At 40.8% G+C, this 57,671-nt stretch carries 51 protein-coding genes (2 of these 51 running past the window's edge); 34 read left to right on the top strand and 17 right to left on the bottom strand.

Translation table 11 applies throughout. The features are described from left to right. The 12 genes from pyrB to CH352_RS16245 all read left to right on the top strand — a co-directional run. Positions 1–172 carry the final stretch of an aspartate carbamoyltransferase gene (gene pyrB, locus CH352_RS16300; protein WP_100707913.1) on the top strand. 755 nt of this gene lie to the left of the window's left edge, so only the last 172 of its 927 coding nucleotides appear in the window; the start codon falls outside the window, past its left edge; its stop codon occupies positions 170–172. Between the two features lie 10 nt (positions 173–182). Next, complete coding sequence (locus tag CH352_RS16295) at positions 183–542, top strand: DUF2203 domain-containing protein (RefSeq protein ID WP_100707912.1); 360 nt, start codon at positions 183–185, stop codon at positions 540–542. 4 nt (positions 543–546) lie between these two features. Beyond that, positions 547–1,773 carry an LL-diaminopimelate aminotransferase gene (locus CH352_RS16290; protein WP_100707911.1) on the top strand — a complete coding sequence of 409 codons (1,227 nt, stop codon included), beginning with the start codon at positions 547–549 and terminating at the stop codon, positions 1,771–1,773. Positions 1,774–1,845: 72 nt separating this feature from the next. Beyond that, the gene (locus tag CH352_RS16285) at positions 1,846–2,865 is read left to right on the top strand and encodes an adhesin OmpL37 family surface protein (RefSeq protein ID WP_100707910.1); all 1,020 of its coding nucleotides are present in this window, start codon (positions 1,846–1,848) and stop codon (positions 2,863–2,865) included. After that, positions 2,865–3,521, top strand: coding sequence for a PROCN domain protein (locus CH352_RS16280; protein ID WP_100707909.1), 657 nt, complete (start codon positions 2,865–2,867; stop codon positions 3,519–3,521). Before CH352_RS16285 ends, CH352_RS16280 begins: the two co-directional genes overlap by 1 nt. Positions 3,522–3,627: 106 nt before the next feature. Then, a complete protein-coding gene (locus CH352_RS16275; RefSeq protein ID WP_100707908.1) occupies positions 3,628–4,749 on the top strand; it encodes a helix-turn-helix domain-containing protein in 1,122 nt (373 codons plus the stop codon). Positions 4,750–4,958: 209 nt separating this feature from the next. Next, positions 4,959–6,383: a transcription termination factor Rho gene (gene rho / locus CH352_RS16270; RefSeq protein ID WP_100707907.1), complete on the top strand. Its 1,425-nt coding sequence runs from the start codon at positions 4,959–4,961 to the stop codon at positions 6,381–6,383. A 24-nt stretch (positions 6,384–6,407) separates the two neighbouring features. Further along, the gene (gene rpmE / locus CH352_RS16265) at positions 6,408–6,608 is read left to right on the top strand and encodes a 50S ribosomal protein L31 (RefSeq protein ID WP_008592280.1); all 201 of its coding nucleotides are present in this window, start codon (positions 6,408–6,410) and stop codon (positions 6,606–6,608) included. A 168-nt stretch (positions 6,609–6,776) separates the two neighbouring features. Then, positions 6,777–7,571 carry a pentapeptide repeat-containing protein gene (locus tag CH352_RS16260; RefSeq protein WP_100707906.1) on the top strand — a complete coding sequence of 265 codons (795 nt, stop codon included), beginning with the start codon at positions 6,777–6,779 and terminating at the stop codon, positions 7,569–7,571. Beyond that, positions 7,558–7,749: a hypothetical protein gene (locus tag CH352_RS16255; RefSeq protein ID WP_100707905.1), complete on the top strand. Its 192-nt coding sequence runs from the start codon at positions 7,558–7,560 to the stop codon at positions 7,747–7,749. Before CH352_RS16260 ends, CH352_RS16255 begins: the two co-directional genes overlap by 14 nt. Positions 7,750–7,830: 81 nt before the next feature. Continuing rightward, the gene (locus CH352_RS16250) at positions 7,831–9,693 is read left to right on the top strand and encodes an esterase/lipase family protein (protein ID WP_100707904.1); all 1,863 of its coding nucleotides are present in this window, start codon (positions 7,831–7,833) and stop codon (positions 9,691–9,693) included. 251 nt (positions 9,694–9,944) lie between these two features. Then, complete coding sequence (locus tag CH352_RS16245) at positions 9,945–10,262, top strand: hypothetical protein (RefSeq protein WP_243396428.1); 318 nt, start codon at positions 9,945–9,947, stop codon at positions 10,260–10,262. A gap of 68 nt (positions 10,263–10,330) precedes the next feature. On the opposite strand, the gene CH352_RS16240 is transcribed toward CH352_RS16245, so the two are convergent. Both CH352_RS16240 and CH352_RS16235 read right to left on the bottom strand, forming a co-directional pair. Further along, a complete protein-coding gene (locus CH352_RS16240) occupies positions 10,331–10,969 on the bottom strand; it encodes a TetR/AcrR family transcriptional regulator (protein WP_100707903.1) in 639 nt (212 codons plus the stop codon). Positions 10,970–10,979: 10 nt separating this feature from the next. Further along, entirely contained in the window at positions 10,980–11,981 is a 1,002-nt protein-coding gene (locus tag CH352_RS16235; RefSeq protein WP_100707902.1) for an SDR family NAD(P)-dependent oxidoreductase, read from the bottom strand. Between the two features lie 422 nt (positions 11,982–12,403). Between CH352_RS16235 and CH352_RS16230 the strand changes: the two genes are divergently transcribed. Both CH352_RS16230 and CH352_RS16225 read left to right on the top strand, forming a co-directional pair. After that, positions 12,404–12,799 carry a hypothetical protein gene (locus tag CH352_RS16230; RefSeq protein WP_100707901.1) on the top strand — a complete coding sequence of 132 codons (396 nt, stop codon included), beginning with the start codon at positions 12,404–12,406 and terminating at the stop codon, positions 12,797–12,799. Positions 12,800–12,802: 3 nt separating this feature from the next. After that, positions 12,803–13,153, top strand: coding sequence for a hypothetical protein (locus CH352_RS16225; protein ID WP_100707900.1), 351 nt, complete (start codon positions 12,803–12,805; stop codon positions 13,151–13,153). A gap of 2 nt (positions 13,154–13,155) precedes the next feature. Here CH352_RS16225 and CH352_RS16220 read toward each other — a convergent pair whose 3' ends face one another. After that, positions 13,156–14,256 carry an AraC family transcriptional regulator gene (locus CH352_RS16220; RefSeq protein WP_100707899.1) on the bottom strand — a complete coding sequence of 367 codons (1,101 nt, stop codon included), beginning with the start codon at positions 14,254–14,256 and terminating at the stop codon, positions 13,156–13,158. Between the two features lie 344 nt (positions 14,257–14,600). Here CH352_RS16220 and CH352_RS16215 point away from each other — a divergent pair, with 344 nt between their 5' ends. Then, on the top strand, positions 14,601–16,352 hold the full coding sequence (locus CH352_RS16215; protein WP_100707979.1) for a C45 family autoproteolytic acyltransferase/hydrolase: 1,752 nt from the start codon (positions 14,601–14,603) through the stop codon (positions 16,350–16,352). A gap of 21 nt (positions 16,353–16,373) precedes the next feature. On the opposite strand, the gene ispG is transcribed toward CH352_RS16215, so the two are convergent. Beyond that, entirely contained in the window at positions 16,374–18,380 is a 2,007-nt protein-coding gene (gene ispG / locus CH352_RS16210) for a (E)-4-hydroxy-3-methylbut-2-enyl-diphosphate synthase (RefSeq protein WP_100707898.1), read from the bottom strand. 191 nt (positions 18,381–18,571) lie between these two features. Between ispG and CH352_RS16205 the strand changes: the two genes are divergently transcribed. The 9 genes from CH352_RS16205 (at position 18,572) to mdoH (ending at position 33,389) form a co-directional block, all read left to right on the top strand. After that, a complete protein-coding gene (locus CH352_RS16205) occupies positions 18,572–19,198 on the top strand; it encodes a hypothetical protein (protein WP_243396426.1) in 627 nt (208 codons plus the stop codon). Between the two features lie 351 nt (positions 19,199–19,549). Beyond that, on the top strand, positions 19,550–20,440 hold the full coding sequence (locus CH352_RS16200) for a hypothetical protein (RefSeq protein ID WP_100707897.1): 891 nt from the start codon (positions 19,550–19,552) through the stop codon (positions 20,438–20,440). Between the two features lie 48 nt (positions 20,441–20,488). Continuing rightward, positions 20,489–22,573 carry an NHL repeat-containing protein gene (locus CH352_RS16195; protein WP_100707977.1) on the top strand — a complete coding sequence of 695 codons (2,085 nt, stop codon included), beginning with the start codon at positions 20,489–20,491 and terminating at the stop codon, positions 22,571–22,573. 140 nt (positions 22,574–22,713) lie between these two features. Continuing rightward, on the top strand, positions 22,714–23,031 hold the full coding sequence (locus CH352_RS16190; protein ID WP_100707896.1) for a hypothetical protein: 318 nt from the start codon (positions 22,714–22,716) through the stop codon (positions 23,029–23,031). Between the two features lie 70 nt (positions 23,032–23,101). Continuing rightward, positions 23,102–24,373 (top strand): hypothetical protein, encoded by a 1,272-nt coding sequence (locus tag CH352_RS16185; protein ID WP_100707895.1) that lies wholly within the window; start codon positions 23,102–23,104, stop codon positions 24,371–24,373. 211 nt (positions 24,374–24,584) lie between these two features. Then, a complete protein-coding gene (gene gltB / locus CH352_RS16180) occupies positions 24,585–29,072 on the top strand; it encodes a glutamate synthase large subunit (RefSeq protein WP_100707894.1) in 4,488 nt (1,495 codons plus the stop codon). Positions 29,073–29,216: 144 nt separating this feature from the next. Then, positions 29,217–30,821 carry an OpgD/OpgG family glucan biosynthesis protein gene (locus CH352_RS16175; protein WP_100707893.1) on the top strand — a complete coding sequence of 535 codons (1,605 nt, stop codon included), beginning with the start codon at positions 29,217–29,219 and terminating at the stop codon, positions 30,819–30,821. Between the two features lie 16 nt (positions 30,822–30,837). Then, a complete protein-coding gene (locus CH352_RS16170; RefSeq protein WP_243396425.1) occupies positions 30,838–31,218 on the top strand; it encodes a hypothetical protein in 381 nt (126 codons plus the stop codon). After that, positions 31,215–33,389 carry a glucans biosynthesis glucosyltransferase MdoH gene (mdoH, locus tag CH352_RS16165; protein WP_100707891.1) on the top strand — a complete coding sequence of 725 codons (2,175 nt, stop codon included), beginning with the start codon at positions 31,215–31,217 and terminating at the stop codon, positions 33,387–33,389. The genes CH352_RS16170 and mdoH overlap by 4 nt, the downstream gene beginning before the upstream one ends. A gap of 3 nt (positions 33,390–33,392) precedes the next feature. On the opposite strand, the gene cfa is transcribed toward mdoH, so the two are convergent. Both cfa and CH352_RS16155 read right to left on the bottom strand, forming a co-directional pair. Continuing rightward, positions 33,393–34,511 (bottom strand): cyclopropane fatty acyl phospholipid synthase, encoded by a 1,119-nt coding sequence (gene cfa / locus CH352_RS16160; protein ID WP_100707890.1) that lies wholly within the window; start codon positions 34,509–34,511, stop codon positions 33,393–33,395. Positions 34,512–34,644: 133 nt separating this feature from the next. Then, positions 34,645–35,760, bottom strand: coding sequence for a glycosyltransferase family protein (locus tag CH352_RS16155; protein ID WP_100707889.1), 1,116 nt, complete (start codon positions 35,758–35,760; stop codon positions 34,645–34,647). A 289-nt stretch (positions 35,761–36,049) separates the two neighbouring features. Here CH352_RS16155 and CH352_RS16150 point away from each other — a divergent pair, with 289 nt between their 5' ends. Further along, a complete protein-coding gene (locus tag CH352_RS16150; RefSeq protein ID WP_243396424.1) occupies positions 36,050–37,087 on the top strand; it encodes a transposase in 1,038 nt (345 codons plus the stop codon). On the opposite strand, the gene CH352_RS16145 is transcribed toward CH352_RS16150, so the two are convergent. The 6 genes from CH352_RS16145 to CH352_RS16115 form a co-directional block, all read right to left on the bottom strand. Continuing rightward, on the bottom strand, positions 37,043–37,855 hold the full coding sequence (locus CH352_RS16145; RefSeq protein WP_100707888.1) for a TrmH family RNA methyltransferase: 813 nt from the start codon (positions 37,853–37,855) through the stop codon (positions 37,043–37,045). The genes CH352_RS16150 and CH352_RS16145 overlap by 45 nt on opposite strands. Then, positions 37,852–38,730, bottom strand: a complete 879-nt coding sequence (locus CH352_RS16140) for a class I SAM-dependent methyltransferase (protein ID WP_100707976.1) — start codon at positions 38,728–38,730, stop codon at positions 37,852–37,854. The genes CH352_RS16145 and CH352_RS16140 overlap by 4 nt, the downstream gene beginning before the upstream one ends. After that, complete coding sequence (locus tag CH352_RS16135; protein ID WP_100707887.1) at positions 38,727–39,986, bottom strand: class I SAM-dependent rRNA methyltransferase; 1,260 nt, start codon at positions 39,984–39,986, stop codon at positions 38,727–38,729. The genes CH352_RS16140 and CH352_RS16135 overlap by 4 nt, the downstream gene beginning before the upstream one ends. A gap of 603 nt (positions 39,987–40,589) precedes the next feature. After that, positions 40,590–41,180, bottom strand: coding sequence for a hypothetical protein (locus CH352_RS16125; RefSeq protein ID WP_100707885.1), 591 nt, complete (start codon positions 41,178–41,180; stop codon positions 40,590–40,592). A gap of 199 nt (positions 41,181–41,379) precedes the next feature. Then, positions 41,380–42,666, bottom strand: coding sequence for a citrate synthase (locus CH352_RS16120; RefSeq protein ID WP_100707884.1), 1,287 nt, complete (start codon positions 42,664–42,666; stop codon positions 41,380–41,382). Positions 42,667–42,819: 153 nt separating this feature from the next. Continuing rightward, the gene (locus tag CH352_RS16115; protein WP_100707883.1) at positions 42,820–45,075 is read right to left on the bottom strand and encodes a lytic transglycosylase domain-containing protein; all 2,256 of its coding nucleotides are present in this window, start codon (positions 45,073–45,075) and stop codon (positions 42,820–42,822) included. Between the two features lie 40 nt (positions 45,076–45,115). On the opposite strand from CH352_RS16115, the gene CH352_RS16110 reads away from it, so the two are divergent. Continuing rightward, positions 45,116–46,396, top strand: a complete 1,281-nt coding sequence (locus CH352_RS16110) for a hypothetical protein (RefSeq protein WP_100707882.1) — start codon at positions 45,116–45,118, stop codon at positions 46,394–46,396. Here the strand turns inward: CH352_RS16110 and CH352_RS16105 are convergent. Further along, complete coding sequence (locus CH352_RS16105; protein ID WP_100707881.1) at positions 46,393–47,760, bottom strand: SBBP repeat-containing protein; 1,368 nt, start codon at positions 47,758–47,760, stop codon at positions 46,393–46,395. The genes CH352_RS16110 and CH352_RS16105 overlap by 4 nt on opposite strands. A 283-nt stretch (positions 47,761–48,043) precedes the next feature. Between CH352_RS16105 and CH352_RS16100 the strand changes: the two genes are divergently transcribed. From CH352_RS16100 to CH352_RS16080, 5 genes are all read left to right on the top strand, one after another. Beyond that, on the top strand, positions 48,044–48,814 hold the full coding sequence (locus tag CH352_RS16100) for a hypothetical protein (protein ID WP_100707880.1): 771 nt from the start codon (positions 48,044–48,046) through the stop codon (positions 48,812–48,814). A 50-nt stretch (positions 48,815–48,864) separates the two neighbouring features. After that, complete coding sequence (locus CH352_RS16095) at positions 48,865–49,326, top strand: GNAT family N-acetyltransferase (protein ID WP_100707879.1); 462 nt, start codon at positions 48,865–48,867, stop codon at positions 49,324–49,326. 104 nt (positions 49,327–49,430) lie between these two features. Continuing rightward, positions 49,431–49,874 (top strand): bactofilin family protein, encoded by a 444-nt coding sequence (locus CH352_RS16090; protein WP_008592184.1) that lies wholly within the window; start codon positions 49,431–49,433, stop codon positions 49,872–49,874. A 76-nt stretch (positions 49,875–49,950) separates the two neighbouring features. Then, on the top strand, positions 49,951–50,865 hold the full coding sequence (locus CH352_RS16085; RefSeq protein ID WP_423789721.1) for a PdxA family dehydrogenase: 915 nt from the start codon (positions 49,951–49,953) through the stop codon (positions 50,863–50,865). Next, a complete protein-coding gene (locus CH352_RS16080; protein WP_100707877.1) occupies positions 50,865–51,329 on the top strand; it encodes a hypothetical protein in 465 nt (154 codons plus the stop codon). The genes CH352_RS16085 and CH352_RS16080 overlap by 1 nt, the downstream gene beginning before the upstream one ends. 2 nt (positions 51,330–51,331) lie before the next feature. Here the strand turns inward: CH352_RS16080 and CH352_RS16075 are convergent, their stop codons facing one another. Then, positions 51,332–52,003, bottom strand: a complete 672-nt coding sequence (locus CH352_RS16075) for an ArsR/SmtB family transcription factor (protein ID WP_100707876.1) — start codon at positions 52,001–52,003, stop codon at positions 51,332–51,334. A gap of 72 nt (positions 52,004–52,075) precedes the next feature. On the opposite strand from CH352_RS16075, the gene CH352_RS16070 reads away from it, so the two are divergent. Together CH352_RS16070 and CH352_RS16065 are read left to right on the top strand one after the other, a co-directional pair. Further along, positions 52,076–52,651 (top strand): class I SAM-dependent methyltransferase, encoded by a 576-nt coding sequence (locus CH352_RS16070; protein ID WP_100707875.1) that lies wholly within the window; start codon positions 52,076–52,078, stop codon positions 52,649–52,651. A gap of 98 nt (positions 52,652–52,749) precedes the next feature. After that, entirely contained in the window at positions 52,750–54,012 is a 1,263-nt protein-coding gene (locus CH352_RS16065) for a circularly permuted ATPgrasp domain protein (protein ID WP_100707874.1), read from the top strand. 64 nt (positions 54,013–54,076) lie between these two features. On the opposite strand, the gene CH352_RS16060 is transcribed toward CH352_RS16065, so the two are convergent. The 3 genes from CH352_RS16060 to CH352_RS16050 form a co-directional block, all read right to left on the bottom strand. After that, positions 54,077–54,892, bottom strand: coding sequence for a sterol desaturase family protein (locus tag CH352_RS16060; protein WP_100707873.1), 816 nt, complete (start codon positions 54,890–54,892; stop codon positions 54,077–54,079). Positions 54,893–55,000: 108 nt separating this feature from the next. After that, the gene (locus tag CH352_RS16055) at positions 55,001–56,053 is read right to left on the bottom strand and encodes an AraC family transcriptional regulator (RefSeq protein WP_100707872.1); all 1,053 of its coding nucleotides are present in this window, start codon (positions 56,051–56,053) and stop codon (positions 55,001–55,003) included. Then, a complete protein-coding gene (locus CH352_RS16050; RefSeq protein WP_100707871.1) occupies positions 56,053–57,321 on the bottom strand; it encodes an ATP-binding response regulator in 1,269 nt (422 codons plus the stop codon). The genes CH352_RS16055 and CH352_RS16050 overlap by 1 nt, the downstream gene beginning before the upstream one ends. Positions 57,322–57,580: 259 nt before the next feature. Between CH352_RS16050 and CH352_RS16045 the strand changes: the two genes are divergently transcribed. After that, positions 57,581–57,671, top strand: partial view of a sensor histidine kinase gene (locus CH352_RS16045; RefSeq protein WP_100707870.1) — the start only. Its footprint extends 1,199 nt past the window's final position; the window shows 91 of its 1,290 coding nt (coding positions 1–91); the start codon lies at positions 57,581–57,583; its stop codon lies off the right edge, out of view.

Raw genomic sequence — 57,671 nt, 5'->3', positions numbered from 1 at the left:
ATTAATACTTGCATCTAAAAAAGAGACCATTGTTCTTCATCCTCTTCCGAGAGTGAATGAGCTCTCTACAGATGTGGACGATCTTCCGAACGCTGCATACTTCCGTCAGGCAAAATACGGAGTTGTAAGCAGAATGACGTTACTCTGTCTTTCGCTAGGCGTTCGTTTTTAAACGGAGTAGAATGGAACGTAAGATCTGGACATACGAAGAAGCGCGTAAAATTCTGCCCTATGTCAGATCCATCACGGAAGAATTTTACGAAACCGTGGGAAAGATCCACCAAGAACTGAAAAGCGGTTTATACCAAGAGAATGAACAAGAAGCCAGAGAGACCAAGGTAGAAGAGTTACTGGTAGATTGGTCCGGAAAGATCCGGGAACTTGGTATAGAAGTTAAAGGACTTTGGCTTGTGGATTTCGACAACGGAAAAGGTTATTATTGTTGGCATCTGGGAGAAGAGGATCTCCTTTTCGAACACGGATACGACGAGGGTTTTGCTGGACGCAAACCGATCCAAAACATAGACGAGGATTACGAATAATTCAATGGCGAATATAAACGAAAATTATCTGAAATTAAAAGCGGGATATCTTTTCCCGGAGATCGCAAGAAGAGTAAAAGTTTATTCCGAAAAACATCCTAATGCAAAGATCATACGACTCGGGATAGGGGACGTTACTCTTCCTTTGGCTCCTGCTGTTGTGGATGCACTCGTTTCTTCTTCCAAAGAAATGGGAACTCCGGAAGGATTCCACGGATATGGGCCCGAGCAAGGATATTCTTTCCTACTAAAAGCGATCGCAGATAATGACTATGCTCCTCTTGGTGTAAAACTGGACGAGAGTGAAATTTTCGTTTCCGACGGATCCAAATGTGACTGCGGAAATATCCAAGAAATATTCTCCCAGGATGCTAAGATCGCAATCGGAGATCCAGTATATCCTGTCTATGTAGACACTAACGTGATGGCGGGAAGAACCGGAGAAGCTGGCCCCGATGGAAGATACGCCAACCTGATCTATATGCCTTCCACGAAAGAGAATGGATTTCAGCCCGATTTTCCGAAAGAAAGACCTGATTTGATCTATTTATGTTTTCCTAATAATCCAACCGGAACAGTAGCTTCTAAAGAATCTCTCAAGGCTTGGGTGGAATACGCAAAAAAGAATAATAGTATCATACTTTACGATTCTGCTTATGAGGCATTCATCTCTGAACCAGGAGTTCCAAGGTCCATTTATGAGGTAGAGGGAGCGAGAGAAGTAGCCATAGAATTCCGTTCCTTCTCAAAAACCGCTGGATTTACAGGACTTCGTTGTGCTTACATCGTTATCCCTAAAGAATTAAAGGGAAAAACAAAAGACGGCCAGGAAGTTCCTATAGGACAACTTTGGAGCAGAAGACATACTACCAAATTCAACGGCGTTTCTTATGTGACCCAGAAAGCCGCCGAGGCAATTTATTCTCCTCAAGGGAAAAAAGAGATCCGTGCGAGCATCGATACTTATATGGCTAACGCCAAATTGATCCGAGAAGGTTTGATCAAAGCAGGGTACGAAGTATTCGGTGGGGTAAACGCTCCATATATTTGGCTCAAAACTCCGAATAATCTTAGCTCTTGGGATTTCTTCGACCAGTTATTGGATAAAGCACAGGTGGTAGGAACTCCAGGCTCCGGTTTCGGACCCGCGGGAGAAGGTTACTTCAGACTTTCCGCCTTTGGTAAAAAAGACGACGTGATCGAGGCAATCCGCAGGATCAGCGCTCTTTAAGGGCGCTTTTCCTTAAAAAAAAGAGAATATACATTTTGAAACCCTGCCGATAGACTACTAGTAGGGAAAGCTATGGGTTCGAAATATACACGCATTCTTCTTTTTATATTCGCTGCGGCGCCGATTTTTTTCACGGATAGGACTTACGCGGTTTCTCCCGACCAAACAAATCTCGCCATCCTGATTGATGAGAATAAGATAAATATAAAGTTCATCAACATTTGTGTGAGTAACCTTGCACCACCTTTGGAAGAAGGCGCAGGACCTAAATCCCAAGCAGGGGTGGCAACCGCTGCAGAGAATGCTCAATCCGGACAAACTGCAACTGCAGGCAGCCAGGGTGAACTTTTCAAAAAACTGAATACTTTAGACAATTATAGATCGTTTAAGAAGGCAAACCAAGCTGACTTCAACGGAAATATGTGGTATTTCCAGAGTAACTATAGTTTATCTTATAAAAATCTGAAGGCTGCACAAGGGGAGATGAAGGATATCTTCCAGGTAGTTCACGAAAATTATATTAAGACAGCTCGTACTCTTCTGGAAGCTGCTTCTCCAATGATCATTCGTTCCAACGATAAGATCGCACAACATTTATTGAAACTTGGCTTCCGAGATCTAAAAGCCTCTGAGGATAATTTTACTACAGCTTATAATTCTTCTCCTTATCAATTCAGAGTAAAGCTGGTGCTCTTTGGAGAAGGAATACAAGTAGCAAGGAGAGCCAGAAGATTCGCACTTCTTGCAATGATTGCAGCTAAAACTCCGAATGACGATAAACGTGAGTTCCAATTTGTGAACCTGGATGAGGTCAGAAATATTGCGGAGAAGGAAAATATTTCCGACTACGATCGTATCCGAAACACTCTTATCGATTATATAGACAACGAATTACTTTCGCCGAAGATAGCACCTCCCGGAGAAGGAAAAGACAATCCGGTAGATCTACTAGAAGTCCATGATGATAATTATAGCTTTATTACGAATGGAAGGGTTTCTTTTTTAGAAAAAAGTAATGAAGAGATCCGCGTAGACGATATTAAAGCAAAAGAAGCTCTACCTCCTGTTCCTGCACAAGGCGGAACCAACTAATGGATCTTCCTACTCCTGCCGAGATCATTTCCCTTAGGATGAAAGGCGGACGATTTTGGAAATGGCTCGTAGTATTTTCCCTAATCGCGGTGACAATTCTTGCAGGAAGGATCTATTCTTCTCAGTCCACCCAAGGATTCAGAGAAAGAAAAAAATCGGTAGATTCCAAAGTAAGAGTCTTGAGAGAGATCGGTAATTCATTCGAATCCTCGGAGCTTAAAAAAGACCTGCAAAAAATAGAAAATTACTCCGCTGACTTAAACTCTGCTTCTAAAGTAGGAAGTGTTCAGGAAAAATCAGACAGCCTGGCGTTACTCGAAAGAGCGCTTCCTGAGTCCATGAAACGTTGGTCTGAATTTGCGGAAACTTCTTCGGATAAACTTCTGCAGCATGTGGCAAAAGAATCCCGTTTTTTAAAAATGGAATCGGAAGAACATCACCCGCTTACCGCCAAAGAAGAAGAAAGAGCCAATGATTATTTCAGAATGGCGAGAGAAGAATGGCTTTCCGGAAATAAATTCCGTCGTGACGGGAACCATCTTTACGCATTAGTGCTATATAAAAGATCCTTAAAATACTCTCTATCCAGCTTAAAAGTATCCAAACTTCCTTATCCTGAAGAATATAAAAAAGCAGCAAACCGTTTAGTTAAGTAATAGCCTCAAAGTAAAAAAACTATTCTCGGCGTACAAAAAAGTAGAGGAATTTTCTCGCTTAGGCTTCAAAAGAGTCATTCTGGAGGAAAATATCCTCCTTCTCCCAATGAGAATCGAAGTTCTATATAAATTTTTTCTCTATAGTCCTGCCAGTCATTTACCTGTATGGGAAGAAGGAACAGGCTTACTAGGATTACTCCCCAAAGAAAGAGTTCTAATGGAACTCGCAGACTTAAGCGCTGCAGAGAGGGAATTCGAAAGGATCCCTGAGGAATTCTTAATCCGAGAAATTCCGGAAACCGTTCTAGCATTTTTCCAAAAACAAAGAACTATACCGGTATTAGGTCCCTTTGGAGAAAAATTAGAAGACTGGGATAAACCTAGGTTTCTCTCGGAACTCAGCAGATCCTCTTGGATGGCTAAGGAGACAGAAAAACCAAAAGTCTCTCCACAAAGAACGGAAGAAGAAAAAGCAAAACAAAGCCAATGGTTTATGGAAGTTCTTCTCCAAAACTTTCCGGATGGATTGATCGCGACGGACCTGGATGGACATACTGTATTTTATAACGAGACTTTCGAAAAAGACATACTCGTCAAAAAATGGTTTAGAGACAGCATTCTTCAGGCAGAAAAACTACTAAAAGAAATGTCCAAGGACCTACTCGGAAATTATCTAAAAAACCACGAGCTTAGATTGGAAGAAGGTAGACTTTCCGTTCAGACATTTCTTCCCGACCTGGATTGTATTGTAAGAGTATCTATCCTAAAACAAAAAGGAAAACCACTCGGCTATCTGTATCACTTCTCACCGGCTTCCGCAAAACTAAACAGCCAGGATGGTGAGGGATTTGAGTTCCCCTCCGTCACAGAAGCATTTAACCAAAAACTTCCACTCGAAACAATGTTAAAAGAAGTGGAAGGAAGTTATATTTATCATACGCTTAAAAGAAACCAAGAGAATGTTTCTCATGCTGCCTTGGATCTGGGAGTACCAAGAACCACTCTACAAAATAGAATTAAGTTTTTGGATTTAACTAGTAAGTTTAAATTGAATAAGGACCAGCCGATCCCTAGAAAGAAAACAGGCAAACAGAGCCCTCCTAAAAAGGCAGTTCAGTCGGCAAACAAACCTGCTGTCGCGGAAACCAAACCAAAGCCCGCATCTAAAAAAAAGCAGGTAAGTTCTAAGAAAAAATCTACGTCTAAAAAAAGGACAAAGCAAAAATAAAATCCTTGACAGAGCCTGTAATCTGGAAATAGTCCACATTAAGAGCCGACCCTTTCCTCTCTTCCGAGCAGACGCTCGTTTGAAAAAATAAGGGATTCCCCGGTCGCTTAAAAAAGAACCGACTACCCGGATCCTTCAAAACCCGCTCTTAATCGAATAAAAAAATGAATACAGGAAGGCACTCCTTCCAAATCCAATAACGGTATTCCATGGCTAACCCAAGACGAGACTCCAAGCCCCGAAACAACTATCAAAACAACAATAACGACGCACAAAACGACAATAACGAAGAAGAACCAAACTTACCGGAAGATGATCCGGAAACAGCGGAGATTCGTTCCCGAAAAAGACGTCGAGGTTCCTATGAGGGACCTACGCCTGCTCCTATAGATTTAGTAGCACTCAAGAAAACATCTATCTCGGAACTGATCGAAGTTGCGAAGAATTTAGGTGTAGAGAATACAGGCGGACTAAAAAAGCAAAACTTAATATTCGCCATTCTACAAGCCCAAGCGGAGAGGGATGGTCAAGTCCATGCTGCCGGCGTAATGGAAAGATTACCCGACGGATATGGATTTTTAAGATCTCCGGACTATAACTACGTTCCAGGTCCGGATGATATTTATGTTTCTCCTTCCCAGATCAAATTATTTGGACTAAGGACTGGAGACACAGTCGAAGGGCAGATCCGTCCTCCAAAAGAATCCGAAAGATTCTTCGCTATGCTTCGTGTGGAAACCGTAAACGGATACACACCGGACGTAGCAAGCAAACGTGCGTTATTCGACAACCTTACTCCTTTGTATCCAAACGAAAGATTGAGAATGGAGCATGATCCTTCTCAATTGGATACTCGGATCGTGGATCTGATGTGCCCGATCGGAAAAGGACAAAGAGCGCTCATCGTAGCACCACCTAGAACAGGAAAAACAATCCTGATGCAGAATGTTGCAAATGCGATTACTAGCAATCATCCAGAAGTGACTCTGATCGTTCTTTTAATTGACGAACGTCCGGAAGAAGTAACAGACATGGCTCGTAACGTAAGGGGAGAAGTAGTAAGTTCCACGTTCGACGAACCAGCTACCCGCCACGTACAAGTTGCAGAGATGGTGATCGAAAAAGCAAAAAGGCTTGTAGAACATGGAAGAGATGTGGTCATTCTACTCGACTCTATCACCCGTCTTGCACGTGCTTACAACCAGGTCATCCCGACATCCGGAAAAATACTCTCAGGTGGTGTGGACTCGAATGCTCTTCACAAACCGAAAAGATTCTTCGGGGCCGCTCGAAATATCGAAGAGGGTGGATCTCTCACGATCATAGCAACCGCACTTGTGGACACCGGATCTAAAATGGACGAGGTGATCTTCGAAGAGTTCAAAGGTACTGGTAATATGGAAATCCACCTGGATCGGAAACTTTCCGATAAGAGGATCTTCCCTGCGATTGACATCAACAAGTCCGGAACCAGAAAGGAAGAGCTCCTATTACCAAAGGAGACCCTCCAGAAGGTCTTTGTGCTCCGAAAAGTACTTTCTCCCATGAGCATCACAGAAAGCATGGAATTATTACTAGAGAAGATGAGGCAGTCTAAGACTAACGAGAGCTTCTTAGGTAGTATGAACGCCTAATAAGATTTTGGAAAAGGAGACAACATGAAAACAGACATCCATCCTAAATACGCTGACGCCAAAATTCGCTGCGCTTGTGGGGCGGTTTACGAGACTCGCACTACGGTCGGAGACATCCACGTGGAAATTTGCTCCAACTGCCACCCATACTTCACCGGAAAATCCAAAATCCTGGATACAACTGGTCGAGTAGACAAGTTCAAGAAAAAATACAAAATCTCCTAAGAGATTTACGGCTCGGAGCGTCCCCTTCGCACTTTGTGCGAAGGTCGGACTTGCTCGGCTCCCTTCGGGTCGCTTGCAACCCATGACGCGGACCAAAAAAGAAATCTTCCTTCCTAAAAATGCTTTCCTGCTCTACCAACAAAGTCTAATCTAAGAAAGGCAATCATCATGTCAGTAATGGATTTTAACAGATACAAAGAGATCAATGACCAAAGACTAAACTATAGAGAAATGGAAGATGCTACAGTTGTTTCCAACTATAGAAATGTGGGCTGTGGAGATGGGTATCGTATTTATCTCAAAATAGACGAGGACAGAAAAGTCACAGACGCAAGTTATACAACCACAGGCTGTGGTTTCGGGATAGTTGCACTTGCAATGGCCACAGAGATCGCTAAAGGTAAAACCATAGACGAGCTCAAAAACGTTACCACTGACGACGTCGAAAAACAATTCGAGTTCCCTGAACGTCGTAAAAATTATCCAGAGTCAGCAGTAGCTGCACTCCAACAAGCAATCCAAGATTACGAGACAGGAGAAGGGGTCCCGAAAGAAAGAAGGATCACTGCTGCAAAAGCAAAAGAATTACTCTCCCAAAGCGGAAGCCTAAAAGGAGAGGATCTATCTTCTATCATATTAGAAAAAGAAGATCTACATGGAGTGGATTTCTCCGGAGCAAATTTAAACAACGCATTCTTAACTAACTGTAATTTTGCTGGGGCCAATTTTGAGGGTGCAAGACTTCGTGGTGCTTTCTTGAACGGAGCAGATCTAACTGGAGCCAATCTAAAAGGTGCAGACTTACGTTGGGCGAAACTCGCAGGGGCCAAAATAGAAGGCGCTGACTTTACGGACGCAGTCTACGATATAGGTACGAGAGTTGACCAAAGACAAATACATATTTTCTCTTCCATGAAGAAGGAAGGAAAAGATATCTATATGGAGAAACATGAAGCCGGGTGATAAAGCCAAACTGACCAAAAGAAGTTTTCTTTTAAAGGGAGTGATCGTACTCACCGGAGCTCAGGTAGAGATCCAAGAGATCGACGGCGACAAAGTTTCTGTTCTTTATAACGACAGAGAAGGCTACCCGCATACCATTGAAGATCTTACTCTCGCTGATTTAGCTCCTATCGATTAAATAATTTTCGCACAGAGTTAGGTCTTATGGGTAAAACTTTTCGTAACTCACTTAACCTCAGTGGTCTCCGTGCGAAATAAAATGACTTACCGTACGTTTCTAATTTTGCTGATCGCATTTTTGTTACAATGCGGGACGGCGACTTATTCCACAATTTCCTATTCCAAATACGAACAGATCAGAGCGGTCCGTGAAAACGCGATCTCTTCCGAAAATTTAAGTCTGATCACCACCAGATTTTTAAAAAGTAACGATCTATATAAAAGATACCAAGAAGCTCCTAGAGTAGTCATTTACGATCTGGATAATAGATTGGTTGCTTTAAAAACAAGAGAGCTTGCCTATTATTTAGCCGAGTTGTGTTATCATGTAGGATCCGAACTTGATTTGGAAGATCCAATGTTCGGAAGAATGTTCGCCTCTTCCTTGGTGTATTCCTATACATATCTATTCGATAGGAAAGCGACTCCTGCAGCAGATCCATTCTCTATGGAGTTTAGATTTGCATTAGAAACATACAATAGATCTCTCGCGCAATTAGTTCGATTTGCCAAAAGAAATAGAAAACTCGCCAATCTTACGGACCTAAACCTTCCACTGATAAGAGGTACGCTTTCTATGGAAAAGGCAGAAGTTGAAACCGCTTGGACCCCGAAAAATTTCCTGGAAGTCGAAGTTGCCTACGATTATAAAAACGAAGGATTCTCAAACCAGATCAGTAAATTCGGAATAGGAACCCCTCTTATACTTATCCGAAAACACCCCGAAAAAGAACCGGAAGAAAGAAGGAAATACGAATTCGTAGCAGGTGTCGGACAAGCGTATCCAGGAACCGCACTCATTGCACTAGAGGAATCTTATTTAGAAAATCGTAATTTAACCTTAAAGGCAATTATCCATTTATATGATCCGGTGCATAGGGATCGGGTCCAATTTTCCGGATTGGATCTACCAATGGAAAGTGACACAACTACTCCATTGGCATATATGTTATCCGGCGCAGAAAAGAGAGACGGATTTTTTGCAAAGTTTGACGGAGAAGTCGGCTTAGAAAGAAAGGGACTCTATTTGGTATATCCTTACAGAAAAGGCAAGATCCCTGTAGTGTTTGTTCATGGACTTGCTTCTTCTCCGTTTATTTGGTTCCCGATGATCAACGAACTCTTAGCAGATCCTAAGATCAAAAATAATTACCAGTTCTGGGTATACTGGTATCCTACAGGAAATCCGATCACTATTTCTGCCGCGGACTTTAGGGACACACTACGAGATCTCCGAAAAACCTATGATCCCAAAGGAGAAGATTCCGCCTTCGACAAGATGATGCTCGTGGGTCATAGTATGGGCGGCCTTCTTTCCAAACTTATGGTGACCAAAAGTAAAAAAGAAGATTGGATGAAAGCCGCCAATGTATCTCCCGAGAAATTCGAGTCTCTTAACTTGGAGTCCAAAGAAGAAGTAAGACGAGTATTCGATTTTAAACCTTTACCATTTGTGAAAAGGGTGGTATTCATTGCCACACCACAGAGAGGTTCCAATCTTGCCGAAGGTTTTTTAGCATCTATCGCAAGGGCCTTATTCATACTTCCTAAAGGTGCTCTTCATAATATAGGAAAGGCTTACAAGTTTTTAACATCCGATTCGAAAGAAGAATCCATTCTTCCGGAAACCTATGGAGTAGACGGACTTTCCCCCAATAGCCTGTTCATGAAAGTGACCGGCGAATTGAAACCTGAGGTTCCATTTCATTCTATCATAGGAAATTCTAAGTTTAGAGACCTAGAATGGATCAATGATTCGGTAGTGCCTTACGATAGTTCTCATATAGATGGAGCAGAGTCCGAACTACTGATAGATTCGGATCATTCTGTCCAAGATCATATGCCCACTATTCTCGAAATTAAAAGAATTCTCTGGGAACATTCAGAGAATTCTAAGAAATAATTTCACTTTTCAGCGACTGATCTCTCGCCTTCTCTTGATCAATATCTTATTTCATGAATAATATTATAATTACATAATATTGTATTAAGTTTTTCAATTTTTTCTATCTCGAATCCGGATATTCAAAATGGTATATAATAGAATTTTTATATTTAATTTGGGATAAAAATATTTTTAGAAAAAATCTGCAAATAGATTTACTTCGAATGAAGGTCTGTTTTTCATTCGAAAAAAATATGAGAGATTTTTATATGTCAAAAATTTTTGTGTCTGTATTGTTGGCTCTGAGTATTAGCTTTATTAGTACTTCATGTTCCGATGTAAATGATCTGAACCCATTCAGCGTAGAAGAAGAACAGGATAAGGCATTCAAGCAGTTTTTACTTCTCGTGGCTCTAACTAATGCTGCGGCAAATACTCCTCCTCCTTGGTGGAATCCTCCAACTTCGGTTCAGGCGGAAGAGATTAAAGCGGAATGGGATAAGTTAGAGCCAGCTAAGAAAGCGGAGGCATGTGCGATCGCATTTGCTAATGGTGAAAAACCTCCAGAGGAGCTTTGCGCTAAATAGAAAGCGAATCAACTCGGACCGGTGGCGTGATGGAAATTCCTTGGTCAGCGCGTCGCCGGTCTCTTCTTTTAGGAGTTCATTCCTTTCCAAAGCCAGTCAAAGGATTCGGAAAGAGTTTGGTCTAATTCTCCTTCTAAAAGCCAAAGGTTTTTGTTTAAGAATGCTTCCTTTACTCCTTTGGGAGGATTGTGATGCTGCCATAGCATCAAGCCTAAAAAATAAAAACGTAATATAAATTTTCTTGCATTTGCGATTGTAAGCCCGGTTTCTCTGGAAAGCCAGATCCTTGCCAGTTCATCCATTCCGTCGGAAGTATTTTTTTTGAATTCGTATAAAAAGTCCCGATCCACGTTGCTTTCTAAGATCCCTGGAATGATAAGTCCAACGAACATAAAAATTTCGTTTTCAGAAAATTGACGAATGATCTTTTCTTTTAATTTTGCTAAAGAATACTCAGGCCCTTGCAGTAGTTCAGCCATTTCCTTGAAGAAGGATTCCGTTTCTTGCAAATGAAGTGTAAGAAAAATTTCTTCCCTTGTTTTGAAATAGAAATAGATAACACCTTTAGTTACCCCTGCAGATTCCGCGATCTCCTGGGTGCTGGGAAGGGGGTGTTTTTGTTTGACAAGAAGTGTCCGCAAAGCAGCCACAATGGACTGCTTGCGGATTTCCTTTTCTTCCGGTCTTCTTGCTCTTTTTTTATCCACTCTCAGGAAACTATACGGCAGCGGACAACATCCAGTCAACCGTCTCTTGCAGTGATTTTCTGACAGGCATAGGTTTCCATTGAAATTCCTTTGCCAATCGATCTGAGTTATATTCTTGTTTTCTTTGCAGATAGTCTTGCACTATCTCCGCATTGATCTGTCTATCCAAACCGGTGATCGCATGTTTGAAAGCATCCAGATAAGGCATAACTCGAACTATAAAGGATGGAAGTTCCTTGCCGGTCGTTTTTGCTTTAGGATGAATTTCTTTGACTAACTTACAAACTTGAGAAACTGATAATGTTTCGCCGGTTGCAATATATCTCCCTTGTGCAGTGGGATTTTCGTAAGCCAAGATATGCGCCATTGCAACATCTCTCACATCTACGTATGAAAAAGTCATCTTAGGTGCGAATGGAAGTTGTCCTTTCAGAATGTCCTGGATCAGCTTTAAAGAAGAAGTAGGCTGAGTGAACTGAGGGCCTAAAATAGTTCCAGGCAGAACCGTCACAAGATTTAAACCCAACTTTTTAGAAAGTTCCCAAGCCAATTTTTCAGATTGAGTTTTAGAAATCGCATAAGGTTCTTTTGCGGAATCGTTCCAAGTGGATTCATTCAGAGGAGATTCTCCTTCTGCAATTGTTCCCACAGCGGCGATGCTGGAAGTGTAGACGACCTTTTTGATCCCTGCCTTGTGAGCTTCTTCCAAAACATTTCTAGTTCCGTTGATATTCGGTTCCACAACTTCCTTCTGAGGATCTTTGGCAGTCAGATTGAATGCTGCCGCCACTTGGAAGAGGCCATCCTGATCTTGGAGAGCCTTACGAAGAGATTCTCTATCGCCCAGATCTGCGGAAACCAACTTTACTCCTAACTTTTTCAGGTTAGCAGTTTTCTTTGAGTCGTTCGCATCTCTAACGGCTGCTGTTACTTCATAACCTCTTTCTTGAAGAAGTTTTACTAAAGATAAACCTAGGTGTCCGCTGGCACCAGTTACCAATACTTTTTGCATGAGTTCCTACCTCATTAATTAATATACCATTGGGCTATAAATAATATACTAATAGTCAATTATTTTTTAAAAAAAGAAGCCTGAATGGAGAAGTTTGGGTAGAATCCATTGCTGTCATTTTGGCGTATTTTTATGAGAAGAAGCTTGAGTTGGATCCTGTACTAACTTAGGCCTGATCCAAGATCATGAATCGATTATCCATCTTTTCTAAATTTATTTAAGAAATTCTAATAAAAGAAAGAATACTATTGAATTTCATAAAATTATTGACTGGCTTATATAGAAAATCCAAAAAGATTCCTCTTTAAAGTCTCATGTTTTCTAAAAATTTATTTCGTATAGTCGGAATTTTATCATTATTCGTCCTGCTTAGATGTTCAGTTACTCTTGCTCCTTCATACGATCGAGGGCTTATTGAGCGAATGATCAATTCGAACGTGGAATTAATGGAATTTTTTGCCTCTATATCTTCGGGAACATGTAATAGTTCTGAAAAATTCGAGGTAAGGAAAGTTAGTTATTCTTCTTTGATAGGGAAGTTTGATGCGCTTGGGATTTTATCAAGAGTGAGACCCGTCCCTAAGCCTGGACTTTTAGATAAGATCAATGAGGAATTAATTAAGAAGAATATTCCTGTTCCGAAGGAATGGGATATTCCAAGTGCAGTAGCTATGGAAAAAATTTCGGACTCCTTGGCAAAAATGAGAGAGGGTGATTCGAATAAGTGTGTAAATGCTACGGAAATACGTCTTTATAAAAATCAGATTTCGATCTACCTACACCAGGCTCTGACCTACGAAACTTTTTTGGAGAGATGATCTGTGACTTCTAAAAATCCTATCGATACCGTTAAACTTTTGGATGATATAAAAAAAACGGCAACTCAGGTCTTAAAAAAAGACGTCAGCACATACTCTGGTTTCTCCGAAAAACAGCTGAAGGATATTGCAAAACAAGCTGCGGAACTCCAAGCAGGCATTATCAAGGGAGAAGTTTCCAAGGAAAGCGAAGAATATTTTTCTCAAGGGATCAAGGACATGACGGTTAACTTTGCAAACACTCTGGAAGGACTTGCTTTGGTGACTGTGGAGAAACTTTGGAATGCGATCGTAGATGTCGTATGGGAAGCTGTTGAAAAAGGGATTGGGGCTTCTTTACCAAAACCTAAATAAGTTTATTCCTTTTTCTTAATTTTCTGCTTTCTATACAATGCAGGCGACATTCCCATAAATTTTACGAATTGGGAATGGAAGGTAGATTTAGAATTAAAGCCGACTTCGAATCCGATATCTAATACCGAATTTTCGGATTCTTCTATCAATCGTTTGCAGGCTTCTTGCACTCTATATCGATTGATGAGCTCGTAAAAATTCATTTTGTGAACTTCATTTAAATATCTGGAAGTTTGGTGTAGATTTAGTCCAAGCTCTGCGGCTAGATCCACCAGTCTTAATTCGCTGTCTCTGTATAAGTTTTTGATCTCTAAAAGTTCTTTCAGTTTGGAATTAGCTATTTCTACTTCTTTTGATATAAGAGGGGTGTTCTGGTATTTTGCACTTTGGATAACTTGTGTGATCTCGCTGAAAAACCCCGGATGTCTTTCTCTAACCAAGAATAGTAGGAGAACCATAATGCAGATAAGTGAAGCTCCTAGATCGAACAAATATTTGTTCTTTAAGAAGTAGGCAGTTCCTATAAGGCCATTTGCAAATACTGGCAGAAGTAATACAAACCATACCAACTTTAATTCGTACATTTCGTATCTTATGCTTACTTTGTGATAGAGATAGAGACAGAATAAGGAATATACTGAAACTTGGATGCTTGCGATAAAACTTCCCAAATGTGCCCAATCGAGTCTAAATTCTTTAGCTCCTCGTATCACCTGGCTTTTTAATTCCGAGCTGTCTTGGGAAAAGAAGATACATTCGAAAACGGCGAACAACAATACAGGAGAAAAATGTAATCCGTAGCGTAGGAATTTTTCTTTCGGACTTTCTTCTTCGGTTTCTAAGAAGGAGCGGATGTACGTGTAGATGAGTGGTCCGACTGAGATCACACTGGTATGTAAGAATATAAATAGATAAGGAAATTCTAATAAATCATCCTGCAGATACCAAGAATATCTGAGTAGAATGGTTCCGGTTAAGGTCATTATGAGCGCCAAAATCCGATTTCCGGAACCTGGGCGTATGATTTCCAGATAGGCATATATGAATGCAGCTCCAGCCCCGAACTGCAAAAATTTTAGGAAAAATATATGTAGGTATTCCATAGGTTGACTTTCTTAAGTCGGATGCTATTTCATTTCCTGTCCTGTTTTCTGCCAAATAGATTTGAAAGAACTCGGAAAACCAACACTTTCCCCACCTTCGGAATTTGTAGGACCTCCAACAATATTACCTCAAAAAAAGATCCTTGAAAAGGAAGGAATTTTCTGATAGAGCGAAGATCGCCTGAACGCGTAAACCACCGACCGGCCCCCACCCAAGAGGGTGGGGAGTAACTGCAATCGAATCGCGTGTAGGAGGTCCTACGGAATGTCCGATCCGATAAGTTCGGCTATCCGAACCTATGGAGGCGGTCGATGCGTGGGCAGATATCTGGTATGATGTCTCCATGAATTCGGAAACGTATCCACTAGCAGTATTACAACTCAAGGGTTCCCAGGAAGAGATGGGAAGGCAATTCGGAGAGATCATGAATACGATCGGGCAGTTTGAGCCGATCTTCGATTTTTATCCTGTTATGGCCCGCAATCTTTTGTTGGGAAGTTTACCTCGTAGCAATCGAAATTTTTTAGCGAAGGGAGTGACTTCTCTTTTGGTGAATTGGATGTCTAGAAGGATGATGAAGCATAGACCTTCCGAGTTTTCTGCGAGGACGATTGCGGCTCTGACGAGTGCTGGTCGTTCTGCGAAGTTGGAAAAGGAACTTTTTACCATGGATTCTTTTCAGAACTCTGTCGGATTTTTAGGGATGATCCAACTTCTTCCTGAATTGGCGCATATGAGCCCTGGTAGAAGTCCTCAAATGATCCCTGCTTGTACTAGCGTTGCCGTTTGGGGAGAACAAAGCCAGGACGGTAAATTGTATCATGCTCGCAATTTTGATTTTCCTGGCGTGGAAGTTTGGGACAAACGTCCGATCGTAGTTTTTTGCACTCCAGAAAAAGGTTTACGTTATGGTTATATTGCATGCAGAGGCGCGGATGTTCCGGGGATCACTGCGTTTAACGAAGCAGGTCTGACGATTGCGTTCCACACTCGTTTTCATAAAAAGATAGGTTTTAACGGTTTAGGCGTGATCGATTTCGGTCATAAGATCATTTCCGAAGCCAGATCTATTGAAGAAGCCGTAAGTATTGCTAAAAAAAATAAGATCAATTCTACTTGGGGTTTGATCGTCACAAATCATAAGGAGAAGGGACCGAAGGCCGCGATTATCGAGACCAATTACGGAAATGTAGATGTAGTTTATCCTAAATTAGGAAAAGATCATATTGTTAATACGAACCATTATCAAAGTGAAAAACTGCAGGAAGGGGAGATTATGGCCGCTCCTGTTTTCTATCATCATTGCATCAGTCGTTTTGATCGGGCAGAGCAACTTCTTTCTGCTCAAAAAAAGAGAAAGGGAACCAATGTTGTTGATCTTCAAAATCTTTTGGATGATACGGTCGATTGCTCCAGCGGAGAAGTTAGAACTATGGGCTCTACTATTCGTCAGATCACTTCTGTTAAGTCCGTGGTAATGAGTGCGGAGGCCCGTAAAATTTTTGTCTCTGTGGGCACTGCCCCAACTAGTAGCGGTCCATATATGGAGATCCCTATGGCTTGGGGAGAACCAGGTTATAAACTTTTGGATCTTTCCGATATTAAAAAAGGAAAAAGGAAGAAAGTTTCCTCCTCTAAAAATCCTAAGGCGGGTTCCGCGATCAAACATTATAAAAAAGCAATGCTCATCAATGACGATCCGGAAATGGGCGGGATAGACGATATCCTTCAGGAATTGCAGAAGGCAAATGAGGAATTTACAGGCAAGGATCCTTCTATCCTTTTCTTAGAAGCAATTTTATATCTGGAAAAAGGAAATCTGAACAAGGCTGCGTTCTTATTGGAACAAGCGGAAAGTTTGGAGACTTCTTCTTTCAGAAAGCAGCAAAGTGCATTGTGGCTGGCTAGGACTCAGTCGGTTTTGGGTAAACAAAAGATAGCAGATCATTTTTACGATAAGATCAAAAATTCTAAAACGGAATTTTCCACTCAGGTTTGGAAACAGAAAGCGTTCCAAGACAAGGGCAAATATTCCGCTAAGAAGTTGAGACAGGTTTCTCCGAATTTTATTATCGTAGAGGCGAACGAGCTTTAAATAAGCGAAACTGGACGAGGATCAGTGGCCGGTTTCGCTGGCTACTGATTCTCTTTCCATCCACATTCCCGAGTCTTTGATTAGCTGGACGAGTCTTTCGTCCGCTTCTTCGGAAGGAACGTTTTTAAGTACGATTTCCTTCCCGCGATATAAATGCACTTTGCCTGGGCCTGCGCCTACGTAACCGAAATCAGCATCCGCCATTTCCCCGGGGCCGTTCACTATGCAGCCCATGACTGCTATCTTGACTCCTTTTAAGTGGCCTGTTTTTTCTTTGATTCGTGCGGTTGTGGTTTGAAGATCGAATAATGTTCTTCCACAAGAAGGACAGGAAATATATTCCGTTTTTGTAAGTCTTAATCTTGTAGCTTGTAGGATATCAAACCCGAGTTGCAAAACTGCTTCCGGTTCGCTATCAATTACTTTGATCCGAAGCATGTCCCCGATCCCATCAGTCAACATTCCTCCGATCCCTATAGAAGATTCGTATAATGCAGTTTCCATATCCGGATATTCTGCACTCAGGAAGATTGGATAATCAAAATCGCTGAGTATTCGCGCTAATTTTCTATAATCGTGCAATATATGGAAAGTTTGAATGGAGAATGTTATGGATTCTATTCCTGCATTCTTAAATTCTTCGGGTAGTCCTTTTAGACTTTCGATTTGATATGCTTGGACGTTTAGTTCAGTGATCCCTTTTCCTTCTCTTTTATGCAAAAATTCTAATAAAGAATCCCTATTTTGGAAATGATGGAATGGATCTATTGTTACCTTAGAAAAGGGGATCAGATCCTCTAATAGATCTTCGAGTAGTAGTTCGTTTTGTTCTACGATAACTCCCATTGGCACGGAGGAAGACTTGCTTGCTGAAATACATTCTTCTCTCAGGAATTCGTCTGTTGGTAGAGGCACTGAAACCATTTCCAGTTCTAAGGACCTGGATCTAGCGTAATTTTTAAGTGAGGCGAGCTCTTGCGAAAATCCACTTTCTGATTCGAAAGGTAGAATGGATTCGATCCGAACCGCATGGTTCTCTCCGAGTGAAAGACTTCCTATATGGGTCGGTTTGCTATAAAATCTTTGGTAAGAGTAAGGGTTTCTGAATTCGGAATATCCGCTGCTTTGGGTTTCCGGAAATCTAAGTCGATTGTATTTGTCCGCGAGTAATCTCGCGACTGGAACTTCGTGGATCGGATCTTCCGTTAAGGAAACTCTGATCGTGTCTCCGAGGCCATCTTCTAATAAGGAACCGATACCGATCGCGGATTTGATCCTTCCGTCTTTTCCATCTCCGGCTTCAGTCACTCCTAAGTGCAATGGATAATCCATCTGCAATTCCATGAAGCGGCTACATAATAATCGATAAGCTTGAACCATCACTTGTGGATTGGAAGCCTTCATACTTACTATGATATCTTTATAAGAAAGACTTTCTGCGATCCGAATGAATTCTATCGCCGACTCCACCATTCCCTGCGGTGTGTCTCCATATTTATTCATAATACGATCTGACAAGGAACCGTGATTTGTCCCTATTCTCATAGAGACTCCCAACTCTTTACAACGAAGTACTAATGGACTGAATACTTCCGAGATCCTTTCTAATTCTTCTTTGTATTCAAGTTCTGAATAATCTCTGACTGCGAATTTTTTCTTATCTGCGAAGTTGCCAGGATTTATACGGACCTTCTCCACCCATTCTACAGATTTCATTGCGACACTTGGAGTAAAATGGATATCAGCTACTAGTGGAACTTTACTTCCTAATCGTTTGAGTTCTTTGCGGATATTCGGCAAATTATCCGCATCCGGTTGAGAAGGTACAGTCAATCGAACGATCTCGCAACCTGCTGCTTCTAATTCCAGGATTTGTCTAACGGAGTTTTCAGTGTCTCTAGTGTCCGCAGTGATCATGGATTGGATGCGGATCGGATTATTTCCACCGATCCCAACATCTCCTACTTTTACCTCTCTAGTTCTGCGGCGTTGGTAAGAGAATGGAGAATAATTGTATCGGAAGTTCATGAGTGCTCTCTAGTTCCATTAAGAAGGGGACGAACCGCTTGTCATTTAGGATTTTTCCCGAATAAGCCCGAATCTGCGGAGTTTTTGGGGATTTGTAGTAGATCCTACCTCGAGAAGTAGCGGTCAAAAGGGCGGGCAAATTGAATAAATTGACTGGAAAAGCGAAATCATCAGGATTGTTGGAACCCGATATGAATCTACTGAAACGTTTTTTTTCTAAGATAGAATCCCCGGAAGAGGCAGAGTTTTTTCTGAATTCCTCTTCTTATATTTTGGTTTTGATCGGATTTCTGCAGAGTATTCTTTTTACTTTCCTTTTGGGATCTTTTAGGAACTTCTATATGGATGTTCTTCTTCTTTTTATTTTCGGGGTCGTGATCCGATTTTCCAGAAGTAGGGTCTCCGTTATTCTTCTTTGTATCTATTCTATAATCATTCTTCTCGGAACAACATTGACTTGGTTTGGGATCGCTGCTGGCGGTGGAAATAATATATTTCTAGCGTTAATGTTACTTCTTCTTTCTATACGAACCGTACAAGTAAGTTTTAAATTCCATATGTTAAGGGAAACAAAACTTGTTTGGAAGAATATTTTGGTCCGCCATCTGATTGCGATCGGATTGGCATTTGTACTTTCTTCTTCTTTGTTTATCTCCTTTATAATGATCTCTAAATTTTTAGGGATTACGGAGATGAGCAGTCTTCATGGAGAGATTATCTTTGAATCTCTTCCGATCTCCTATATTCTTCTTTTACTTCCGGGACTTCCCTGGGCTAAAAAAAGAAGAATGTACACTTTCTCCGAAAGTCTTTCTTAAACGTCGGTCTATATTCCAATTTTTGAACATGGTTTGGTCAGTTTAAGATCTGTAGTGAACGTTATAATAATAATGAGCTTTTACTCACTTTTTTTCTGAAAGACTTAAAAAATCTAAAAATAAGATCATCGCGATTTGTTATGGTGTTAACCGGCCGGGGAACCTATATACACACATAACGTTGCGGTTTGTCCGTTGTTTTGAGATCAAAACATCTGATCAATCCGTATAACAGACGTTTGTTCCTCGATTTGTGTCGTTTATTCCGAGCGACTTTGAGATTTTCTTAAATAACTCGGAAAAATACACCAGGGATGAGCTAATTGGGAAAAACGTTATATTGGAATCTAGATGAAATTTTTAAATAAAAAGCAACGTTTTATAAAGATCTTACCGGTGCTCGGGATCTTTTGCGTTCTATATTGTTCCGAGGATGCAAAGAGTATTGCAGAACTAACCGCTGCCGCAAAAGCAGTTTTAGACGGAGTTGCTGCTCCTGTTCCAGTTCCTCCTGGAGATCCTGCTCCTCCGGGCCAGCCTGAAAACGCTCCTGATTTGCAAGATTCTACAATTACAAGTTTTGATATTTCTAGTGGAACTAACTTTAACGGTCTATTTTCTATCCAAGCTATTAATTATAATTTACCAGTTCATGACAATACCTCGGTCTCCGCATTTATCGGAGGCCAGAGTATGAAATTAATGCCTGATAACACTGTGGTGAATTCTTTCTCTCATTGGACTGTTAAAGCGGGGCAACTTGCGCAGGCCGGAGCAAGTCCTCCTGCCTTGATCGGACCTTCGGATAGGAAATTAAAAATACTCATTATCGCTCGAAACGAATTCGGGATCTCTTCAAAAGTAAAGCAAGTAGGCCAAACTCATTTTTGCACTGGGGCGGCTAGTCTTCCTTCCACTGTAGGGAATTGTGGAACTGTTTGTGCTACTGCAACATTGAGTGGAGATAATGTAGAATTTAAGGCACAGAAGACGATATCAATTGATACATTAGCATATCTTTATGTTGATATCTCTGTTTCCCAGCCGATTTCTTTTTCCATACCTGCAATTCCTTTCAGTTATTTCGAAATATTTGATCCGATCCCAGTGGGAACGTATGAAGTAACCAGCAGTTTGAATCATACTACCTTCGATTACATGTGCGTGGAAATGTCTTCTTATTCGTATGTGGATGGCCCCTTTGACGACGAGTTTATAAGAGGGAAAGTGATCATTCCGTGATCTTGAAACATAAGTGAAAATTATTAAATTATAATGTTTTGGGAATTTATGAAGAAGTTATTTTTTCTTATATTGATCTTTAATTTTTCTTTTTTTATAGGATGTTCTTCCGAGGGCGGAGGTTTTGATCCTGTGTCCGCACTTCTTGCGACGATTTATAGCGGTTCTTCAACTCCCGGAGAAAATCCTCCTCCAGGAGAGGCTGGAGCTCCTACATGGGTAATTGCTTCCGATGCTGCATTCAGTGATAAGGTAGAAGTTCGTTGGGATCCCGTTCCCGCCCAGGAATACAGGGTCTTAAAAAAATCGGTATTTGAATCTACTTTCCAGCAGATTGGCTCAGTGACCGACCCTGTTTATTCGGATCCTGTTTCAAATTCCCAAAGTTTGTTTCAGTATGCGATCCAAGTTGTAGATCTGGAAGGTAAAATTTCCCCTGTTAGTATTTTTGATACTGGGACTGTTGGATTCAATTCATCTTGTTCTACAAAATTGAATTCTCTTGGAGGAGGGACTTCTCTATATTCAAGGTTCAAGAATGGTTTTCCTGGAACAGCGATTTCGATTTCTTCCTTTGGAAACTCAGTGCTTGTTGCAAGCGGTACAAACGTATATTTACTGAATGTGAACGGAGATATGATTGGTGTTTGGACCGGCATCTCTCCTAAGGCAATGGTTGTGGATGTTTCTAACCGTATATTTGCCTTGGTGGGAATGAAAATATTCGAACTGAATTCTGATTGTACCCAAACAAGTTTGATCGATCTTCCTGGGGATTCTTCTCCTAAAGATTTGGCCTTGGATACTTCCGGAAACTTGTATATCAGCGAAGCAAATTTTAATACCGGGACAGATCGTATTTTCAAATATTCTTCTGCGGGGGATTTGCTTAAAACTTGGGACCTTCCAGGAACATTCAGACAACCTAATGCGATCTTTATTCATCCTTCCGATAATAGCTTGTTAGTGGCGGACAATTCTTCTTTTAATTTGTATCAATACGATATAAGTGGAGATACTCCTGTTCAACTTGCGTCCAAAGAGATTACTGTTGGTCAGATCATTGATATGACTATGAGCGGCGTTCAGATCCTTGTTGCCATCCAACAGAATTCTGCTTCGGATTTCGGACCTCATTTAGTCCGATTCCATAGTGGAATGTCGGGTGGCTCAGTGACTATGAGGATCAACCCTGCTGGATTTTCTACGATACAGAGTATTGCAACAGATAATCGTAATGGAAATGTTTTTGCCGTGGATACGGAAAGATCTTCTATTCTTTCCTGCGCTGCCCCAATTTTTTCGAATTGTTCTCCTAGTTTAGTCGGAATTTCTCCTTTGAGAATCGTTCGAGATGACAAGAAGAATTTTTACATCCTTCATGCAACAAAACAGATCACTAAACTGAATTCAAATGGAGCTCATCTTTCCAGTTTTATTTTACCTTCTTTCCAAGGATCTGCAATTCAGGGTGCGGATATGGAGATTGATGGGGACTTCTTATACATTTCCGGCAGAAATGATTCGGACACAAAAGTTTTGGTAAAGGTCAAAACAGATTTTACTGGAGTGACTACTCGAAATCTACCTGCAAATTCATTTGTTCCTTTTACGAATATCGCTGTGACCGATGGAAAAGTATTCAGTGACTTTGTGGATTTTGGAGAAGAGGACACTTTTACGTATTTGAATTTCTCTTCTGTTAATGGGGGAGGGGAAGGTAATTTTGTAGATCAGACTTATAGAGAATCTTTCATTTTGAGTACAGATGAATTAGAAACAGACTATGCGGGGATTTTTTATCATATGATCACCGCTTTAGGAGAAAGCGGTGATCTTCATACTTCTATCTCTAAATTTAATTCCAAAACTTTAGAATGGAATAATTTGGTCCAATCCGCTACGACTCCTTTCCAACAGATCACAACTGATAAGTCCGGGAATTTATACACCTTAGAAGGAACTTCTAACAGCGGATACAAGATATTCAAGAGAGATAGCAACTTCACTGAGCTGAATCAGACTTCTATTCCTACGAATCAGATCTCGCCGTCAGCGTTTTATGTTTCAGATACTGGAGATTCTTCTTTCCTCGCGACCCCTTTGAGTCTGCACAAAATTATGTTACCTTAATGTGAGCCAACTCATCGGTAGGATTTTAATTTTCCAAAAGTAAAAAAATTCTAAGGCCCGAATTTGAGATCGGGGGGTGTAAAATCCGATACTTTGGTTATAGAAAGTCTGGTAAGATTTTCGAAACAAAGGGCCTAGGCATGGAATTTCTGGAACCAAAAGACCTGACGGAAAATAAATCCTACCGGATCCGCCTAACTGTTGCCATCTACAGAAATAATATTTTATCCTATAAGAACGATATAGTAGTTCCTTCGGTTTATATTAGAAGGAACGAAGCAAGAGCTCATATCCGCAAAGAAGTGACAGAACGTCTGGCACATTCTTCTTTTTTTCGTTCTCCTCGTCCGGATTATGATCTGGTTCGTTATTCTGAAGAAGCTACTTGTAACACATTCCTGAGATACAGGATTATCAGCGGAAGTCCCAGCGAAGAGACCATACCTAAGACTGTTTAAGAAGGATTCGTAACTTAATTGTCTTGAATTCCGGTCTAGGGTTGTAAAAACTTGACTGCGAATCCGGATTATGGCAGATAAAAAGGTCATAGAAAAAAATTCCCATGGAGAGTACGTTCTAACTGCGTACGGGGAATTTTTAAGTTATTTTCATACTCATATCCAACTTTTCGGGACATTGATCTCGGCTAAAAAAATTCCCGCCAAAGAACAAGAAGCGCTTAAGACAAAACTTCGCTCTTATATCTCAAGCAACGTCCAAAAGACGGATCATTTTTTCGATCAACTTCCTCAGTTTGCTCAGTTCCTCGGAATGGGCTCTGGGGAGCTTTCTTCCTATATGAACAGGAACTTCTTGGGTGCGTTGAATAAGGTAAAAACCAAACTTATAGAACAAGAATCCACGGCAGAACAAACTCCTCGTAAGAAAAAATTTTCTAAAATCTCTGATGAGATCATAGAAGGACTTGGATTCACTTTCCCTGCGGGGCATAGATTCGAATCGGAAGAAGGAATGATCTATCTGGTGGAGATCTCCACCGGTAAAAAAAGAGAAGCAGCAGCCTTGGGAGAAGTCGCAAGAGAAACTGCAGCGGCAGGAGCGGCAGCAAGACCTGTTCCAGCTGCACCGGTCCGCAGAGGGCCTGAAACTCCGATCTTAAAAGAAATATTAGAAAAATATGGTGAACTATTCTCCGGTAAACCTTTGATCATGAAGGTAGAAGAATTGGAAGAAGATGATTCTCCTGTCCAAATGGGAGAAGATATTCTTTCCGATGTGGAAGATCTTCATTTCGATGGGGACTTTGGGGGAGATTCTCCTAGCTTCTCCGAACCTCCAGTGAGTATTCCATTTTCTAAATATATGGACCAAGTCGGAAAGGTCCGAGTTTTTCAGAAAGCGGGACAACTAGATGAATACAAACGTTGGGTCGCATCTTTACCTGTAGAAGAAAATGCACTTGTTCAATTACAAACTTCTCTTTTGAAAGAATCCAGGGGAGAAGTAGTAGAATGGGATGGAACTCTCGGTCAACTTGGCTCTCGCACAGGTCTTTCGGAATCTAGGCTTAGAAAAGTATTGGAACTAGGACGCGATTTTTTCCGTATTCGAAATCAATTAGAATCCTCTTGGAATAAAGCAAGGACTGCAAGTCCAGCAGTAGCGGAACTTGTAAAAAAAGCATGGCCTCATATTCTGAGAGTCATGGATGAATATCCTGATTTCACTCAGATCAAAGGAAAGATGGATCAACTTCTTTCCCGTATCCCAGATGCCAGTCAGAGAAAGATCTTAACAGATTTATTCTTAAACCCGGTTCTTTCCATTCGCAGAAACTAAGTTTATAAGTCGAATCTAGGCTCTTTGCGGCCTTCTACCCTGAAAAAGATCGTTTTCAAACTAGGCACTCGTAAATTTACTGGTCTAAGAATCGGACATTTGCTACAAAATTCAGCCAAACATCGCGTGGGTGGGGGTTTCCTCTGTCCGTGGACCAAGGCCAAAGCAGTGTCCCGGATTTTATATCAACCCTAAAGAGGAACCTTAGCGGATGTTAAACCTTGACGAACAGTTGCGGATCCAAAAGTACTTGGAGGAAAACGGTCTATACGACAAGTCCTTCGAGCGCGATAACTGCGGAGTAGGCTTCGTCGCTTCTTATAAGGGCGAGTCCAATCACCGAGTTGTATCAATGGGTTTGAAGGCGGTCGCATGCCTTACCCACCGCGGAGCCGTAGATGCAGATATGCAAACCGGAGACGGCGCCGGGATCATGATCCGTATCCCTAAGAAACTGTTCGCGAAGTACATCGAGGAGATGGGTCATAGACGCCCTGACGAAGATTCCATCGGTGTGGGGATGGTGTTCCTACCAAGAGAGGACATAGACAAACAAGATGTTTGCCGTAGCCTCATTGAATCAGCACTTATGCAATTCAACTTCAAGCTTTATGCTTGGAGATATGTTCCCGTAAATCCTGAGGTTTTAGGACCTAAGGCGAACGCTTCTCGTCCTCAGATCGAACAAGTATTGATCGGAAAACCGGACGGGATGTCCAACGACGATTTCGAGACTAAATTATTCCTGATCCAAAAGAAAGTGATGAGGGACGCTCTTAAACTTTCCATGAGCGAGGACTTCTATATTTGTTCCTTCTCATCCGAAAGGATCACTTTTAAAGGATTATTCAACGGGAACCAGGTCTCTCAATTTTATGAGGATCTAAAAAGTGAGGAGATGGTTTCTCCTTATTGTATCTTCCACCAGAGATATTCTACGAACACTTTCCCAAGTTGGGCATTAGCACAACCTTTCCGTATTCTTGCTCATAACGGAGAGATCAATACAATCGTAGGAAACAGGATTTGGATGCTCGCGAGAGAAGAAGAACTTGCCTGCGAAAAATGGGGAGAGTTCCAAAAAGAGATCCATCCGATCATCAGACCTCATTTATCCGACTCGGCAAGTTTGGACAACGCAATGGAAGCGATTGTACGTTCCGGGAAGGACGTTCTTCATGCCAAAGCGATGTTGATCCCAAATGCATGGAGTAAAAACGTTCAGATGTCCGAAGGACTGAAATCGTTTTACGAATACAATAACACTTTGACTGAACCATGGGACGGACCGGCTGCACTTGCTTTCGCAGAAGGCGACTGGATCGGCGGAAGTTTGGACAGAAACGGACTTCGTCCTGCAAGATATGTTGTGACCGAAGACGGACTAGTTGTTATGGGTTCCGAAACTGGACTCGTTCATATAGACGAAGAGATCATCACCAAAAAAGGAAGATTGGGTCCTGGTGATATGCTCGCGGTCAACTTGAAAGAAGGAAAAATCTATTTCAACGAAGACATCAATACTCTATTCGAGAAAAAATACGATTATAGAGAATGGTCTAAAGAGAATGTTGAGTATCTGGACCAAACTATTGATGAGTCCATCGCTAAAACTATAACTTATAGCGGAGATGAACTAAGAAGAAGACAGATTTTATTCGCATATTCTCCATACAAACAAAAAGCGGTGATTAAACCTCAGGCGATCGCAGGAAAAGAAGCGATCGGTTCCATGGGGGATGATACTCCTTTGTCAATACTTATGCTCTCTCGCATCGGATTGTATACATACTTCCGCCAGAGATTTGCGCAGGTTACAAATCCGCCGATCGATTATCTAAGGGAGAAGGGAGTAACTTCTCTTTATACTCGTCTTGTTAAGAAGACAAATCTTTTCGCAGACGAAAAACCTCAGAACTGTCTAGTACTTTCTCATCCTTACCTGACTAATCTTGGATTACAAAGGATCAGGGATAAGGACGGAAAACAATACAAGGTAGTTACCTTAGACGCGACTTTCGAAGCTCATCATGAGCCTGACGCGGCGCGAAATTATCTAGAACTCGCATTGGATCAGTTGCTTGCGGATGCAGTGAAAGCTGCAGAATCCGGAGTAAATATCCTGATTCTTTCGGATAAAAAACTGAACAAAGATCGCGCTCCTATTCCTATGGAACTAGCGGTTGCTGCAGTTCATAACCACTTGATCCGTAACAAAAAACGTGCGGCTACGAGCATCCTTGTAGAGACCGGGTCTGCATTCGAAATTCATAATGTGGCAGTTCTACTCGGTTACGGGGCTTCCGGAGTGAACAGTTATCTGATCTGGGATACTCTTCACGACCTATGGACCAAGGGAGATTTCGATGCAGAAGACGGCACTCGTCCTTCTTTTGCTTCTCTTTGCACAAACTATCGTGCGGGAGTGGATGACGGACTTCTGAAAATCATGTCCAAGATGGGAATTTCCATCATGTCTTCCTATGTAGGTGGACAGGTATTCGAAGCAATCGGACTTTCTAGAACTCTGATCTCTAAATATTTCCCGGGAACTTATTCCAGAATTTCGGGAATTGGTATCGGTGGTATAGAACAGAATATTCTACGCAACCACGACTCTGCATTTAACAAAGAGATCAATCCTGAAGACTTTATCTCTGAGAAGGACGATCAGCCTCATAGATGGTCTCCTAAAGTAGTGAAATTCATCCGTAAAGCTGCGGTGGATAATGACTACGAAGCATTCTTAGAAGCTTCTAAATTAATGGAAGAAAGTGATCCGATCAATATCAGAGATCTATTCGATTTCGTAGATCGTTCTCCTGTTCCAATCGAAGAAGTAGAAACAGTTTCCGAGATCCAAAAACGTTTCTTAACTCCAGGCATGAGCCATGGTGCACTTTCTATCGAAGCTCACACTGACCTTGCGATAGCAATGAACCGTTTGGGTTCTAAGTCTTCCTCCGGAGAAGGTGGAGAACATCCATCTCGTTACGTTGTTGATGAGAAGGGAGACTTGGCGAATTCTTCCATCAAACAAGTGGCTTCCGGAAGATTCGGGGTAACTTCAGAATATCTGAACTCTGCAAAAGAATTGGAGATCAAGATCGCTCAAGGAGCAAAACCTGGAGAAGGTGGACAACTTCCAGGTAAGAAGAATAACGAGGAGATCGCGACGAACCGTCATACTCCTCAGGGAATCGATCTGATCTCTCCTCCACCTCACCACGATATTTATTCTATCGAGGACTTGTCGCAGTTGATCTACGACTTGAAACAAGCAAACCATACCGCTCAAGTATCGGTAAAACTGGTATCCGAAGCGGGAGTGGGAACGATTGCTGCAGGCGTTGCGAAAGCTAACGCAGATGTAATCTTGATCTCAGGGCATGTGGGAGGAACCGGAGCGGCTTCTCTTACTTCTATCAAACATGCCGGATCTCCTTGGGAATTAGGTCTTTCTGAAACACATCAAGTTTTAGTAATGAACGGATTGAGAGATAGAGTGGTTCTTCGTACTGACGGTGGTATCGTTTCCGGAAGGGACGTGATCATCGCTGCATGTTTAGGTGCGGAAGAATACGGGATCGGAACTGCTTCTCTTGTAGCATTAGGTTGTATCATGGCAAGAAAATGCCATCTGAACAACTGTCCTACTGGAATTGCTACACAAGATCCTAAGTTTAGAGCGAAATACAAAGGATCTCCTGATCAAGTTGCGACTCTGATGACACTTCTTGCCATGGAAGTTCGAGAGTATCTGGCGAAGTTAGGATTCCGCTCTATGGACGAGATCATAGGAAGAACGGATCTTCTGAAACAGATCACACGTTATGAGCAAGATCGTTTAGATTCTTTGGACTTAAATCCGATCTTAGTTCGTCTTCCTCTTCTTTACGATCCTAAGAAGAAAAAAGACAGATTCGTAAGAAGAGAATCTGTCGGAGAAGTTTTGGACGATCGTATCCTGAAAGATGCGGAGCCTGCGTTAGAAGGAAAAACTTCCATGTCCCTTTCTTATTCCGTGAAGAATACGAACAGAACTGTGGGAGCAAAAGTTTCCGGAATTATCGCACGTAAATACGGAGCTAAAGGTCTTCCTGGAAAACTAGAAATTATTCTCGAAGGAACTGCTGGTCAGTCCTTGGGAGCATGGCTCGTGAAAGGAGTGCAGATCACTCTTCATGGAGATGCAAACGACTATGTAGGAAAAGGACTCTGCGGTGGAACTATCGTGGTCCGCAAGCATAGACGTTCCAAACTAAATGCGTATGAGAATGTGATCATCGGTAATACCTGTCTTTACGGTGCTACTTCCGGAAAACTTTTTAGTTCCGGTAGGGCAGGAGAAAGATTCGGGGTTAGGAACTCCGGAGCGGACGCAGTAGTCGGCGGAGCAGGTGACCACTTCTTAGAATACATGACCAGTGGAACAATCGTTTGTTTGGGAACAGTAGGTAAGAACATGGGTGCCGGTATGACCGGAGGAAAAGCTTACTTCTTCCAAAAAAATTGGGAATTGGAGCCTTTGATCAATAAAGAATATGTAAAAATCGTGGATCTTGAAAATGAAGATTACGATATCATAAAGTCTTTGATTACTGAACACACTAAGTTGACCGGATCCGAACTTTCTGAAGAGATCCTGAAAACTTGGGACGCGTCCAAAAAATATTTCGTAAAAGTTACTCCTAAATAAAGTAACTCTCGGATTAATTTCTCAGGCTGAAGGGCAAGGTTGCGGTGAGTTCGATGTGAATTCGGACTTAAAAGACCTTGCCCTCTCTGTGTACGGATGATAGACTGGTTTAAGCATTCGTCTTGCTGAAAGGAAAGATACGAATTGTTACGTTTGCATATAATTCTGGCGTTTGTCGCAACAGCCTTGCTCTTTGCCGTCGCAGATAGGCAGCAAAGGCGGGACAGAGAAGAACCTGATTTCTCTTCTTCTCCATTACTAAGTGTGATGGAGGGAGAAATTTCCGACCACAACACTCATCCTACATTCAAGTTCTCATTTTCGGATCTTAAGGGAAGAGCTAGAGCATTATCTAAACAACGTTACATTCCACCGAAACATTCCACTACGGACTTTTTGAAAGGTTTACCTTGGAACCAGTACAAGAATATTTTTTTTCGTCCTGAAAAATCGGTTTGGAAGAAGGAAGGAAATCCTTTCCAGCTACAGTTCTTACATCCGGGACATTTATATAATACGAATGTAAGAGTGTTCGAAGTAAGAGGCGACTTTGCAAGAGAGATTCCTTACGATCCTTCTTCCTTTGATCTATCTAAACTAAAAGGAGTGGGAGAGCTTCCGCCTAACTTAGGTTATTCTGGATTTAAGATCCATTTTCCGATCAATACGCAAGAGCATACTGACGAGTTTGCGGTTTTCCAAGGCGCAAGTTATTATAGGATCATTTCTAAAAAACAATGGTATGGTCTTTCTGCCAGAGGGATCGCAGTAAACACAGGTCTGCCTTATCCGGAAGACTTTCCTTCCTTTCGGGAATTTTACGTAGTTAAGCCGGACAAGACCGACTCTACGATCACAGTTTACGCTCTTCTGGATGGAAGAACTGCAGCAGGCGCGTATGAGTTCCAGATTACTCCTGGAAAAGTTTCCGCTGTAAAAGTAAATGCTGAGGTAATTCTTAGAACCAAGGTAGACCGTCTCGGGATCGCTCCTTTGACCAGTATGTATTGGTATAGCGAGACAAGGGGAATTCCAAAGGGACAGGCTTATCCTGAATCCCATGATTCGGATGGATTATTGATCCATTCCGGAAAAGGAGAATGGATCTGGAGGCCGCTCGATAATCCGAAGCGTAGCACAACGTATTCTTTCTCTGATGAAAATCCGAGAGGATTCGGTCTTATCCAAAGAGATAGAGAATTCCAAAATTACCAACATAGCGAAATGAAATATCAACTCAGGCCAAGCGCATGGGTGGAGCCTGAAATTCCTTTTGGAAAAGGATCTGTTCATCTTTTGGAAAATCCGACAATCCAAGATTCGGACGATAATATGGGAGCTTACTGGATGCCTGATCCTCTTCCACAGCCTGGGACTCCATTCGATTTTTCTTATACAGTTCGTTGGCCGGATACTGATCCTCTTCCTGACTCCATGGCAAGAGTGGTCGCTACTCGGATCGGAGACGCACAAGGAGATCCTGATCTGAAAATGTTCTATGTGGATTTCAAAAGTTCTAATTTAAGTTCCTTGGATCCATTCGCATATATTCAGGCAAGAATTGATACGGGAGAAAATGCGGAATTATCCGAATATTCCGTTCAAAAGATAGAAGAGACCGGAGTATGGAGATTAACCTTCGGAGTGTATCCTAAAAATAAATTTAAGGCTTCCGACCTAAAAGCAGCATTGAGCAGAAACCAAGAAATCATTTCTGAAACCTGGAATTTCGTACTTGAGCCGAACTAGGAAAAATCAAGAAGACTTGAAAAGCCCAAGTCTTTTAGGAAATCTTCATCTTTCAAAAGAATGGGAGCGTCTGGAACTTTACTTAAGAGGAATGGGGATAGAAGATAGTTTAGAGATCTATCATATTCTTTCCAAAGTTTTCGAAAAGTCCAAATCTTCGGATAAAAATATATTCGAAATTTTTAAAGAAGAAACCTCCGTAAAATTGCATCGGGACTGGGAGAGTAGTCTTCCTCCCTTAGAGCCCGGTTCCATGGTTCCTAGACCGATCGATTTTGGACCGCTCGCAGATCTTGCTTCTCCTTCTGCAGAAAAACCGGAACCCGTTGCATTGGTCCTAACTGCATTGTTCTGGGCAGCAATTTACATTTCTTTGGCTTTCTGGTATTTTTCATGAATGTAGAAACTTTTCCGACAAGTATACCGGAGCCGGAAGGTATTCTAAAAGAAGCATTCGATTCTAGGAAATTTACGTATAGAAGATTGGGATTCGTTGGAGTTTTAGGACTTCTATCCTTATTCGGTATTTATTTAGAATATCGTTTTCTTCTAATAAACGGTATCTCTCCATTGGAATGGGCGACCTTGTTGCTCTTCTGCTTTTTATTTCCTCTATTGGCGTTCGGGGCCACTACTGCGATTTTCGGAACGATCCAAAGAATTAGGGGAGGAGATCCTACACGTATCTCAGGATTGATTGCAAGACAAACTGCAAGCCCGATGGAACTCCCACCAACCGCTGTAGTCATTCCGATCCATTGCGAAGATGTGGCTCGTGTCACTGCAGGTTTAGAATCCATGATGAAGTCCGCTGCTTCGATTGGCCTGAGGGAAAACCTAGACTTCTTCTTATTATCCGATACCACAGATCCGGATATTTGGCTCCAAGAGGAGAAAGCATTTTCCAAACTTTCCAGGAAACCTGAAACAAAGGGGAGGGTATATTACAGAAAGAGAAGGATTAACCTAAACAAAAAGTCGGGGAATATCGCGGACTTTTGTAGAAGATGGGGAAGACGTTATAGATACATGATCGTATTGGACGCAGACAGTTTAGTAACCGGCGATTGTATGCTGAACTTGATCCGTCTCATGGAAGCGGTGCCTAACGCAGGTATTATACAAACCGTTCCTAAGATCATCCGAGGTAAAAGTTTATTCCAAAGATTGGCGCAATTCGGGACCTGGCTGGGCAATCCTATATTTGGTGCAGGCTCTTATTATTGGCAGGTGTTTTCCGGTCCTTTCTGGGGTCACAATGCAATCGTAAGATTAAAACCTTTTATGGAACATTGTGGACTTCCTGGTTTGCCAGGAGAAGGAGCCATAGGAGGAAAGATCCTCTCTCATGATACTGTAGAAGCTGCATTAATTAGAAAAGCTGGATATACTGTTTGGTTTGCTTACGATCTGGAAGGTTCTTATGAGGAATGTCCTCCTAATCTTCTGGAGAGTCTGAAAAGAGATAATCGCTGGTGTCAGGGAAACTTGCAACATTTCTGGTTTTTATTCGTAGGTGGACTAAGGATTTCCAGTAGGATCCATATTTTGTTAGGGATTTTGTCTTACGCGAGTTCTCTTCTTTGGGCGTTATTACTTGTTGCGACTAGTTTTACGGTCATGGCGGATACTGATTATTACCGTTTGGCCTCTATTCCGGAAGAATGGGCCCAATTTCAGGAAAGTATGTATCTTCCTGTGTTTTATGGATTACAGATTTATACTATTCTAATATTGTTCATGCCTCGGATACTTTCCTTTTTGGACGGTTTATTCTTTCGTAGAAAGGAAAGTGGGATCGGATTTTTCTCCTTTATTATTTCCTTTTTGGTAGAGTTTATCCAATCGGTGATCTTGGCCCCTGCTTATATGGTCCAATACACCAGATTCCTTTGGATGACTTTCTGGAATAGAAAGATAGAGTGGGGACCTCAAAATAGGGACTCTTCTCAGGGGATTGATAGAATGGCAGCTGCTCGCGCCTTACTTCCTCAAGCATTTTATGGTACAGGAATTTCTATCTGGCTATTCGTATATTATCCTGTACTTTTTTACTGGTTATTACCGATAACAGGCGGTTGGCTTCTTTCTTATTTTTGGGGAGTATGGACTTCTTCTTCTAAACAAGGAGAACTTTGGAAAAAGAGAGGATTCCTTTTAACCCCGGAAGAAACCAAGACGAATACTCTTTTGTCGGATACTGAAAATTTGGAAAAAGAATATTCTGAGTTCTTACAAGGAATGGAATCCGGCAGAGGGATTTTTCTTTCTGTTGTAGATCCTCTTCTATTTCGTTTTCATACGTCTCGTTTGAGGAGCAGAAAAAAAGAATCAGATGCACGTAAAAGATATATGGATGTTCTTGTTTCTAATTGGAAAGAATCCGGTCCTGACTCTTTGAATTCCAAGGAGATGAATCGTCTACTTTGGGACAAACGGACTTTGAACGATCTTCATTTCTGGTTTTGGGAAACGGATCTTTCTAAAATTCACCCTTGGTGGAAGGAAAGATTTTTAGAATACCAAACCAGGATCCGAAAAGAACAGATCGTCTCCTGGTTTAAGTAGCGCTTATCTCACTGCCTGATAGATCTCCTCTCTATCTCCTTTCGAAAATACAAACTGCCAAAGCTGGATCTTTCTGGAACGAAACGCTCCCGCACAGCTTAAAAGATAAAATTCCCACATACGTCTGAATCTTTCTCCGTATTTTTTCTGGATCTGATCCCATCCTTCCTCGAAATTATTATACCAAGCCATGAGTGTTTTATCATAGTCAGGACCGAAGTTATGAAGATCTTCCAATACGAATAGATTCTCGCTCGCCTTTGTGATCTGAGCCGCAGAAGGAAGATGAGAATTTGGAAAGATATACTTTTCGATCCATCTATCCGTAACCTTATTAGAATCGTTAGAGCCTATTGTATGAAGTAAGAATAATCCCTTCTCTTTGAGAGATTTATATACTATTTCCATATAGGTTCTGTAGTTTTTATAACCCACATGTTCCATTTGGCCAACGGAAAGAATAGAATCGAAATTGCCCTTTACATCTCGATAGTCCATCAATTCGTATTTTACTTTTAAATTTTTGGATCTTTCTTCCGCGAGCGCTAGTTGTTCTTTGGAAACGCTGATCCCGAATACTTCTGCACCGTATTCTTTGGCTGCATGTCTGGCTAAGCCTCCCCAACCGCATCCTATATCCAAGACCTTCATTCCCGGTTGGAGGTCCAACTTTTTGCAAATCAGGTCCATTTTGTTTTCCTGAGCTTCATCTAAAGAATTTGCATTCTTCCAATATGCACAAGAATAGACCATTTCCTTGTCTAACATTAGTTCGAATAGATCGTTCCCAAGATCGTAATGTCTTTCTCCGATTACGAACGCTCTTCTTTTAGATTGGCGGTTTAATATTACGGATTCTATATATAGAAATAGATTTCCCCAAGTTTTGGTGGCTTTTTCAATTCCTTTATCCAATAATCTTCTGACTGTTTCGTCAAATCTTCCGCATTCGAACCATCCATTCATATAAGCTTCCCCAAGACCAAGAGAGCCATTGCTGAATATTTTTTCGAAAAGTCTATCATCCTTTACTTGGATGTCCCAATCTGCATTTCCTCCGAAGCTGACTCCTGCCTTTGCAAATAATTCTTCTACCTTACCGCGGACTTTTTCTTTCCACATGATGCCCTCCCTAAGCAATCGAAGTCGCCGATTAAAATACTCGATTTTTGAAAGGAAGAAAAGTAAAAAAGATTAAAGTAGAAGTTAGACTACATTCTATTTTACCAAACGCTTGTTAGTCGAATGATGTAACTTATTTGATAATTTCTAAGATTGAATCTTGGATCTCTTGGATTGTATCCTTTTGAAATCTTGGATCGGAAGAAACGTTAGATGATATTGCGGATTTGGAGGCTTCTTCCCAATGGAAAGAAAATAGGTCATTATGCGATATATACGACGATTTATACTGAGATTGTAGCGTTTCTACCAAATATTTATATTCCGGGAAGTTACCTCTATCCGTATAAAGTATAGGAGTCCCTGCAAAGTAAGACTCACTTAAGATCCCATAACCGGGTTTGGTCAATACAAAGTCACTCGCCCTAAGTAGATCGGGATAATGGCAGTTTGGAATGGTAACTATCCCTAAATTGTTTTTTGCTTCAATCTTCCATTCTATCCCGCCGATCACAATTCTCCTTTTGGATGGATCCCATTTTTTCCAATCAAAATGAGAAGAGTCGATTCCGTAGGCTCCGAAAGAGAATAAATAGTAGTCGATACCATCTTCGAAGCCATAATATCTTCTAGCTTCTTCTTTAGTAAGGTTCGGTTTACGTCCCAATAGTCCGATTTTTTTGGTAGAACGGATCGAAGTGACCGGGCAAGAAAGCGGAAGAACAAGTCCAAGATCGCAGAGCGCATATTCTTGCTTTAATTCTTCGGAATATTTTTGGAATATTTCAGATTCATAATATGAGTAGATATAATCCCATGTGAAATTACCCAAGAATAGAGAAGGTATTTTTAAATCGGAAGAGATCAAAAAAGGAAAGGAAGAAGAATCAGACCAAATAAGATCCGGTCTTTCTTTTTTGATATACTCAGTTTCCGATTGTAATAGGGAGTCTTTATTCTTTTTAAATTCTAAAATTTCGGATTCAGTTGCATCCAAGTCTATTCCGAGAGAATCTTTTTGTACAATCCCGACATCCAATTTTGTTTTTTTGAATTGGATCCTAGATCTGGCCATTCCCCAAATGCCGGAAACATCTAAAGAGGATGCAAATTCTTCTCCCCTGGGGGAATGGATCGTTGCTGTCCATTCAGGATTTTTAATTAAAATTTGCAGGATGGCTTCTAAGCTGCGGCTAATATGCCCGAAGCCGTGGCCGCTAACGAATGCGGAAATATGGATCTTTTTCATTAACGATTTTGGCGATATAGTAGGACCAAAGCGCACAAATGCATTGCGTGGGCTTGTATCATCCTATAATTCCTTTCCAATCAATATAAAATACTACCAGGAGCGTACGGAGTATTTCTTAGATACCTTTTATCCAAAGTTCTGTCCTGAATGCAAGATTCAACTCAGAAAGCGAGTAGGGCTGAGAAGCTATCTAATCCGTTGCGAAAGTTGCCACCGCCAAGCTTCGCGACTCTCATATACACCACTGCACCAATTCAAACTACCGTTATGGACCTTTAGTTACGTATTGGAAGAAGCCTACCTTCGGAGCCCGAAGGTATTAACGTCAGCGGAAATCCAAAGGAAACTTGGGATCTCATACAAGGCAGCATTACTTCTCAAACGTAGGATCCAGTTATTCGCAGCAGACCAGAAGGAGAACTTCCGGGACCTAATCTTCCGGAATCTGGAATCCGAATTCCGGGAGTTCCAGCTTCCAGAATCGATTCCGGAAACAAACCGTCTCACAACGGATCCGCTGGGAAAGAAGCGCAGAATAGCGCGGAACGTTCCGGACAAAAAAGAGGCGATGAAACGGGCTATTCAAGACAAGCCGATCGTCAACGCCGATACGCTGGTATTATTCTCCGCATCCCAAAGAGCGAATAAGGGCCGTAAACGGCACAAACACGGTGGTTCTACCGCTTCCATCTATATGAACGACAAACTGGGAGGCCGACAGATCGGTACGATGGTTCACACGATCGTGACCAGTAAGGGAGCACTCATACTCGATTCGGTTCCGGACCAGAAGATGGATACGCTGGGGCCGTTATTCTTACGAAACATCCCCATCACGGCACCCGTATTTACCGACAGCGCATATACCTGGCTCGGAACAGCATACCGGAATCACAGAATGGTAAACCATTCGGCCCGTTCGAAGGATAGTCGTTACAGATGGGCAAGGAATCGGTGGAGCAAGGACGGGATCCACGCCCAATACGCAGAAGGAAACCACCGAGCAATCAAGCAGGCGTTCTCCCAATACGGATACATCCAGCCGAAGTATTCCCAGCTCTACCTGGACGAGTATTGTTTCTTTAAAAATTTGAAGGCTTTCGGGATGGACCGGCTAATCGAAACAAACCGGGAACGTAATGGGATTGAAGTCGTGCCAACTCAGGTGTGGGAGGATGGGGTATCCTTGCTTCCAGACCAAAAAGGGAGAACTTCTCAGTCAGCTGCGCTCGGCCGTTCTTCCGCTTTTGAGCTGAAAGCGAGGATACCAACCGATGTGCTAATTGTCAATCTGAGATTTTTGGCGAAGCACTTCGTACATTAAAATCCCGGCTGACATAGCCAGATTTAAACTATCTGCCACACCTTTCATGGGAAGAGAAATATATTGGTCACTTTGGGATCTAGCGTATTCGCTTAGTCCGTACTGTTCGCTTCCGAAAACAAGTGCAACTTTTCCTTTCAGATTTGCATCCCAATATATAGATTTTGCTTCCGGAGTAACTGCGAATGTTTTATATCCTGCATTTTGAAGGATAGGATACAATTCTTTAATATCGGATTGGAAAACATCTAATGTAAACAGTGTACCTGTAGAGGAACGTATAACGTTTGGATTGAATAGATCAAGTCTCGGATCTGCAACGAATACTTTATGAAATCCTGCGCCTTCTGCAGTTCTTAAGATAGTTCCTAAGTTTCCGGGTTTTTCTACACCTTCGATCACAAGCACTGGATCTGCTAAAAGTTTTGTTTTGGAGGATAAGGAGAAGTCCGGCAATTCAGCAGTTGCGATAAGGCCGTCCGGTCTATCTCTATAGGAAATCTTTTCGAAAATTTGTTTTGAAACGATGATCGTTTTTGCATCTATAGTAGATACAAGGTCTTCTTCATTTTCTCCCAAATAACAATCGGGGCATGTGAGTAAGTATTCGAATTTAACTTTGCCGGAAACTTGCGCTCTTTGGAGTTCTCTGAAACCTTCAATGAAGAATGTGCCTGACTTTTCTCTGTTCTTTTTCTCTTTTAATCCGGAGATATACTTCAGTTTTTCATTCGAAAAACTGCTGATTTCCAAAATGTTCTTCTTCAAAGTTTTACTCTATTCGAATAAAATACACAGTTGGAACCCGCAGGATGTAATCTTCCTGTGGATTCCGAAATGGAAAGTTCTTCCGTAAGATAATTCCCGGGAGTTTTAATCCTTCCTTCCAAAATTCTTCTAAGTGCGAGGGGGCTAAACCCTGTAGAATGACAGGTCAAGAATACGAACTCAGGTTTATTATTACAGAGTTGCATAAGTAGATCCATCATCTCCGGCAGATCTTTTTCTATTTTGAAAACTTCGCCGCTGGCTCCTCTTCCGAAAGTGGGTGGATCTAATATAAAGCCTATGTATTTTTTTTCCCTTCTAATCTCTCTATTCAGGAATTTTAATACGTCTTCAATGATCCATCGCACTTTTTTATCTGCGAGCCCTGAAACTTGCGCATTTTCTCTGGCCCATTCTACCATTCCTTTGGAGGAATCCAAGTGGCAAGCGTCCAATCCTCCGGCTAATACGGATAATGTGGAAAGTCCTGAATAAGCGAATAAATTTAAAACTTCTCCCTGTCCTGCAAGTTGAGAGGAAACATTTCGGATCCGGTCCCAATTACTTAATTGTTCTGGGAAGATCCCAAGATGACCGAAAGGAGTAAAACGTATCTTAACTGTCAAAGGTGGAATTTGAATTAGGAACTCGTCTTCCGAATCAGGTCTGGAACCGCTTGAACCTCTCCAACTCCAATTTCCCCCGCCTTTATCACTTCTATGATATTCTCCGTCGGCGTCCTTCCAGAGAGAAGGTTGAGTAGGTGGCCATGCTGCGACTGGAGAAGGGCGGATCACTTTATAAGGACCCACTTGCTCTAACTTCTTGAAATTTCCGGAATCGATGAGTTGGTAAGTATTTTTATTCGTGCTCATAAGTTCTGATCCAAGGGCATACATTTTTTATAGATATGCACCTTGAAGTATTTCCCCTCCGGAAATTCCTTACGTGTAGGATGATCCGGTTCCGGTCTTAATTTGAAAAGATCCTTGTACTTCCATCCTTTGTTTGCCAAGGTTTCTCGGCCAATCTTTTCGAATTCGGACTCCAGGATTCTTCCGGAGCAAGAGAGTAAGATTAGGTCTCCTCCAGGTTCCAAATGAAAGAGTGCCTTTGCAATTAGACTACGATATGCTTTTTTACCAGCGGGAATAGCGGCTTGGTTTGGAGTCAGATTGGGCGGATCCAAAACGATAAGTGAAAATTTTTTGTCTTCTAAAAATCCCCAGTCTTGGAATAGATCTGCTCGGGCTAGATGATGTTTTCCTTTCGTGAGGATCGTGTTCTTCTTCTCAAAATTTAAGATTTCATTCTCTGGCAAAATATGAGACGCAAATTCTTCGAGTGCTTCTTTAGCTCCGTCAGCGGAGAAGACAGAGTTTGCGCCAGCTTCTTCTAAACATATTGAAGTAAGTCCAGTGTGGGAGAATAAGTGAAGGCAATCTCTGTCCTTAGCTAATTCCGGTTTTTCTAATATATATTGCCGCAAATTTCGAACATCTAGAAAGAATCCACCTTTCTGTCCGGGGATCTTAGTTTTCCATTGAACCTGGTTCAGGAAAATTTTTTCCTCATACGGGATATCTTTTTTGCCCCTCAGAAAACGGATTGGTAAAGATTTTTCTGAGCCTATACGTTGTGGAGAAATCCATACGATCTGTTTCGGAATTGGTTCCTCTGTTTTGGAAGCTACAGAATAAAGATATCGAACTGCTAATCTGGAAAATACTCTTAATGATTTGGAATAGGTCTGGACTACCCAGGTAGATCCGTATCGATCCACTGTGACTCCAGGGACCAGGTCATTCTCACCATGTAAAAGTCTGTAAGCGTTTGTTCTTGCTCTAAGAGGTTTTCTGAGTTCTAACGCCTTCTCTATTGTTTGTTGTAATTGAGGAAGTGAGAATTCATTTCCTCTTTGGATGATACGTATTCCGATTGGACCAGAAGAAGAATAGATCCCAAATCCTAATGTTTCGTTCGAGCCGGAGACAAGCCTCATCCAATCTCCGTCTTGGAATGCGGAGATTGCGGTGGATAATTTTCCGTTTAAGATCCAAGGATGTCCTGAATTCAGAACCGATTCAGTTGTTTTGTTTAATTGGTAGCGGCGAAAAGGCTTGGCTCTCAGTTCATTTACTCGTAGGGAATTTTAGGGACCAGTCCTGATTGAAAAATGTCCTCCGTAATCCATGTTAGCGGGCCGCTTCGATGTAAACCGGAATATTTGGTAAATAGAGTTGGGAATAGGAGTAATTGTCCGAACAGTTTATTACTTCCGGATCCAGAAAAACTTCGAAGCTCTTTTCCGTTTTTATCAAAAAGGATCGCTGTATATTCATAATTCTCTTTATCCCAAAAAGGGAGCACGGTAAGAGTAAATATTGAAATAACAGTTATAGTTTTGCTAAAAGTATCTGCTGCCGGTTCCGCATTTAGTTTTACTAACACTGTATATTCGAATCTTTCGTCTTTAGAAGGGAGCTCGTTAAGGAAGAAATTATAATCCGAGAGGCAACGACAGGAAGCGATTGAATTTGAATACCTTTGCAAGACATGAGATCGGTTGACTGGCTCCATGTCTAACGGGGGTAGTTGTGCCTGGACGATAAAAGTAACGGGCCTCATTAATTCTCGTAAGTTTTTTGGCATAGGGACAGAGTCTTGATCTCGGGTGGACCAGGTAATACAAGAGGAGAAAAAGAAGAAGATTGAAAAAAGATATTTAAAGTTCTTATTCATGGTATTTGATCAGGGTTCGATTTTTAATTTTCTGAACATCAATGTTTTGTATTGATGATTGTAAACTTTTGGCACAATAAGCTTTATCCGATTCTATATATCGATTTTCTATATCGCCGTATTTGTTGAAATTTAAAGTACCTAGATAGACTATATCACCGTCATTTAACTGGAATGCTCTTTTGGTAAAAACTTTCGGCAAATAATAAGAGCAAGACTGAACTCTTCCGCGGTCCGTGCAAGAATGCTCCGAATAAAAAATAAACCTATATTCAGCGGTATTTCCGAAAAGAAGCACGCATTCATCGATAAAGGTTCGTTTAGTTTTGTTGTCAGTTTTTGGTTCTAGATCAATGGTATCAGGGTTAGCAAAATTAGGAAGCACTCCTTCGTTTACTGCTAAGCCAAGTGATGGAGTTCGTGACGATCCGCCTAAAGTTGCTGATTTAAAACGAAAAAAGGCGATTCCATGATTCTGGACGTTTTGCGCCTTCAAAAGTGAGTTCTGTTCTTGTATTTTAACTTGTCGAATATTCGGAGTACACTGAGAGAATGTTGCAAGTATCGATACAAATAACGCCAATGAATACTTATTTCTTTTAGAATGCTTCATAAGTTTATAATGAAGCGAGAATGGGCGATGGGAATAATCTGTAAATATAAAAATGTCAACTAACGTGTAGATATCGGATATTTAGAGTCTTCTCTGGCTGAAATAGAAAAATAGGCAGATCGCAAACTAATTGTTTTGATCCGCCTATTAGTCTACAAATATCGTTTATTTACTTTTTCTTAGCGCTATCGTAAGCAGTGTCAGTTGCTCCGGTATAGATCTGACGAGGTCTACCGATTTTCATATCAGGAGATTCAATCATTTCTTTCCATTGAGCGATCCAACCAGGAAGACGTCCCATTGCAAACATTACAGTAAACATGTTCACAGGGATTCCAAGCGCACGGTAGATAATACCACTATAGAAGTCTACGTTCGGATAAAGTTTTCTTTCAACGAAGTAAGAATCTTTAAGAGCAGCTTCTTCTAATTCTTTAGCGATATCTAATAGAGGATCGTTCACTCCCAATCTGGAAAGAACTGCATCACATGCTTTTTTGATGATCTTAGCGCGCGGGTCGAAGTTTTTGTAAACCCTATGTCCGAATCCGGAAAGACGGAATGCATCATTCTTATCTTTTGCTTTTTCTACGATCTTTTTCACAGGAAGACCGGAAGCTTTGATCTCCAAAAGCATTTCTAATACTTCTTGGTTGGCTCCTCCATGACGAGGTCCCCAAAGTGCGCAGATACCTGCAGAGATCGCTCCATACAAGTTCGCAAGAGAAGAACCGACTAAACGAACTGTAGAAGTAGAACAGTTTTGTTCGTGGTCCGCGTGAAGTATTAATAGAAGGTTCAGAGCTTTTACGATCTCAGGATCGATATAATATTCTTCACTCGGAACGGAGAACATCATATTCAAGAAGTTACTGCAATAATCCAAGTGATTCATTGGGTGAACTGTAGGTTGGCCCAATGATTTTTTATAAGCGAAGGATGCGATTGTAGGGAACTTCGCTAAAAGGCGGACCATAGAGATATGTCTATGATCGGGATTTTCTGGATCGTAAGAATCTTGGTAATAAGTAGAAAGTGAACCGATCATTGTGGACATGATCGCCATTGGGTGACCATCTTTAGGGAATCCATTATAAAGACGTTTTAGATCTTCATGGATCAAAGTGTGCATCGTTAGTTCTTTGTCCCATTCTTGTAATTCCTTGTCGGAAGGAAGATGGCCATAGATCAAAAGATAAGCAACTTCGGTGAAGCTTGATTTTTCAGCTAATTGTTCGATCGGGATCCCACGGTATCTTAAGATTCCCAACTCTCCATCCAGGAATGTAACTGCGCTAGTGCAGGCTCCGGTGTTTAAATAACCGTTATCTAATGTAATGTATCCTGTTTGTTGTCTGAGTTTGGAGATGTCTATGGCCTTTTCGTTTTCTGTTCCCGTAATGATGGGTAGTTCATATTCTTTACCGTCGATTTTTAAGATTGCGGTGTTTGCCATTTTTTACTCCTGCTAAATGAATGATATCGGACGAACCGGCATAAGGTAGACCTAAGGACAGAAAAGTGAAATTGAAAACTAAGGTCCTGCTTAGAACTATCTTATGGATCTGAAATTCTAGACAATCCAAAAAAAAGAATCCGTCTTGTCTGCTCAGCGGTTTTTGTACTGCCTTAAACTTTGGTAATTATAATAGTTCGACGTTACGATCCTGCAATAATCACGGGGCTCTTTTAAGGGAAGTTCTTCCAAAAAGTGATTAAAATCTCCTTGATAATGATTTCGTTTCCATTTTCTGAGATTTCCCGGACCTCCGTTATAAGCGATAGAGGCCCATTTCAAATCGTTTTCATTGGAAGAAAGAAGGTATTTTAGGAATTTTGCACCCATTTGGATAGAAATTTCCGGATCAAAAAGAGAATAAGGACCTAGTCCCAAACCTTGGGCCAGGCCTTTTCCCGTAGGTCCCATAATCTGCATGAGACCTCTCGCGTTCGAAGAAGATACGGCATTCTCCTTAAAAAAGGACTCCTGTCTCATCACGGCGTACACGATATCTTCTTCGATCCCGAAAGATTGGGAATAATGAGAAACTATATCCCTATGAGGTCTAGGGTAGATCCTGGAAGCAAGTTTGGAGGGAAGAAGGATCACATCATCAGGGATCCTTCTTCTTTTCATTAGATTTCTTGTATGGAAGACTGTCAGATATTGGTTACCTGTAACTTCTCCTAATGCTGCAAAAATTTCATCTTTTTCTTCTTCGGATGTTCCGGTTTGTAAAACGAATTTGTCTACCAGAGTGGCTGCATGTGCCATCTCCCCGATTTCCAAGTATTCTTTAGCATTTTGTAATAGAGTATTTCCTCTGACCTTACTATGAGCGGAGTCTAATCGAACATCCAAGGAGAATGAGTCGGGAAAATAGGCGAATTCCAGATCTCTTCCCAGGATCTTGTCTGCGTATTTCGGATCTCCGGAAGTTAAAGAAAGATATTCGAATAATGTATCCTTATTTCTAAGAGGATTTTCCGGTTTTTGTACGGATGAGATCTCAGTCGCAAATTCTTCTCGGATCACTCTTGTATAATAAGAACCGGGAATGAATTTATAATAAGATCTTAACCAAGAAAGAAGTTCGTCCTGTTTTCCTTTGGATTTTAAACTTCTCAAATACCAATACACCAATCTACCTTTAACAGGAAGGTTGGGGATCCGTTTTAAAGCCTCTTTCCAATAAGATTCTTCCAGAAAATGAGAATGATCTCCGATCAAAAGATCGATCAGCTCATCTTGCCTGATCAGATTATAAGGATTTTTTTCGAGAGAAGAAAGTAGACCGTTGAAATATTTATCTCTTTCTCCTAAACGTTTATAAGCCCTAGCATATGCATATTCCACGGATTCGGAAGAAGAAAGATTCGTTTTTTCTAATAGATCTAAGCCCGATTTAGCTAGGTTTTGATTGGAAAGTTCCACAGACATGGCCGCAGTAAATTCAGGGAAATATTCTGCATAACTTTTGTGTCTAGAAAAAAGGGAAGAAAGCCTTTCCGGATAATATTGGACTAAGCCTCTCGCGGCGGCCTTCCAACTTTCAGGTCTTTCAAAAACAATTGAACTGAAATATTGATGAGAAGAAATAAAAGATTTCTTGTCGCCTGCATCTAAGAAAGGAAGAAATAAGACTCCTTTCTCTAAGGGGATTTGTTTGTAAAAGGATTCTCCCTTCCAGGTCCTTAAATCTGTATAAATATCCTTTTTAACGTAAGAAGGAACATTCGGGTCTTCTGCGAGAGCGTATAAAAGATTTTCCCCTTTCTGGGCTTCTCCAAATTTATATAATGCCTTAGCATACCTATAGTAAGCCATTGCACCGAAATATTCTTTTTTATCCTTTTCGGAAAAACTTTCAGCGTAATCTTTTGCCTCTTTAAATTCTCCGTTTTCGTAATGAATTCGAAGAATTTCTCCTATCACATTTTTATAAACAGGATCGTACTCAGGAGGTAGTTTTTTAAGATAAGAGATAAGTTCGGAAGAAGATAGACTTTTTCTTTTTACCATTTCCTCATACAGTTTCCAAAAACTCATTCTGGTGACTGCATTCATAGGAGGGAGAGGATTTTTGATCAGACCAAGAAGTTCTTCCTTAGTCACTCCTACCACAAGCCTTCCTTTTAAAAGGGACACAAGATATCTGAATTTATTTCCGTGGTCGCCGTCAGGATGGGTCTCGTGGAAACGGACGAGTGCATATACCTCGGATTCTTTAGAAGGGGATCTTTCCCTAAAAATCCTACGGATTTTTTCTAAACTATAGGATTTGACCAAGTATTTTAGGTCGTCGTCCGCAAAAAGACTGCCGACAACTAGAAACGGGAGTAGCCCCAGAATCGTTTTTTTCATGCGATTCTTCTCACTTAATCTGCCTTAAAAAGGGTTCTTTATGCAAATATCGGTATCAAATACAGAATGGCCAGAAATAACTTTAAGGCATCCGGACTTCGAAGGTAAAAAACAGGACAGAAAACCAGACACGGAAGTCATTCGGCTCAAAACTAAAATTTTAGATCATTATAGCGGAAGTATTCTCACCCATCTGAGACCTTCACATTGTTTCCGAGCGGATCTATTTGGAAGATTTGTATTCCATTCTCCTCGTATAGATTGGATCAGAGAAGATGGGATCACGGAAAGAGAGGAAAAACTTCTCCGCTTGTTCTTCCAAGAATTGCTGGATGAGCTAAAGGGAAATCTAGTTTGGGATCCCGAGTTATTCTTTTTGTGTTCTGCGTTTTTACTATGTGAAGATAGGATTAGAGACTACCAGGAATTGGTATATTCTTTTGGAGAAGATCTGAAAGAAGCAAAAGAAGGAAGAAGATTATTATACTTCATAGATGCGATCTCCGGATCTGAGAGTTTTTTGAAAGAAGGTTTGGAGAGAAGGGAAAGAATAGCCTATCAGCACAAACAACAAGGATTGAACCAAGAAGAACAGAATGAATTGTTCGATTTGGTAATTTCTTCTCAAGAGCCCGATCTGGCAGGACTTGCTTACTTCTATTTCAAGGATAAGAAAGAAGGGATCAGGAACATTAAAGTTCTGGATGCAAGCATCGCGAGAAGGATAGAAGAATTTTCCAGAACGGAAGCAGACTTCTTCTTGGAGCAATATTCACTCAGACATCCTATTCTAGATAGATTCTTTTTAGTCAAAAAATGCAAACCGAGAGACTTCTTATCCGAATGGATCTCGGAAGAAAAAAAGAAAAACGGAAGAGAAGAATTAAAAGAGACTCTACATGATTCAATCCAAGAAGGAAGTGATGATTCATTATTTGAACGTTATAAGATCCTAAAAGAACAAGGGATGTCCTACACGCTCAGACCGTTCGAACTTTTGGTGCTTTGGAATTCTACCTTAGCAGGAGAACTCGATTCAGAAATGATCGCTGTCCGATCTCAAACTCCTGGTTCCTATTTGACCCAAAGAGCAATTTCAGTCCAAGAATTCAAAGACAAAAAGTTCGAGGCATTCAGGGAGAGATTAGCGTTTACGGGAAGATTCCAATATTCTCCTGAAATGGTTTATCTAAAAGCAATCTCCCTTTTAGAGACCGGACCAGTGGAGGATGGAGTCCAACTCATGGAGTCCTTGGTCCACAAGTTTCCACAGTCCGATTTTTTAAGATTGGTTTTGGACAGGTATAAGAGTAAGAGTTAAAACCCCGAGGTGAATCCACCCTTTACTCCTGGAGAAGGGGAATTCGAAATATTATATGAGTAATATGATGAACCCGTGCCAGAATAATGAACAGACGTAGCATTCCAATTTGTATTTGGGGTGCCCCAAAGACCTAATCCGACGTAAGTGCCATTCTGTTCGTAAAAAGCTCGGAAGGTAATTGAATATCCGTTAGTACTTTGATTATTAACGGTTCCGATGGCGGTTCCGTAGACCATTATTTGATTATTGGGAGCATAAGATAATGTAACGGCTTGCGTGCCTCCTCCAGATGATCCAATCACATGATACCATTGTTTGGTTCCAGAAGAATTAAATTTGTATATAAGAGAATTATTAGACCCTAAGTATTGATTGCCTTCCACATATCCAGTGCCGTTAAAATTTCCCCCAAAGTATACATTCCCAGTCGGGTCAAAGATGATCCCAGTGAACTTGTAACTATTAGGATTTACGCCAACTCCAACATAACGCACCCATTCTTGAGATAAACTAGCATTATATTTTGCTAAATAAGCAGTGGTCCCGTTTGCATATGGAGTTTGTCCCCCAAGTGAGCCATTGGTCTTACCTGCAAAGTAGATATTGCCGTTAGGATCGACTGAAACCATTTCACCGTATGTATATTTACCGCTCACACCTAAAAGAAGAGAAGAAATTAGAGTTCCATCAGTATCCAATTTTATGATGAATGCATCCCCGGTCCCACTTGGGTTTTGTCCGTTTACTGCAGAACTTGTAGAGCCGATCAAATAGATATTAGAAGAAGAATCTAAAGTAAGTTTTTGAGAAACGGCGGATGTGATGCTTGTTAATAATTTTGACCAAACTATATTCCCATCTTTATCTAATTTTGTTAGAAAATTGCAGGTTCCAGAATAGCATGTTTCTGCACCAATCGTAGCGGAACCAGAATACCCTAAAATATAAATATTTGCATTTGAATCAATTGCAGCGCTGCTTATTTCACCGTTACCCAATGTGTCCACAAAAGTTCGGACCCATTCTCTACAATCATTAATACTTGTGAATTTTAAGACGTACGGCGTTGCTCTATTTTGCGGGTTTGTTCCTCCTAAATTTTCTTCTGTATTTCCTGCTATGTAGATAGCTCCTTGAGAGTCTTGGAAGATGGCAGTAGTAAATGTATAATTTCTACCTATATTATCATAATTGTGCATGCACTCCGATTCGTGTAATTTTCCATCGTCCACATTTCCATTGTTTTCTGGTTGGGAGAGTAAGACGACAAGAGATAATAGATTTGTTCCTTGTGATGGTTCGCAAGAACTCATAAAAAAGAGTAATAAGAAACTGAGGGAATAAATTCTAAAAATTCTCATAAATACACTTAGTTTATTCAAAGATTTTAAAATTCGGACAAATTACTACTCATTTTAACAAAGTGGAATAACGTTTATAAGTTGGCTGATTTAAATTTCGTTTATCGAATCTATATCCAGCAAGGGATACGAATTTGATATTCTGTCTTGAAAAAGAAGGAGATCTCTGATCGAGTCTGAGGCCCTTGTTAATTATTGGAATTCCTACAATTTTGTCAAATCAGGGAGGGAGAATTTCCTTGCCTTAGAACTGTATTCCTTCTAAAATCTGCACTAAGACCCCATGGCCATCACCCAAGAGCAAATCCTAGAACTCCAACGTCATCAGAAGATGATCCAACAATTGGAGAAGATCATCAGACTTTCCAAAAACGATGAACAAAAGTATAGGGCCACCAGGGATCTTGAAAAATATCGAAATCGGATGAGGGAAATTTCTCCGGAGGGAATTCCGGATAACCTCGAAACTGCAGCAGAACAAATTCGTATGTTCCGAGAGAATCCGGACGCTGCCGGAAGGATATTGGCCAAGTATCCGATCATGAAAATTTCTCCAAACTCAAACGATACGGAAGTGAATCAGATCGGGACCTGGATCAACGTATTGGATCGAGAGTATCTTCCTATATTAAACGAAACTCATATTCGTTTCGACTTCTCTCATGGGAATGAGAAGGACGGAGTGGTCAAACATATGGAAAATATCCGCCGAAACATCAAGGTTTTGACGGAGACCGTAGAAGAATACCAAGCCGCCGAAAAACAGGATTTCAGAGAACAGCTGAGTCGGATGAAGAATAAACAAACCCGTATTTTTATCGCAGAAGCTTTTGAAATGTTCCAAAAGTTTAATGAATTTCTCTCCAAAGTTTTGGGTGAGTTCAAGGCAGGCGGGGGAGTGATCATGAACATAGAAGATCGGATCACTTTCAATCCTAGATTCGAGAAGGCGACCGAGCTAGAAGGCAAATCTATTCCGGAAGCCTTGGATGAATTCAGAGAATTCACCGCAGAAGTCTTAGACCGGATCAACGTCCCGAATATCAAACACTAAGATCTGAATTTTTCCGCTTTTGCGCGGAAGTGAATTCCTCAAAATTACTTATGACGTTTACAATCAGAAAACTTTCTTCAAATGAAACTCCTCCTATGGATCTGTTACTTCTCGCGGATCCGAATGAAAGAATTATACAGTCATACTGGGACAGAGCAAACTGCTATATACTTGAGTCTGAAAATTCGGAAATTTTAGGAGTTTATGTATGTTTGACGACTCGTCCTGGAACTTCCGAAATCATTAATGTAGCAGTGAAAGAAGGTGAGCAAGGCAAGGGACTGGGAAAGAAATTGGTGCTTCATGCGATTTCTCAGGCAAGAAAAGACGGTTTTCACACCCTAGAAATCGGGACAGGAAATGCGGGGATCGGCCAGTTGGGTTTGTACCAGAAATGTGGATTTAGAATTATTGGGATCGATTTCGATTTTTTTACCAAAAATTATCCGGAACCAATCTATGAGAATGGGATCCACTGTCGGGACATGATCCGACTGAGCCTGGATCTGTAAAAATAGCTTCCAGGTTAAAAAATTCCTTTTCGGAAGGGGCGGGTCCGGTTTATTAGTGTATAAACCGAAAACCTGCGGTCTTTCGCAAATAGGATTCAGAATTCATGGCACTTGTTAAGAACTCCTCCGAAGTTACAAACTCCACAATCGGCGAAAATTCCTACTTTAACGGAAAATTCTTCATCAATGGATCCTTAAAGATTGATGGAAAGTTCGAAGGAAAATCTCTTCAAGCGGAACAATTGTATATCGGTGCTTCCGGTAAGGTTCGCACAAATATCACAGCTGCTAGCGTTATCATCGAAGGTATCGTAATCGGAAATATCACCGCTCGTAACAGAGTAATGCTTCTTCCTACCTCCAGAATTTTGGGAGATATCCGCACTCCGGAATTGATCATCCAAAATGGAGTGGTTCTCGAAGGACGTTGTATCATTTCCAGCGACCTGAAACATTCCAACAAAGATCATATCGAATTGGAATACGCTAAGGACTCCTTAACCTTAGAAAGACTTTTCGGTAAACAAACAGCAGCTAAGGAAGCTTAATCTTCTCAGGTATAGTGTGATCCCTATCCTTATCACAGAGGGAGACCCTTGTGGGATCGGGCCGGAAATTCTTCAAATGTCTAGGGAGAGGTTAAACATCCTCTCCCAACAAAGACAAATTTTACTCATCAGTTCTAATTCTTCTCTTTCTTATCCTGGTTGGCAGGAAATCAAAGATCCATTTTCGATCCATTCTCCTGGGCTTTATCTTTGGAGAACATCTGCAATTACATCTTCTGAACAAAAATCTTTGCTGGTCGGTAAGCCCAGTGCGGCTTCCGGCAAGGCAGCGTTTGCAAGTTTAGAAGAAGCTGTCCGCATCCAAAAAAAAATCGGCGGTAACTTGATCACTCTTCCTTTAAGTAAAGAATGGGTGATCAAATCTGGAGTGAAAAAATTCATTGGTCATACGGAGTATCTTGCGGAAGTTTATAAGAAAAGAACCTATATGCTTATGGCCGGCAGAGAATTAAATGTTCTTCCTTTAACCACTCATGTTCCATTGAAGAAGGTACCTTCTTACTTAAAAAAAATCCATCTGTCCAGTTTCATTTCTGCTGTTCGTTCTGCTCCAATCTCAAAAGGAAAAATCGCTTTCTTAGGTTTAAACCCTCACGCAGGAGAAGGTGGAAAGGTCGGGGACGAAGAGAAAAAGATCCTGATGCCGATCATTTTAAAGATGAGAAAGGCTGGGTTAGATGTTACAGATCCACTTTCCGCTGATGGTGCGTTCAGCGAAACTTCCAGAGCAAAATATTCTTTGTTTTTGGCATGTTATCATGACCAGGGGCTCATCCCATTCAAGATGTGGGAGGGAAAATTTGGAGTGAATGTAACTTTGGGACTGGATTTTATCCGGGTTTCTCCGGATCATGGGACTGCTTTTGATATTGCAGGTCTCGGAAAAGCGGATCCGGAGAGTTTTCTGCAATGTTTAGAGTGGGTTTCCGGGCGGGTTTCTGCCGAAAATGATCTTAGGAGATCTCATTGATGTTTCTCGCCCAGTCAGGTTCCTTATTACAGCAGATCGTATTTCCCATCTTTTTGATTTGGTTCGTTGGTTTGACTTTGGTGCTGATCCGAAACGATATAGAGATCATTTGGAAGATCGCTACATTCTTCGTTTTTGTATTCTACTTCTTCCAGTTCTTTCCCGAACTAAAAGAAGCTTACGAAAGATTATCAAAATCTTATCCTTCCGAGATTTTAAGCTGGCTTTACGGAATACCAAGGGCGATTTACTTTTTCCTATTATTCCTTTGGCCGATCGCTGTGGTTCGCATGTATTATACTGCTTCTCCAGTTTTAGCAAATATGACTGCGAGGACTCTGGTGGCTGCTACTTTGGCCTACTGGATTTTCTTCTTGGTCTATCACCAGTTCACCGGGCAGATTGATAGTTTTCTTCAAAGCAAGTTTATTGAATGGATCACGATTGTTCCGACTGGGAAATAAACTTATTCCTTCTTGAATCGAATTCCTTTCTGTGCAAATTCCAAAGGCCCTTCCGGGATACGATAAGCATTGTATCCTTCTGTTCTTAAAATTTTGACAGCTTCTTCCGAGAGAACACAATATTTTCCTCTGCAATAAGCAAAGATCTTTTTACGTTTAGGAAGTTTGTCCAGTTTAGATTTGAGTTCTTTCAGCGGGATGGAGATAGAACCAGGCAAATGACCCGAATTGTATTCATTTTCGGGCCTTACGTCTATTAATACAATATCCTTAGACAAAACTCGCTTTAGAAAATCTTTATATTCCAATTCTTCCACTTCCTGTTCAGAGTTGAAGAAGGAATTCATCTCTATTTGGATCTCCGCATTGAATTCTTTTCCAGCAGAAGAGATTGTATCGAAAATCTGGATGCCAACATCCTCTATTTGATAAAAAATATTTCTACCTTCTCTTCTGTCTCGGACCAATCTGGCTTCCTTTAAAATTTGTAAATGGTGAGATGTGGAAGCGACGCTCATTCCTATTTCTTTAGATAGAATATCCACATTCTTCTCTGCTTGGACCAAAAGATCCAGGAGTTCTATCCTTTTAGGATCGGAAATTGCCTTTCCGTACTTTGCTAAACTTGAGTACACGAAGTTTTTAAATTCTCTGCCTGTTTTTTGGGATCTCATAATTGCTCAAATATTCAAATATATATTTGAATATTTGATTGACCCATGGTCAAGTCGATTTTGGATTATAATATGAAAGTAAGAGATAGCGGGATGCCTGAAGCTGATTATTGGGATTCCCTTTTTGATCTTCCTTTGGTTCTGGAAAGAATGGACCTTTTGGAAACCAAGGGGCGGATTGTAGAATTCGGATCAGGTTACGGGACATTTACTCTTCCTTTAGCGGAAAAAAATCAAAGTGAAATTATTGCGTTCGAAATTGAAAAAGATCTAGTTTTAGATCTAGAGAAGAAGGCTCTCTCCTTGGGTTTGGATCATGTTCATCCAATCCAAAAAGATATTATAGAAGAAGGTACTTCTTTCCCGGAAAGTTTCGTAGATTATGTGATGATCTTTAACTTATTACATCATGAAGATCCTACCTCTATTTTAAAAGAAGCGTTTCGGATCTTAAAACCTAGAGGGATTGCTGGGCTTATGCACTGGAATTACGATCCGAATACTCCTCGCGGACCTAAAATGGAAATCCGTCCTAAGCCGGAATATATATATCAGAAAGCGATCGAGTCAGGGTTTAAGATCGGATCTGAAAAGCCGATTGATCTGCCTCCTTATCATTATGGATTCATCGCTAAAAAACCAATGTAGCGGATTTAAACTTGAACCTAATTCAGGAGCTATTTTGGATAACAAGGGAATTACTTTTTGTAATGGAACATGTCTAAGAGTAAATAATGGAACATCCAATGAAAACCGATCTCGCAGAAATATTAAACGAAAAATGTTCATGTTCAACTTTAGATAAAGAAGGTTTCAAGGAAGAAAAATATACACTTCCGGTTCTTGATTCCGAAGTTAAAGGGATCGAACACTTTTATTCAGAAACTCCTTCTTTCATAAATGTTTCGGACAAAGAAAAGATCCGAAAAATTCTGAGTTCTATCCGTAATGCTTTAAGATTGTCCGATGTACGGGACCGTATTCTTAAAAATTATGATGCCAAAGATAAGGATCGTGATATTACCGGAGGAGTCTTTCTTAGTTTGGATTTTCATCAGACAAAAGAAGGTCCGAAGCTGATCGAGATCAATACGAATGCCGGTGGAGCTTATTTACAACTAAAACTATTGGAAGCCCAGATTAGATGTTGTGAAGTTGTGGATCTTTCCATGCCGAATAAGGAAACTCTTAAAGAGGTCGAGGAAAGATTCTATTCTATATTTATGGAAGAATGGAGTTCCAATAGTTCGAAAGTAAAACCTGACTTTATTGCGATCGTCGATGAAAATCCTAAGGATCAATTTTTATATCCCGAGTTCCTTATGTTCCGAAATTTATTTAGGTCCAAAGGAATTCAGTCTGAAATCCTAGATCCAAGGCAGATCGATCTCATCGGAGATTATCTGTATTTTGGCGGCAAGAAGATTGATATGATCTATAATAGATTGACCGATTTTCATTTATCCGAAAGTCCAAATTCTGAGATCCGTCAAGCTTGGGAAAAAGGGAACGTCATAGTTACTCCGAATCCTTTTGATTACGATTTATTCGCCAAAAAGACGAATTTATCCGTCCTTTCGGATAATGCTTTTCTTACGAAAGCCGGGCTCAACAAGATCGATTCTGAAATTCTAAGGATGTCCATTCCTAATACTAAAATTGTGACTTCGGAGAATGCGGAAGAGCTTTGGGCAAATAGAAAACGTATCTTTTTTAAACCTAAAGAAGGATTCGGCAGCAAGGCTGCTTACTATGGAGGAAAGCTGACTAAAAATAAATTTTCCGAAATTGTAAATGGAGAATACGTAAGCCAGGAATTCGTATCGCCTTCCGTCAGGGTTACGTCCGTTTCCGGAGTAAAAAGCGAGTTAAAAATGGATATAAGGGCGTATGTCTATAAGGATGAAATTTTGCTTTTAGCAAGCCGATTATACCAAGGACAAACCACGAATTTCAGGACCCCGGGAGGAGGTTTTTCTCCTTTATACGTTTTACCGGATATATTATGAAGATTTAATGTATTCTGTTTTTAGGTTGTTCGCGCTCGAACGCAAAGGCTCGAGCGCGCTTTCGTTAAATACTTTCCTGCAGTTCTATTTTTTCCGGTTTCTTAGAAGTTATTTCTGCAAAAGTTTTTTCGTATTCCGGATGAACTGTCCCGAATAGATAATCCCAAACAGTTGTATAAAGTCCGTAATTATAACGGAAACTTTGGTGGTGCATATCATGGTTCGTATTTGAATTCACCAATTTCAAGATCTTATTTGTGCCCATCCAACTCGGAAAAATTTCGTAACCGCTATGACCTAAAACGTTGCGTATGATCTGAAATGTCATGAAGATCATCAAAGCCAGAGGATGGACCGGGAATATTAACGCAACAATCGGCATGATCAGAGAATGGATCAATGCCTCCCAAGGACTGAAAGAGTATGCTGTCCAAGGTGAAGGTATGACTGAATCATGATGAACCTTATGCACTCTCTTATAAAGCCAGCGAGTATGCATTAATCTATGTGTCCAATAGAAGTAAAAATCTTGGATTCCCAAGATGAGTATCGTGCTTAAGATTAGATATCCCCAACCATGGTCTTCTATACGCTCGTAAAACTTAAAGTATCCATATTTTCTAAAAAGAAATACGATCAGAGTTACTGAAGTGTATACGACGACTGAAGAAACAGAATATAGAAATTCCTTTCTGAACTGAGACGGTTTGGCATTCTTCTCTTGGATCTTTCTATATTGAAACGGATGTTTCCAAATATAGAAAATCAAAAACGCAATACCTGCGAATAGAAAGTATCTTAAGAAATCAATTAAGAATATGATTGGGATTTGGGGAACCAAATCCATCATGTATTGAAATAATTGTTTGTGAAAGCACATGTTCGATCCTTTGCTCCTGTGTAGGATTTGATGGATCATTAAAACATTTTTTCAGATTTACATCCGATGGATTTCGGACAATTGCTGATCGATTCCGGATTCGATCGGTTATTTTGTAGAACTTCTTTGTTTCCTGAAATCGCTTGGGGTCATTCTTACAATTTCTTTAAAAGCTCTATTGAATGGAGCAAGGGAACCATAGCCCAAATCCATGGCGATCCTAAGCACCTGGAAATCGTTTTTGCCAGGATCGGAGAGTATAAGCTTTGCTTCTTGTATCCTGTAATGATTCAGGAATTCGTTAAAGTTCCTGTATCCTAGTCCTTTATTGATCAACCTGCGGACCTTCTTCTCTGGAACGCTTAATTGTTTGGCCAAAGCTAAGATGGTCAGATTTTCTTGTAGGAATACCTTTTGGTCTTTTAAGAGAGAATCCAGTTTTTTGACTAGGCCTTCATCTAAAGGTTCTTCGGCTCCTTCTTCATTTTGTATTTCTTCATTTGGAAATACATTCTCTCTAAATTGGAAAATCCGAAATGAAATGAAGAACACCAGTACAAATATGAAGGAAGAATTGATTAGATCCAATTGCGAAGAATATCCTGCATCCTTTGTGATCACTTCCATCAATACAACCGACATACTGTAGAGTCCGGTCACCCAGGAGAAGATAACCCTGAATTCTCTTCTGGATTCTAATAAATCTATATTCTTATCTTTTAAAACTCTTCCTAAGGTAAGTAGGATAAGTCCAAGGTAGAATACCTGGGGCATACTGAATAAAACTTTGGCAAATACAGAGCCTTGATTCCTGATATCAGAAGCTAGAAAAACATAAAAACAGAATATATTTAGAGAAAGAAATAATACTCCATGCCAAGCTTTTAGTTTGAATCCGTCTTCGAATAGGCTAGATACGAATAGATAGAAAAGGATAGAGACTGAGAAGCAGCCTGTGTGGACTAGTATTAGAATGAACGTATTTGTAGAATGATCTAACCAGGGGCAAATAAAATAAGCGATCAAAGAAGAAGTGAATAAACTTCCGAGAATACTCCTGGTGCTGAGTTTTACTCGTATTAGAAAGTTAAGAATTAGGAAACCTAACTGAGCGATTGTAGCAGCTTTTAAATATTGGATCAGACTTGAAGTTTCGAACATTAATCTACGATAGGTAAAGAAACTGTGGCGAGTACCACTTCTATAGGTTTTTCTCCGATAGAATGATCGATAACATTATGGATGCTAAAAATCCCGCCATGTTTTTTTATTACGAAGTCCACAATCGTCAATCCTAAACCGGTAAAATATTCCTCCTCTTCTAAATTTTCCTCCACAAAGCCTGCGAGTCGATAGAATGGTTGTTTGACGAGTAGTTCCTTGTTCTTTGGAATACCAGGGATCGATTGCGGATCGAATTCATTTTTCAGGTTTATATTCAAGTATCCAGCCGAAGCGGAGATGTATACATTTATGACCGCATTCTTCGCAGAATATTTCAAAGCATTAATCAACAGTTCGCTGAATATCCGACTAACTGAGTCTGAATCCGCATGTACATTGTATCCGTCGGAGGGAAGTGAGATCTGTGGGATTGTTAGATTTTTCTTCTTTTTATATTGTTCATTCGAATTTTCCAATCGCAATCTGGTTTTTTCCAGCAGATCATGTATCTGGATACTACTTATCTTTAGAAAAGAATCTTGGAAGTTTTTGCTGAGTATTTCTAAACTTTTTTCCAGAGAACGAAGTCCCTTTTTTGTATAATATATATTCTCAAAAAGTAATTCGACCATATCAGAGGAAAAATTATAGGTCGTGTCTTGTTTTTTAGCGCTTGCTTGGAGCATCTCTACTATGCTGACAATTGCTCCGAATCCACCTCCGCTAAAAAAACTTTGTTTTAAATTATTGAGTGTACTTTTGGAAAGATCTATATTTTTTTCAAGATCTGTCAGCCAGGACTGTTTGTATAGGATCCAGTTTAGTTGCGCCTTGAGGCGTTCTTCGTTTTCTTGTATCAGTATTCTTTCGCTTTCTTTTAAACGTATATATTCCGAAATCCTGTTTAACACTTGGTATAATCTTTCTCGATCGATCGGTTTGATAAGATAATCGAATATTCCTAACTTCATCACTTCGATGATTATCTCAGGAACATCGTTCCCGGAAATTACAATGAACAGTGACTCTGGCTTCTTTTCTTTTATCTTTTTGATAAAATCGAATCCGTTCATAATCGGCATTTCCAGATCCACTAAATATAAGGAATAATCCTTTTGTTCCGCCATCTCGTAGGCAATTTGTCCATCTGAGGCTGTATCCGTGTCCACGCTGAAACTTCGGGCTAATCTTGCGACTAACTCCCGATTTTCTTCTTGGTCCTCTATGATTAAAATTGGATTATGTAGGTTTAATCTGAATGCCATTGTTAAGAACTGAGCATGTTTTAAGTATTTTGCATATAGAAAGATTGTAATTTAGACCGTTATACTTCCGTTTTGCGGACCTATTGAAATTAATTTCCTAAACCTTGTAAAGATAAAAATGTGAGACATTTCTTCTTTAATTGCCGGGAGATCTGGAGGATAACGCCGAAATAGGCCAAACGGGTCATTAATATTTGGATATAGAGAAGGGCATTTTGAACAAACAATTCGTCCAATAAGTTGTCGAGGGCAAACGAGAATGTCGATATCTAAAGCTTCAAATACGGACTATTTATCTTCGGAAAATTCTAATAAATCGAAGCTGATCTCTCTTTTGGACGTATGGTCTT

Origin of the sequence: Leptospira hartskeerlii (genome assembly GCF_002811475.1) — a bacterium.
Taxonomy (GTDB): Bacteria; Spirochaetota; Leptospiria; order Leptospirales; family Leptospiraceae; genus Leptospira_B; species Leptospira_B hartskeerlii.
This window is presented reverse-complemented; position numbering and strand designations above follow the sequence as displayed.

Coding starts and splice junctions, on each gene's coding strand:
- CH352_RS16295 (WP_100707912.1), top strand. CDS start 183: ATGGAACGTAAGATCTGGACATACGAAGAAGCGCGTAAAATTCTGCCC.
- CH352_RS16290 (WP_100707911.1), top strand. CDS start 547: ATGGCGAATATAAACGAAAATTATCTGAAATTAAAAGCGGGATATCTT.
- CH352_RS16285 (WP_100707910.1), top strand. CDS start 1,846: ATGGGTTCGAAATATACACGCATTCTTCTTTTTATATTCGCTGCGGCG.
- CH352_RS16280 (WP_100707909.1), top strand. CDS start 2,865: ATGGATCTTCCTACTCCTGCCGAGATCATTTCCCTTAGGATGAAAGGC.
- CH352_RS16275 (WP_100707908.1), top strand. CDS start 3,628: ATGAGAATCGAAGTTCTATATAAATTTTTTCTCTATAGTCCTGCCAGT.
- rho (WP_100707907.1), top strand. CDS start 4,959: ATGGCTAACCCAAGACGAGACTCCAAGCCCCGAAACAACTATCAAAAC.
- rpmE (WP_008592280.1), top strand. CDS start 6,408: ATGAAAACAGACATCCATCCTAAATACGCTGACGCCAAAATTCGCTGC.
- CH352_RS16260 (WP_100707906.1), top strand. CDS start 6,777: ATGTCAGTAATGGATTTTAACAGATACAAAGAGATCAATGACCAAAGA.
- CH352_RS16255 (WP_100707905.1), top strand. CDS start 7,558: ATGAAGCCGGGTGATAAAGCCAAACTGACCAAAAGAAGTTTTCTTTTA.
- CH352_RS16250 (WP_100707904.1), top strand. CDS start 7,831: ATGACTTACCGTACGTTTCTAATTTTGCTGATCGCATTTTTGTTACAA.
- CH352_RS16245 (WP_243396428.1), top strand. CDS start 9,945: ATGTCAAAAATTTTTGTGTCTGTATTGTTGGCTCTGAGTATTAGCTTT.
- CH352_RS16235 (WP_100707902.1), bottom strand. CDS start 11,981: ATGCAAAAAGTATTGGTAACTGGTGCCAGCGGACACCTAGGTTTATCT.
- CH352_RS16230 (WP_100707901.1), top strand. CDS start 12,404: ATGATCAATTCGAACGTGGAATTAATGGAATTTTTTGCCTCTATATCT.
- CH352_RS16220 (WP_100707899.1), bottom strand. CDS start 14,256: ATGGAATACCTACATATATTTTTCCTAAAATTTTTGCAGTTCGGGGCT.
- CH352_RS16215 (WP_100707979.1), top strand. CDS start 14,601: ATGAATTCGGAAACGTATCCACTAGCAGTATTACAACTCAAGGGTTCC.
- ispG (WP_100707898.1), bottom strand. CDS start 18,380: ATGAACTTCCGATACAATTATTCTCCATTCTCTTACCAACGCCGCAGA.
- CH352_RS16205 (WP_243396426.1), top strand. CDS start 18,572: ATGAATCTACTGAAACGTTTTTTTTCTAAGATAGAATCCCCGGAAGAG.
- CH352_RS16200 (WP_100707897.1), top strand. CDS start 19,550: ATGAAATTTTTAAATAAAAAGCAACGTTTTATAAAGATCTTACCGGTG.
- CH352_RS16195 (WP_100707977.1), top strand. CDS start 20,489: ATGAAGAAGTTATTTTTTCTTATATTGATCTTTAATTTTTCTTTTTTT.
- CH352_RS16190 (WP_100707896.1), top strand. CDS start 22,714: ATGGAATTTCTGGAACCAAAAGACCTGACGGAAAATAAATCCTACCGG.
- CH352_RS16185 (WP_100707895.1), top strand. CDS start 23,102: ATGGCAGATAAAAAGGTCATAGAAAAAAATTCCCATGGAGAGTACGTT.
- gltB (WP_100707894.1), top strand. CDS start 24,585: ATGTTAAACCTTGACGAACAGTTGCGGATCCAAAAGTACTTGGAGGAA.
- mdoH (WP_100707891.1), top strand. CDS start 31,215: ATGAATGTAGAAACTTTTCCGACAAGTATACCGGAGCCGGAAGGTATT.
- cfa (WP_100707890.1), bottom strand. CDS start 34,511: ATGTGGAAAGAAAAAGTCCGCGGTAAGGTAGAAGAATTATTTGCAAAG.
- CH352_RS16155 (WP_100707889.1), bottom strand. CDS start 35,760: ATGAAAAAGATCCATATTTCCGCATTCGTTAGCGGCCACGGCTTCGGG.
- CH352_RS16140 (WP_100707976.1), bottom strand. CDS start 38,730: ATGAGCACGAATAAAAATACTTACCAACTCATCGATTCCGGAAATTTC.
- CH352_RS16120 (WP_100707884.1), bottom strand. CDS start 42,666: ATGGCAAACACCGCAATCTTAAAAATCGACGGTAAAGAATATGAACTA.
- CH352_RS16115 (WP_100707883.1), bottom strand. CDS start 45,075: ATGAAAAAAACGATTCTGGGGCTACTCCCGTTTCTAGTTGTCGGCAGT.
- CH352_RS16110 (WP_100707882.1), top strand. CDS start 45,116: ATGCAAATATCGGTATCAAATACAGAATGGCCAGAAATAACTTTAAGG.
- CH352_RS16105 (WP_100707881.1), bottom strand. CDS start 47,760: ATGAGAATTTTTAGAATTTATTCCCTCAGTTTCTTATTACTCTTTTTT.
- CH352_RS16100 (WP_100707880.1), top strand. CDS start 48,044: ATGGCCATCACCCAAGAGCAAATCCTAGAACTCCAACGTCATCAGAAG.
- CH352_RS16095 (WP_100707879.1), top strand. CDS start 48,865: ATGACGTTTACAATCAGAAAACTTTCTTCAAATGAAACTCCTCCTATG.
- CH352_RS16090 (WP_008592184.1), top strand. CDS start 49,431: ATGGCACTTGTTAAGAACTCCTCCGAAGTTACAAACTCCACAATCGGC.
- CH352_RS16085 (WP_423789721.1), top strand. CDS start 49,951: ATGTCTAGGGAGAGGTTAAACATCCTCTCCCAACAAAGACAAATTTTA.
- CH352_RS16080 (WP_100707877.1), top strand. CDS start 50,865: ATGTTTCTCGCCCAGTCAGGTTCCTTATTACAGCAGATCGTATTTCCC.
- CH352_RS16075 (WP_100707876.1), bottom strand. CDS start 52,003: ATGAGATCCCAAAAAACAGGCAGAGAATTTAAAAACTTCGTGTACTCA.
- CH352_RS16070 (WP_100707875.1), top strand. CDS start 52,076: ATGAAAGTAAGAGATAGCGGGATGCCTGAAGCTGATTATTGGGATTCC.
- CH352_RS16065 (WP_100707874.1), top strand. CDS start 52,750: ATGAAAACCGATCTCGCAGAAATATTAAACGAAAAATGTTCATGTTCA.
- CH352_RS16060 (WP_100707873.1), bottom strand. CDS start 54,892: ATGTGCTTTCACAAACAATTATTTCAATACATGATGGATTTGGTTCCC.
- CH352_RS16055 (WP_100707872.1), bottom strand. CDS start 56,053: ATGTTCGAAACTTCAAGTCTGATCCAATATTTAAAAGCTGCTACAATC.
- CH352_RS16050 (WP_100707871.1), bottom strand. CDS start 57,321: ATGGCATTCAGATTAAACCTACATAATCCAATTTTAATCATAGAGGAC.